The sequence below is a fragment of the Shewanella sp. genome (genome assembly GCF_048265805.1).
Taxonomy (GTDB): Bacteria; Pseudomonadota; Gammaproteobacteria; order Enterobacterales; family Shewanellaceae; genus Shewanella.
This window is the reverse complement of record NZ_JBLXAT010000029.1, coordinates 1-48,427: the sequence shown is the minus strand read 5'-3', so window position 1 is coordinate 48,427 and position 48,427 is coordinate 1. Positions and strand designations below refer to the sequence as shown.

Genomic DNA, 48,427 nt, shown 5'->3' with positions numbered 1-48,427 from the left:
GCCAAGAAGAGCGTTTCCCATAACAAGCCTAATAAAACAAACCCCGGCTAAAAAACCGGGGTTTGTCATTAATCTGAGGGCAGCGTAAGCTGCCCTAAAAAGAGATGTTGAATTATATAAAGCCAAAACGGCCAACTCTACACAGAGCATGCTAAAACGCATATTGAAGTGTGAACGCTCAAACTCCGTAAAGTAACGGTGAGTTAACTTTGCGGAGTAAAGGAAGCTATAGCCAAATAGTGTCGAGCAACACTCGGCGAACTCCTCTTTTTGTAAAGCCATACAAAACTAATACAGCTCCCACCTGTGCAATACGATCCAGATCAACATCTCGATGATATTTATTTAAGTGCTGACATCGGCGATAACGAAATCTTGCCACAGTGCAAAAAATCAATACTTGCTGATAGGCTACATCCAAAACTTGCGAGCAAACATCTTGATTTGCGGGTAAATTTACGGCAGGTTGCTAGTTAAAAATACGCTTAGAAGAAAAAATAAGCATACGATACAGAAAATGCAAATAGGGTGTGGAAAGCACTTGCGATTCCGTAACGCAACTGTATAATTCGCTCCGTTCTCTGATGAAAGCATCTTGAAGAACAAATTAAAAATATGTGCCAGAGTGGTGAAATTGGTAGACACAGGGGATTCAAAATCCCCCGCCCTTAAAAGCGTGACGGTTCGAGTCCGTCCTCTGGTACCATCTCCCTGAGAGATAATAAGCCGACATTAAGTCGGTTTTTTTGTGCCTGAAATTTGATATCGGTTTTAAACTTCAAATACAGTTGCTGCTAGCAAACCTGTGAGCACAGGGGATTCGCTCTCAACAACATCGGCCCTGCCTTTAAAAGCGTGACGGTTCGAGTCCGTCCTCTGGTACCATCTCCTTGAGAGATAATAAGCCGACATTAAGTCGGTTTTTTTGTGCCTGAAATATGGTGTGCCGGCGGTTTTAAGCTCCACACTGTGTTGCTAGCAAGCCTGTGAACACAGGGGATTCGCTTTCAACAGTATCGGCCTCGCCCTTAAAAGCGTGACGGTTCGAGTCCGTCCTCTGACCATCTCCGAGTGAGATAATAGGCCGACGAAAGTCGGTTTTTTTGTGCCTGTTTTCAGGTGATTATCACACCCAGCCTCTCTCGTTTACCTTTACGCTTTTTCATCAACTTCCCACTGTTAGTCACGCGCTTTAGTCGGTTCAATCGTCAATCTTTGCAAGTTTTTTTGCTTGTTGTCACCGTTACCTTAAATACCTCCATCCTGTAGTAGCGTAAGAAGTTGGGGTCCCACATGGTGATCTGATCCAGTACTGTCGCGCGTTTACATGCACAGGCACAGTTTCGTGCAGATGTCGCTGCTGCTACAGGAGTTAGTTGGCATTCGAGCTCAGGGATTGAAACCTGCGGGGGATTGCTTAGCCGAAGCGGTATTACTGGGCTTATCAACGCCGTGATACTTGTCTATTTACTGGTCATCTTGGCTGGTTGTACTGAAGAGGATGTACTAAGCTTGTGAAGATTAACATCTGCTAACTGCTTGTTATTTAGTATGTAGCGGCTCACGTTAGCGATAAATGTCGAGTCATGTAATACGGCGTTTATGCGGTTCGTTTTCATCACGCTTAAACTCGGGGGCTGATACAGTTAGGGATGTTGTTGCGGATAATATTTGGACTTTGCACTAAGGAAAGATTATGCAACGTGTATTATTGCTGCTGGCTACCATAGCCACTTTGGCTGGTTGTGCCAATCAACAACCTAGCGTGGATGCGCCGCCAGCATTATCGGGGATCTGGCGTGTAGAAGATGTGAATCAACGCGGTCTCATTGATAATAGTAAGGTGACGATGCAGTTTGATGCATCGGGACGGATTTCAGGTTCGGCAGGGTGTAACCAATATAGCGGCACATACAGCAGCCGCAGCGGCAAGTTTTCTGTCGCGGGGGTGGTTTCTACGCGTCGAGCCTGTGTACCGAGTTTAGGTACGCAAGAGCAAGATTTTCTCGCCGCACTCAATGTGGTCTCTCATTATGAAATTACCGAGCAAGGCCAGCTGATTTTCTACGATGCCAATAACCAACCCAAGTTAACATTGATGGAAATGAAGCGACAAATCCAGCCAACCCATCCTGCCGATGCTGGCGCCAAAGTGCCACCGTCAATGTTTGATTGCGACACGATTGGTACTATTTCGATGAAGTTTCTTGGGCCGGAAACCATCATGCTATCTAACGACAAAAACTCTGCGGTGCTACTGAGATCGCCTTCGGCGTCTGGCACTTTGTATGTTGGGCAAGAGATGTCGTTTTGGAATCAGCGCATGGCCAGCGCCACTGGGGCTAAATATCTTGGCAAGAACATCACCTTTTGGAATAAAGGTGCGGAAGCGACGTTTAGTTTGAATGAGCGCAAATTCACTTGCAGCAAACGCGCTAACTAACCGAAATTATTGTTTTGCGGTTAACAAGCGGCGCTCAATGAGTGCCGCTTGTGGCTATTTTACAGACGGTGTTTAGTGCATTATTGGCCGTATTCAATCAGGCTTACAGTTCAATTTCTAATGAGGTGATGGTGCGGTAGTCACTCTGCTTAGGCGCTTCGCCCTGCTTATCAGCCACGGGCGATGCCAAATGTTCCCACACAAATGATACGTCAAAGTCGATATCATCGGTCACTTCAAATTCGCTACTAAACTTGGCGTACTGTGCGTCGCCACCCGCGGCAGTTTGGGCCACGGTGTAGCGATAATCAAAACTCAAATCGATCGATGAAGAGAACTCATATTCCATGGTTGAGGCTAAGTAAACCGAGGTTGATGAGTTGATATCGCTTTCACCGTCTGCGACATTATCAAAGCGGGTGTGTTGAAATGCTGGGCCTGCGGCCAGATCCCAAGAAAAAGCATCAGTATCAAAGAAATAGTAACCCACCTCTGCACCTAACGTGTATTTGCTACCGATGTTTTGGAACGGATCACGATAGTATTCAAAGAACACCGGACGGAAGTAGATGCGGTGGGTGTAGAACCAGTCAAAGGTGCCATGGGCACGAATATTTTGCTCAGTGGTGTCGGTTCGAGTGGTTGGCTATACCCTAGCGTGGCGCACAGACCAAGGAAGATGATGCCTGCAACAACGTGAGAGACTGGCATAGTGTTATGGATGATTTTTATCAGCATGACCTCTATGTCTTTGGGAGATATCCTTCTCTTGGCGGTGGGAGGCGGTTGCTCCACGAGACTACATCTGTAGGCTCGTGGAGTGGAGCTACTCGGTGGATTAGTGATCTAAATAGAGATAGTTTTGCCAGCTCTTCATGCGGATAAGTACTTTGCGCATCACCGATACATGTTCGAAGTGATGTGAATAAACGGCGATCTCCACATTGGTGCCCATCGGTAGGTGGTATTCATCTAAGTTATCGTCGATTTTCAGTTTGACGAATACTTGCCCTGAGGTCACTAACGCTTGGGTGCCCAATAAGCGGCCTCCGGCTTGGATTTGGCTTTCAGCAATCGCAGGGAGAATCTCCACCACATGGCCTTTAAAGACTTTGCCGGGAATGGAGCGGAAGAGAAACTCTGCTTCATTACCGGGTTGTAAGCGCATCAACGAGTTTTGACGAAAGGCGCCTACGTAGGTACGTGGTTCAGCATGAACAAAGGTCATGACTGGCGCGAGCGGTAAGGGAACCGCCATTGCCCCTGGGCGCAGTGCTACTTGAGTAACATAGCCATCGGTTGGTGCTCTTACTGTTGCTTGCTCCAAGTTAAACTCGGCGCTGGCGAGTTGTGCTCTGGTGGTGGCAACGTCGGTGTTTTCGCCTTCAAACTCTGATGTTTTCGCGAGGCGGGTAGCTTCCTCTTGAGCGATTGCGGCTTTGAGCGCCGCTTGTGCCGCTTTGAAATTTTGTCTGGCGGTGTCCATTTGCTGTTCGGTAAAGGCGCCACTTTCATAGCCTTTTTTGTAGCGTTGATATTCACGTTCAGTGCGGTCTTTATCGGCTTGGTATTTTTCAGTATTGGACTGGGCTTGTACATAACTGGCATCCAGTCGCAGACTTTCCTGCATCGCTTTAGCGAGCGCTGCTTGTAGGCGCACAACCTCAGCCTTAAACGGCGTATCGTCAATTTTGAATAGTAAGTCTCCCTTATGCATCATGGTGTTAGGCACTGCATCTACCTCAGTAACGCGGCCACGAACCCCTGGCATAATCGGCGTTGTGGTATAGATTTGTGCGCCAACGGCGGTAAACGGGTGGTTATAGTTCATCAGCAAAATCAGTGCACCAATAAGGATGATGCCACCCAGTACGGCTGTTGGTACCGACCACTTGTTCAGCGGGATCTTAAAAATTTTGAATATCGCTACACAGATGGCGGTATAGGAAAGAATCAGCAACATATCCATGTTTGAGGTCCCTCAAAAGTTGGTCAGCGCGTTATTCTGCCGTGTCGTTTTTCGGGGCGGCCACCGGTGGTGTTACCGCGACGGTTTTCGGTTGGCCTAACTGTTGAATTTGCGTTTCTAGTTGGCTGACTTTCTCTGCCAGCAGCGAGATTTTATGCAGATTATCTTGATGTTCGCTTTCCAGCTTATTGAAGCCCCAACCGCGATCATCACGCCACAAGGTGGCCCAAATCCACAGGAACGGCCATAAGGCATGTAGGGTAAATAAACTGACCCAGCCCGCGGCGTGTATTGCATCTTGGTGCGGGTGATTACGCTTTTTAGCGATATCGTAAGGAATGTCATGAATGGCGATAATGCCGTAAAAGATGGTCAAACTAACGAATACGAGCATGCACAAGGCAAAATAATCCAAAAACATATTAAGTCCTTTTAAGCAATGACTTGACTGTAGGAACTGCCTCTCAGCTACTGCCAATACGGTACATTATTCCAATAGATGTTGACGCGATATTAGTCACATTAAATTTACGGTTTTTTTACATGTTTCAGTATAGATCATGCGGTGAACTTGTGGATGAAGCGGCATCGATCTGGCGCAGTACGCCATCGTCCGCAATATTTTCCATGACTAAAGGCTACTGCTAACAACGTGTGCCGAGTAACATTTGGCTTGAAGTGGATAATTCCGGAGCACACTCGGGAGCTATTCGAGTCTTCCTAAGCTCAATATTGGTGAGATAACGACCAATGCTGACGGAGCTTACAACCTAAACCAAGGTTGGGGGGCAAGCGGCTAAATTCGCCAATATTGGCGGAAGGGGGAAATTTGCAAAAGTGCGATAGTCATGGTGTGGGCGCTGCGTCAGTGGAACACGGCTAAGGGTATGGAATGTTGCCACAGTCGTTGCAGTGGCAACACGGTATCGCGGGGGTTAGGCAAACACTACGTCAGCCCAACGTGCCAGACCGGCAGTAACAGAGCCAAAGTCGTTACCGCTGACCAACGGCACATCTGGCAGCACATCCGCTACCGCTTGGCGCAGAATTGGTGAACGCGCTGAACCGCCGGTCATAAAGATGACATCTGGCTGTTCACCGCTTTGAGAAACGGCTTCTTTGACTAATTTACTGATCTGCTGTTTTGGCGTGTCGAGGGCTTGCTGCATCTCATCGAAGTTAATGTCGAAGGCCACGGTTTCTTTATCTACAGCGATCTGGCTGTTGTATGTTGGTGACGCAGACAGCGCAATTTTCGCTTCCTCGGCGCGGCGTACAATGCCGTAGCCCAGCGTGTCATGATAAACCGCTAACAAGCGTGCCAGTTTTTCCGGTTGTTGTGCTTCCTTGTGCAGCAGTTTTAGCTCCGCCAAGTTACGTTGACCGTAGAAGTCATTTTGTGCCGAGAGATCGTTGATCGCGATTGGATTCCACAACTGTTTCATCGGCATCTCTAAACCTGATTGCAGCAGAGTGCCAGCGCCAAAGTGGAGCATGAGCTGGTTAAACGCGAGATGGATATCCAAATCGTTACCGCCGACTCGTTGTCCGCTATGCGCTAACAAGCTGGCGCTGCGATCACTTTTTCCGCGCCAGTTGGGCCCCATGCGTAGCAGTGAGCAGTCAGTGGTACCACCACCGATATCGACCACCAATACAGTTTGTTCTTGGCTGAGGCTGGCCTCGTATTCGAGCCCTGCGGCCACCGGTTCAAATTGAAACTCAATGCGCTTGAATCCCGCACGGGTAGCGGCACGGCGTAGGATCTGCTCTGCCTGTTGGTTGGAGCTTTCACCGCCGCTGCCTTGGAAGTTGATTGGTCGGCCAATTACGGCATCATCAATGGCTTGTTGGCTTGCCTGCTCGGCGCGTTGTTTGATGTTGGCCATCATGGCGCAGACCAGATCTTCAAAAAAGCTCAGCTGTACCTGATGTAATCCCATCGCTCCCAAAAAAGATTTGGGTGATTTGACGTAATACAGATCTTGCGGATGGGCGAGGTACAGATCTAACGCTGCTTGGCCGAACAACAGATCTTCTGCATGCAGCTCAATGCCTTCTTCACGGTTGGCCGCCATCGCGCGGCGTAACAGTTGCTGCCCCGTAGCATCGCTTGGTTGAATATTGCTAAAGCGAAACAGGTGCTCAGACACGGCATCACGCGTGGGGGCGGCTAAGGTTGACGGCAGATAATGCTGACCATTTTCTAGCGCTAACAGCGTGGGCACGCCGTTGACCATACTCGCTACTGAACAGTTAGATGTGCCGTAATCAAAACCAATATACATAGTGCGCCCCAGCCGAGCTAAAAAGAAAAGCCGCATAAACTATCGTAAAAGCGCCGCGAATGCCAATGTTGATTACGCCCACGCGCCATGAGTGAGAGTTACGCGTGTCTTGGCATAAGTGGCATCACGCCGCGTAATTGCTGCTTGGTTGAACTCAGCATTAGCAGGTACGATGGTGGTTCAACACTGTCGCACGTCAGTGGCAAAAAGTCAGCTGCGCAGGTGGCCTCATCATAGTTAATAATACATGGAGCCTTGGCGTTATGTCGCCATCGGCGCCCCCGTTCATCCACTTAGCAATAACTTATCTACCGCATCAAGGACGCTATGACAGACATTCTTCTCATTACCTTTGTATTTTTAGTCGCCGGTGTGGTTGCTGCACCGTTGGCATCGCGGTTTTCACTTGGCTCCGTATTAGGCTATTTGCTCGCGGGAATCGCGATTGCACCGTTACTGTCAGCGCTAGGCGTTAACGTGACTTCCGTACAACATATTGCTGAGTTTGGTGTGGTGATGATGTTGTTTTTGGTGGGCTTAGAGCTAGAGCCCAAGCAGTTATGGGCGATGAAGTACCGCTTGATGGGCCTCGGTGGTGGGCAGATTTTACTGAGTGCGGCGATCATTGCGCTGATTGCACTAGCGTTGGGGCAAACATGGCAGGTGGCACTGGCGATCGGCTTAATGTTTTCGCTGTCATCCACTGCGATTGTGCTGCAAACCCTCAATGAAAAGGGCTTGATGCATTCCGATGGTGGGCGCGCTTCGTTCTCCGTGCTGCTGACACAAGACATTGCCGTGATCCCGATGCTGGTATTGTTGCCGCTGTTGGCCGCGGGCGATATCGGCAGCGCTGCCAGTGTGCATGAAGCGACCAGCCAAATCAGCTTGGTGGTCGGTCTCAACAGTTGGCAAAACGCGTTGGTGACGATTCTGGCAATTTTACTGGTGATTGGCGGCGGTAACTATCTGATTGCGCCGATATTCGGTTTTGTGGCAGTGGCGCGTCTGCGTGAGTTGTTTACTGCTACCGCATTGATGTTTGTGGTTGGCGTTGCGCTCTTGATGTCGCTGGTGGGCGTATCACCAGCGTTGGGGACGTTTCTGGCGGGATTGGTGTTGGCTAACTCGGTATATAAACACGAGCTGGAGGCCAATATTGAACCCGTTAAAGGCTTGCTGCTGGGGCTGTTTTTTATCACCGTGGGCGCCCGCATCGACTTCTCGTTGTTAGTCGCTGATTTCTGGCTCATCCTCGGGTTAACCTTAGTATTGTATTTAGTTAAAGTAACGGTGCTGCTGGCGTTGGGCGCTGTGTTCAAAGTGCATGGGCATAACAAGTGGTTGCTGGCGTTAGGTGTGTCGCAGGTGGGGGAATTTGCCTTCGTGCTGTTATCGTTCACCGTCGCCAGCGCAGTGTTATCGCAAGATTTGGCGGATATTTTGATGCTGGTGGTCGCGATGTCGATGCTGCTGTCGCCGCTGATGTTCATCTTTTACGAGAAAGTCATCCTGCCGCATTGCAGCCTCAAAATATCGAACAAGGGCGACGATATTCCACCGAACGATGCCAAGATCATCATTGCCGGTTCGGGGCGCGTTGGCGGTATGGTTGACCGTATGCTGCGCAGCGCTGGATTTTCTACCACAGTGATTGACTACAGCCACGAGCGATTAGAAGCGTTATCGCGTTTCAAGGTAAGTACCTATTTTGGCGATGCAACCCAACCGTCAATGCTACATTCAGCAGGGATTGAGCAAGCGCAGTTACTGGTGGTGGCACTGGATGATGCTGAGCAAATCTCGCGGTTGGTGCGCTACGTCAACAAGGCCTATCCACATGTGCACATTATTGCGCGAGCTGTCGATCGTCATCATGTGTACGATCTCTACGCCTACGGTTGCCGCGATATTATTCGTGAAACCTTTGATAGCAGTTTACGTATGGGGCGCAGTGCCTTTGAGGCGTTGGGGATTTCCCATGAAGCAGCAGAAGAGATGAAAGATGTGTTCAATGAGTATGATCGCCAGTCGATGATTGAAGTGGCTGATGTGTACCGCATTGGCGTACCAGTGCACGAGAACGACGCTTATGTTGCGCGCGTGTTTGAGCTGCAACAAACTTATGCGCCGTCGATGGAAGCCAAGTTACGTCGTCTGCGAAACGGCACGGACAAGCCGCAAAAAGGTAAGGCTAAATAAAATACTGGCAGCCACAACGCCCTCACACAACAGCGCAATCGGCTGCGGCTCTTTGCGCTAGCTTTTTGTTAAATTGGGCGCAGTACCGCGGTTGCTGTGGCCTCCACGCTCAATGATCAGTCAAGCAAAGGCTATGAACTTGCTGGCGCATAACCTTAACCGTGAGCTGGATAACGTTAAAACCCGAGTGAAATAAGAGCGCATCGAGCAGGGACATAACCGTGCTGGTTATCGTGGTGATGCGTTATGTGGCTTAGTCTTGTTATTGTGACCGCTGGTGTGGTGGTGCTGCACTATTACGCGTGAGTACCGTATGTTGTGCGCTATATTTGCGCGTTAGATCGCAGGCTACCGTTGCAGGAGTCGATACACTGGCCAATCTTTATGTGTGCAGCAGTCGGTGGCCTATGGATTATCGAATCAATCGCATGTATCTGATTGCTGCGGCAATCATCTCACCTTGTTTATCTCTGATATTGCGCGACGATAGTATTTTAGCGCGCAGTATCTGTATGTTACTGGTGTTTGCTAGTTTGATTTTTGCGGCGTTATTCCACAACGAGTGGGCCAAGAATCAACAACGTGATCAGCAGGATTAAGCGTCACGGCGTTAACCGCATTATCGTGCATCAGCGGCGGGGCAACTTAGCCAGTGCGCTCACGTTATTTGTCAGCGCACTTTGCTGTGATAGGTCGTGACAACGGATCTTAGTCTAGTTGCACTTTCATCACGACTTTACGCACCGCTACTGGCGTATCCAGTGTGGCAGCCATGTGCATGTCGCTCGGGAAGAAAATGGCAAATACTGACGGATTCAGCGGCATAAAGTGCGCTTTATCACTGTGTTTGCTGTAATCAAATTTCGCAAAATCATACTCAGCGTTATAGGGAATATCCGCAGCTTGGTCGGTCAGTGGCTGATAGCCAAACTCTTCATGACCGCTGATCACATATTGCACATCCACATAGCGGCGGTGCACTTCAAACATCTCCTGATCTTGCGGCTTGGTTTCATATTCATTGATGATCGCCAGCAGTTTGTCACCATCAATTTTATGTACCCCTTTGCTCAGCTTGCTGAAATCTGTGGTGGCAATAAAGTCGAGCGCAATGGCTAGGCGTGAGTGCAGTTGGGAATAGTTGTGGCGATTCGCGAGGGTATCAACAATCATAATCAGCTCCATGAGAAAGTGCTGGGCAAGTATATCGCTTGATAATAAAGAGGCCAGCAACTTTGCTGGCCTCTTGCTGGATAACGCACGTTTTAGACGCTGTAACGTTGAAGCCCTGTATGATTACTCGATGCGATTTAATCGGGTATTTTTGTCTTTGTTACCCTGCTTTGAGGTAACATACCGGCCAATTTCGTGAACCCAGATGATGATTAGCCAAAGCGACCTATGAGTACGACGAATTCCACTTCCATTGCGGCGCAACCTTCTTATGTGGTGCTTCCTATGCAACATACTGCGGCAACGGTATTGGCGTTTTTGATCGAGCGCTTTCCTCAGATTGGCGCTGAGGTTTGGCAAGCGCGGGTACGCGATGGCAAAGTGCATTGGCCCGATGGTGAACGGATTAGTGCTAGTACCGCTTATCAAGCGGGTGCGCGCGTTTGCTACTATCGTGAAGTGCCCAAGGAAGCGCCTATCCCGTTTGCTGAGCAGATCCTCAGCCAAGACGAACATAGCATATTGGTGTATAAGCCGCATTTTTTGCCGGTCACGCCTGGTGGGCAATATGTGAATGAATGCCTGGTCAACCGCTTACGTCGCCGTACTGGCATCGAGACCATTATCCCTGCACATCGGCTCGATCGTGATACGGCAGGCATTATGCTGCTGGCGGTATCAGTGGCCAGCCGTGATCCACTGCATGCGCTGTTTCGTGAGGGCAACATCCACAAAACGTATCAAGCAGTGGCCAAGCTCACGCCCGAGCTGGCAGTAATGTATGCTGACGGCGTGTTAACGCAACCCCATTATTGGACGGTGCGTAACCATATCGAGGTGGGCTCCCCCAGCTTTACCATGCGCTGTGTGACGGGCGAGGCCAATAGCCATTCTGAGATTTGTTTATTAGCGGTGCAGGATGGCCTTGGGCTATTTGCGCTGCGGCCAGTTACTGGCAAAACCCATCAACTGCGGTTACATATGCAAACGCTGGGGATGCCGCTGTTGCATGATCGCTTCTACCCCATGTTACAGCCTAAACAAGCTGATGATTATGCGCAGCCACTGCAGCTGGTGGCATGTTGCTTACAGTTTACCGATCCGTTTACTCAGCAAGCCCGTGAAGTGCGCTGTCGCGGTTTTGAAACCGAATTCGGCATGGCACCGCTACAACACGATCCATGGGAAAATAAGCACGTGTCAACAGCCCCTAGTGCATAACACCTTACTGTTGACTGCACTGGTGATGCCATAAAAGGTAATGCGGCGACCGAACAAGCTAAAGTGGTATCTTCCTTGTTGGCACTGATTGCGGGGGTTAAGACGTAAGCGCTATGGTTGCGGGCACTGCGTTGTCTCAGTTTCAGCCTCGTTCAGTGCTGATGCACTATGGATAACCGGCTCTCTGCTGAGCCAGTTATTCAGCGAACGTTGGATTAAACATCATTCATTAACTGGCGCAACACTGGCGAATTCAGCGCACAATAAGGTATAACGACGCCACTATTCATTTTCAATTTAAGGTCGTCACTATGCCTGTTACTCAACTCGACGCGAAAACTGCGCTTATTGTTATCGATCTGCAACATGGCATTGTGCAACTACCACTGTGTCATCCAGTACAACCCGTTATTGACCAATGCGTTAGCTTGATCAACGCCTTTCGTGCCAAACAGCAACCCGTTGTGTTAGTGAATGTGGATGCGGCACCAAGTGGCCGTACTGAGTTCGGTGTGGGCGGGAAATATCCTGATGAATTTGCCGCATTGATCCCTGAGCTAAATGTGCAACCTAGCGACATCCTCATCACTAAGCCTAACTGGGGCGCGTTTATCAACACAGAGTTGTATCAACAGCTGCAAGCTAAAGGTGTAACCCAAGTGGTTGTAGTCGGTATTGCTACCGCTATCGGGGTGGAATCAACAGCGCGTCAGGCGTTTGAGCTAGGTTACAACGTGACCGTTGCCGTTGATGCAATTACTGATTTGAATATCGACACCCATAACAACAGTGTGGCTAATATCTTCCCTAAACTGGGCGAAACTGGCATCACCGCTGAGGTGTTGGCATTGTCGCAAGCCTAAGAGAAGCCTCTCAGCATAAAGGCTGCATTGCGGCCTTTATTGTTGTTAACGTGGTGATGCTGCCAGTTGCCAACGTCGTTGGATAAATTCTAACAGTAAACCTGCGGCCAAACCCGCTGCCGCGTTGACGAACAAGCTAACTCCAGCGGTTACCGCAATCACCAACATACAAAATGGTCGTCCATCAATTAAGCGGCGTGACCACGCCAACTGTAAGCCCGCGGTTGATAGCAAGCTCCCGAGCACTGCCATCGGGATCAGATTCAGCAGCCAAGCAACGTTTTCTCCCCAGCAGAGTGCCACGGCTATGCAAAAGCCGCTAAATATTAGCGGTGCCCACATACGGCGGGCGCCAAAATGGTACTGCGCGACTAAACCGCCCGCACCATGACACATCGACATTGCACCAAGTGGTGCCAACAGCAAATTGGCCAATCCCGAACTCGTCGCGAATGCTTTGGGGGTAAACTTAGCCGCGTCGTCGGGAAATTTCTCTCGGGCGATCATGGAGGAGGCAATGACGGCGTTGGTCAGTGTTAATGCCAGTTGTGGCAACACCAGCAATGTGAGTGCGCTTTGCCACTCGCCACTCGCAGGCCAGCCAAGTTGCCATTGAGTATTGTTAAACGTAAATGCGACATCACTGCCATGGTAGTACTGCCAAATCATACCGCTGATAATGACCAGTGGCATAGCAAGATGATGCCAAGGGGTAAAACGCGCTAGAAAAATAATGGCAAAAGCCCCAAAGCCAATCAGTGGCGACAACGACATCATCTTGGTGCCAATCCACAGCAATTGCAGGCCAATGGCGAATTGGATGCCGGTGGCGACCGCTTGCGATACCTGTCGCGCCAGCCATTCAATCGCACCACTGAAGGCCAAGGCGAGCAAGATAATCCCCATCAACATCGCACTGGCCTGCATCATGCCGGGGCTTAGCCCTTGTGCAATCACTAAGGCGGAAATCACCTTCATTGGTTGAACAGGGATGGGGCGACGATAAAACAATGCGACGGCTAAGCAAAAAAGGCCAAAACCGAAAAAGATCCCTTGCGGAGAAAACTGATTGAGCGCGATCAGGCCCAGCACCAGCGGTAGAAAGGTGCCTAAATCGGCGAAAGCGCCGGTAAACTCATTTAACAACTGTTTTGCTGATGGTGCGCTCTTGGCAGCTTGCGTCATAGAGGTTGCCGTAAATAAAGATAGTGCGACATGGCAAGTATAGTGCCAATTTTCTGAGGTTGCGTGCTCACTCAACTCCCCAATTGACGGTAATTATCCATGTCATTCCGCAGCCAATAGGACAACTTGCTATCGCAGTGAGACGGATTGTCTTGCTGAGCCGACTGTGCCACATTGTGCTAAAAGGGCATTTTAAATATTACTTAACAGTGATGTATGGCTGGACGTTAGGTATCGCTCGATAAAGTTCCTTTATTTGCAAAAATTCTGACTATCTTTAATAGACAGAAAGCGGCAGTGTTATAACTCACATTCGCTCGGCACCACAAAAATAAAGAGCGGTGTATTTGGGAGAGATGGCAATGAAATATCGTTTGTTAGCGGGCAGTATCGCACTGGCCTTGGCAAGTGGCCAAGTGTGGGCGGGACAAGATGTATTTGAAACGCGGATGGATGCGATGGGCGGCACTGGTGTAGCAGCCGGTAATCGCATCAGTGCCGCATTCGTCAATCCGGCGTTGATGAGTTTACCCGATCGGCAGAGTGAAGATGTGAGCTTGTTGCTACCAGCGTTGGGGGCTGAAGTGGCCGACGACGATGACATGATTGATAAGTTTGATACGCTGGAAGACAACTATGATGCCTTAGATGCCGCTATCAACCGTGGCGATAGCGCTGGCATTTTGCGCTACCGTGATGCATTGGTCGGTGACCTTGAATCTCTGCGTGGCAATGTCGCGTTTGCTAACGCGGGGCTAGGGCTTAATGTGGTGTTGCCCTCCAGTAATAACTTATCGCTAGCACTGTTTAGTAAAACCTATCTTGAAGGCTTTGCGGTGGCGAATATTAGCGACGCTGACATTCTAATGTTAAGCACTATTGACCCAACCGCACCGCCAGCGTTAGATAATCTAACCTCGCAAGGGCGCATAGTGGCTGGTGCGGTAACCGACCTCGGTTTTGCGTTGAGTACCGCTTTTGAAATCAATGAGATGCCTGTCACCGTGGGGATTGCGCCCAAGTATCAGCGGCTAGATACCTTTAACTATGCGGTCTCTGCCAACGACTTCGATGTTGATGATTTCGATAGTGATGATTACCGCAATGATAACTCCGGCTTTAACGTGGATATCGGTGCGGCTATTCAGCCGATGACAGGGTTAACTGTGGGGGTTAGTGGTCGTAACTTGGTGAAACAAGAGCTCACCACCGTGATGTCTCAAGGGCAGCAGTTGACGTACCAAGTAAAACCTATGGTGACCGCTGGTGTGGCGTATCAATACAGTGGCTTTACGGTGAGTAGCGACCTTGATTTAACCGAGAACCAAAAGTTTGCCGAGTTAGAAGGACCGAAATATTGGCGTATGGGTGGCGAATATCAACCTGCGAGCTGGTTTGCGGTGCGCGTGGGTTACCGGCAAGATTTGAATGATGTGACGCCTGATATCTATTCTATCGGCACCGGCTTTACCATTGGCAGTGCTTTTAGCATCGATCTGACTGGCATGTTCGGTAGCGATGATGCCTTGGGTGGCGCGCTGCAAACATCGTACTATTTTTAATACTGCTCACCACAATTTGGCGCCCACTTCGGTGGGCGTTTTTGTTACCAGCTGTAGATGGATTTTGCCACGAGTACCAACACGTTGATGGCGCATAAGCCTAAGGTGAATTGTCGAGTGCGACGGCGGTCAATATAGGGCACGATGTAGTTGGAAAGCCAAAAGCCGATGAATACCGAAGGCAGCAATAGCCCAGCGAGCAGTAGGTGGCGCAAGTACAATTTACCCACGGCAAATAAGATCACTAAGCTAATAAGGCTGCTCAGCGCAAAAAAGGCGGACAGTGCCGCGCGAAATTTGCCCGCATCGCGGCCAGTGAGCAACAGCGCCATCGGTGGGCCACCAATGCCCGCAATGGTGCCAAAAATCCCAGAGAATACTCCCGCCAGCGTGATGCTGAAACGGTTCACTGGCGCTTGATAACGTTTAATACTGAGCCACAAGGCAATGGCAACAATCGCCGCGATGATCAAACCGAGTACCGCTTGTGGCGCAATTATCAGCAGTCCCGCACCGATCAGACCGCCGGGAACTCGGCCAAGTAGCCCCCATTGCAGGCCGTTAAATTCGAGATGGCCGCGTTCGCGCATTAACGTCAGTAACGAGATGGAGAAACCCATCAGAATCACTGGCACCGGCACCAGTTCAGGATCGATAATGTACAGCAGGGGGGCAGATACCACAGCGAGACCAAAACCAATAAGGCTTTGGGTGATAGCGCCAACAAAGATCACCAGCGAGGCGAGTAGTAGCGTGGTTGGATCGATAAGTTGCAGCATGGCAGGAAAGGTGAAGCGGCCAAATTCCTCCGCTTCTTCTTAGCTTATTCTAACTCTTCCCATTCAATGCCCATTTCGTCCATCATGCGTTTGGCTTCAGCGGGAATGCTATCGGGCAGATCTTTTGACAGATCTTCATCGTTTGGCAGTGGCTGGCCGGTGTAGGCATGTAGGAAGGCTTCACACAACAGTTCGCTGTTTGTGGCATGACGCAGGTTATTCACTTGTCTGCGAGTACGTTCATCAGTGAGAATCTTCAACACTTTGAGCGGAATCGACACAGTGATTTTTTTCACCTGTTCGTTTTTCTTGCCGTGCTCAGCGTATGGGCTGATGTATTCTCCGTTCCATTCAGTCATCGTTGCACCTGCTATATCTTAAAATCGCCGCAGATTTTAACCCCTTGCCCCGCACAGTCAAATCTCGGCAGCTAAAAAACTGTGCTTACTCATGGAATTCTATACTTTTGGATGTCTAAACGTCTATATGCCTATTGACGATAGTGGTTAGCTTGGTAGAATTTAGCCGTCCAGACATCTAATCATGATGTCATCCAGATTGCAAAGGAGTCGAAAATGACAGAGCGGAAATTAGCAACAGCAGCTGTCCGTCAGGGGATTGAATCCGATACTCAGCACGGCGCCGTAGTTCCGCCGATTTATCTTTCGACTAACTATGCCTTTGATGGGCACAAAACGCCACGTGCATTTGATTACAGCCGCTCAGGTAACCCTACACGGTCGATTCTTGGCGATGCACTCGGTGAACTAGAACAAGGTTGTCCTGGCGTCGTTACCGCCAGTGGCATGGCGGCGATCACCTTGGTGACCAGTTTGCTGGGGCCGCAAGATCTGTTGGTCGTACCGCATGACTGTTATGGCGGTAGTTATCGTTTGTTTATCAACCTTGCTAAAAAAGGCAACTTCAAGCTGCTAGTGATCGACCAAACCGATGCCAAAGCGGTAAGTGATGCCTTTGCCCAACAGCCGAAAATGGTGTGGATTGAAACGCCATCCAACCCGTTAGTGCGTGTGGTTGATATTGCGGCCATGGCGGCTGAGAGCCATAAAGTGGGCGCGCTGCTGGTGGCTGATAACACCTTCTTATCGCCAGCGCTACAACAACCGCTGACACTGGGTGCCGACATTGTGGTGCACTCCACCACCAAATATATCAACGGCCACAGTGATGTGATTGGTGGCGCGGCTATCGCCAAAGACCCTGAAGTCTCTGAACAACTGCACTGGTGGTCTAACACCTTAGGGCTGACCGGTGGCGCGTTCGATAGTTACCTCACGTTGCGTGGCTTGCGTACGATGGCACTGCGGGTGCGTGAACACCAAGCCAATGCGCAAAAAATTGTTGAACTATTAAGCCATAGTGACCAAGTCACTAAGGTGTATTATCCCGGTTTGAAAGATCATCCCGGCCACGATATTGCTGCCAAGCAACAAAAAGGCTTTGGTGCGATGCTGAGTTTTGAACTTAAAGGCGGCGAAGCGGAAGTGACAGCCTTTCTTGGTGCATTAAACTATTTTTCAACGGCAGAAAGTTTAGGTGGCGTTGAGAGTTTGGTAGCGGTACCTGCTACCATGACTCACCGAGCTATGGCGCCAGAAGCGCGCGCCGAAGCGGGCATCAAAGAGACATTGATCCGCATGTCGGTAGGGATTGAAGATCCACAAGATCTACTCAATGATATTGCCGCCGGTTTAGCTGCCGTGGCAGCCTGTTGATTATTGGAGCACTCATTTAAATGGCGCGTAGTCACTTACATAAATTTGGCGGTTCGAGTCTGGCAGATCCAGATTGCTACCGCCGCGTAGCGCATATCCTGCTCACCCATGGACGCCCCGATGATTTGATCGTGGTGTCAGCAGCAGGCAAAACCACCAACTTCCTCTACAAACTATTGGCACTGCGCGAAGCGGGGCAACTGTGGACTGAAGAGCTGCAAGTGCTGATGAACTATCAGCAGAATCTGATTGAACAACTGCTAGGCGCTGAACAAGCCCGCCAGGCGCGTGAACGTTTGAGTACCGATCGCGCGCAACTCACTACCCTGTTACAACTGGCCGAGCTGAGCGACTATCAGTGTAATGAAGTGGTCAGTTTTGGTGAACGTTGGTCAGCCCGCTTAATGGCTGCCTTACTGCGTGAATCTGGCGTGGCGGCATCTAATATCGATGCACGGCAACTGCTGGTGGCAGATGAAGGCGCCGTACCGAAAATTCGCGATGCCGCATCACGCCAAGCGGTACAAAAGGTACTGGCGGAACATCCCGATGAACGCTTAGTGATCACCGGTTTTATCTGTGCCAATCCCCATGGTGAAACCTTATTGTTGGGGCGTAACGGCTCAGACTTCAGTGCTACCTTGATCGCTAGCCTCGCGGATATTGATCGCGTGACTATTTGGACCGATGTTGAAGGCGTATTTAACGCCGATCCAAACAAGATCCAAGATGCCAAATTGCTAAAAACCATGTCATTGGCCGAAGCTGACCGCTTAGCGCGCTTAGGCTCGCCAGTGTTGCACTCGCGCACGCTGCAACCGCTGTTTGATACCCACGTCAGCTTGGCTGTGCGCTCTAGCTATGCACCACAAACTGGTTTTACCTTGGTGACGCCACAAAGCGACGCCGCCAGTGCGCCGGTGGTCACTAACTTAGACCAAGTGTTATCTGTAACCTTGCAGTTAGAAGGTGATTGGCAAGCGTTGCACGAGGCGCTGGTGAATGCTGGGCTACTGCCGTTAGCGCACTGGCAACACAGTAAATTCCGTCACGAAGTGGTGTTTACCGCCGAGTTGCGTAAGCAAGTGCAAGCTTTGTTGACCTCAGTCGCTAGTGAACTGCAAATCAGCGATGTGCACGAGCATTTAGGCTTTGGTTTAGTGGCGTTGGTCAGCAGTGCCGCATCGCAATATCGTCGCAGCTTTGCGCGCCTGTTGAGCCGTGACGCACGGCCGCTGTATCAAGATGAACTGAGCTTGGTCACCTTAGTGCCGCAAGGGCAGGTGGCATTGCTCACCCAGAAAGTACACCGTCGCTGTGCTGGCCCGCGTAAACGTATCGGCATTATTGTGCTCGGTGTCGGCAATATTGGTGAGGCGTGGCTGACCTTGTTTGAGCAGGCACAGAAACGCCTGAGCCGCGAGCTTGAAGCCCAAGTAGAATTAGTTGGCATTGTGCGTTCCAGCGAAGCCCTAGTCGATGATGAAGGTATCAGCCCGAATGACTGGCAAGAGCGCATGGTAAAAGAGGGCTCACCTTATCAATACGAGCATCTGTTTGAACGGATTGAAACCCTGACGGCCGATGAGTTAGTCGCGTTAGATATCAGCGCAAGCTCAGCATTAACTTTGCAATATCCCGAGTTTTTCAGCCGGGGTATTCATATGGTGAGCGCGAATAAGTTGGCGGGCTCTGGTCCATTGACCTTCTACCGCGAATTGAAGCAGATGCTCAGTAACCGCCGTTTGTTTTGGCGTTATAACGCCAGTTGTGGCGCGGGTTTGCCGATCCAACATGCGCTCAATGATTTGCACAACAGCGGTGATGCCGTTGCAGCGATTGGCGGTATCTTCTCTGGCACGCTTTGTTGGCTGTTCGAACAGTACGACGGTGTTAAACCGTTCTCAGAATTAGTGCTGCAAGCCAAAGGCTTAGGCATTACCGAGCCCGATCCGCGTGACGATCTTTCTGGCCGTGATATGCAGCGTAAGTTGTTGATTCTTGCCCGTGAAATTGGCCTAGATCTCGAGTTGGAAGATATTCAACTGAGTTCACTGGTGCCGCCACAACTGGTGGATGTGCCGTTGGACGAGTTCCTCAGCCGCATGCACGAAATGGATGACGATATGGCGCAGCAATTTGCCGCCGCGACAGAACAAGGTAAAGCATTACGCTACGTAGCGGCCCTTGATCGCTCTGGTGACAAGCTGATTGCCGAAGTGGCACTGCAGTGGGTTGAAAGCTCACATCCGTATGCCAACTTAACGCCGGGCGACAACGTGTTTGTTATCCGCAGTGCTTTCTACCAAGGAAACCCGTTAATTATTCGGGGGCCGGGTGCCGGCCGTGAAGTCACCGCCGCTGCGGTACAATCGGATCTGGTGCAGATTTGTAAAGATTTACTGCAAGATTAAGTTATCAAAATGTTTTAAAAGGCTCCTTGATGGAGCCTTTTTCGCTATCTGAAATGGCACTAAGCCGCCCGCCGCTTGCATCTAAATTCCTGACGTGGCTATGATGCAACACATCACTGAAGGAACAGTGATATCAACAAACTATCTATTTACAAGGAGGTAGAGCTGATGCCTAAGCCAATCGCTTCTTTCTCACTATTCACCTGCTTGTTATGTTTACTGTTTAGTATTGGCGCCACTGCGGGGCAGTACTCCTACGACCGCTCGTTAGACCATTCCACCTCAGTCGCCGGTGAAGATAACAATAACAACGGCATACGCGATGACGTGCAAAACTATATTGACTCGTTGCCCGACTCTGAAGCACAGAAAAATGCGCTAAAGCAGGTATCTCAAGCCATTAATGAGGCAATGGAATTAGTTGTTAACGGCGATGCCAGCAGTTCTAAATTGCATGCCATGAGTTGGACAGTATCAAAAGCAGTAGCTTACTTATGGTCACAATACGATGAGTTTAACCGCTGGTAATAATTTATGTCATTTCATGTCATAAGTAGAGAATGGACTCTTATTATCGGTGGGGCTAGAGCGCTGCCGTCTACCTGAGTAAACACGGAGGTTGAAGCATGAAAATCTGCAAAAACAAGTTAATCAAAGTCACGCTTATATGCATCCTTGGCTGGTTAGCCACAGGTTGCAACGAAGATATCAATAATAATGATTCTCCATCGAATAATGGCGCCAGTGGTAGTGGTGTAATGTCTGTGGCTATGGCGCTGGAGCAAGTCGATCAAGAAATTGGCGAGTTAGATCACTCCACATCTGTGGCTGGAACGGATACTGATGGTGATGGTGTACGCGACGATGTAGAAGACTACATTGCATCGTTATCAGATAGTCGTGCGCAACAAAATGCATTACGGCAAACCTCGGCAGCTATCAGCGCTGCAATTGCTGTCGGTAACAATAATAATGCTAGCGATGCGCAGTTGCGTGCAGTTACCCAGCAACTCTCTCGCGCGATAAAGTGCCTTTGGTCACGCTATGATAGTAACGCTGCGGCTAAAGAGCATTCCGACTTAATTCGAAAGATTACCGCTAACACGCCAGAGCGTTTTAATGCTTATATGCAATATAACGCTGCCATTGATGGTTTTGCGATAAAATTGCCGCGAGGAGATACCTGTGATGATTAAGTATTTTCAAGCACCTCTATGTTATGTACTCATTTTAATATCCTTTATTGCCTTACCGTTAAAAGCGGCTAATCTATGCGAAAATCGAGGCTATGTTCTGGGGTTCTTTAATGGCGTGTGGAATGACCCGACAGTAGATGGCGCTTTAGGTGGTTTGTCGGCATTAAAAAATATCGTCGGGGAAGAATATAATGACGAACCCGTTGATGCCGAATTGTTTTATAACCACACTGGTAGCGCCGTTGGCGCATCTTGGTGGCAGGACATTGCCGAAACCTTTATGCAGCGCGCTAACGAAGTTGACGAGTCAGGTGAGTTGAGCCACCGTTTTGAATACCTTTGGGAGGTGATCACCGATGGTGGCTCATTTTGGGATCGCTTAATTGATCTGGTGCCTGCCACTGCCGGTGTGCTTGATGCACTTTACGCGCAGTTTATGACCAACATTACTGCTGAGATTGTAAGCTGGTTTAGTGATCCACCTACAGACGCTGATTATGCCGAACATAGCGCGCGTTTGGATGAGTTTGCGTTGCAGGGACAAAAGCTGCTTCTAGTTGCACACTCACAGGGAAACTTATTTGTGAACCATGCCTATGATTATATATCACCAAAAGTGAGCCCTAATAGTGTCAAAGTTGTGCATATCGCGCCTGCTTCACCGACATTACGTGGAGATTATCTATTGGCTGATATTGATGTGGTGATCAACGCATTGCGTATTCAAGGTGTGAGTAGTGTGCCGGATGTAAATCTTCAACTGCCACTATCCGTTAAAGATTTATCGGGGCATACCTTGAACGGTACTTATTTAGATGAAACGCGTGCTGGCTACCAAGGTGTCACGCAACAGCTACAAACATCTTTAGCCACTTTGGTCACTCCTCCTGCTAGTGTCAGCCCAGGCTTTTTTACCGTTTCATTAACTTGGGATGGTCCTGGCGACATGGATCTCCATTTGTATGAACCTGATGGTGGTCATGTGTTCTATGCTGCTCCTGAGGGAGTTACAGGTACACTTGATGTGGATAACCGTGTCGGTGAAGGCCCTGAGCACTATTTTGCTTCCTGTGATGTCAATAAATTACAGACCGGGCGTTACACTGTTTCCCTCAATAACTACGACGGTGCTGACGGACGTAACGCTGTGGTACAAGCTTATTTTTATAAAACAGGGGTGCTTGCTACGCATGAGATTGAAGTTGGCGAGGCTCGTGGTGATGAAGGTAATACCAACCCTGAGTTTGTTATGTCACTTGATGTGTCGTTAGATGATAATGGTGAATACCAAGTCAGTGCACCTTAGTTGTTTATACAGTGGAGGGCAGGCTTTTATCTGTCCTTTTACTCACCAAAGCAGGCATTGCCTGCTTTTTAATGGACAAATATGCTACAGCGTGTAGCTTGAAGCATTATGACCTCAACAGTATGAGTAGCGTGATGGAACACGAAAAACTGAATTATGTGGAGTTTGCTGCCAAAGATTTAGCGGCGACTAAAGCGTTTTTTGGCGCGGTGTTCGGCTGGCAGTTTGTCGATTATGGGCCAGATTACACAGCGTTTGATAATCAAGGGCTAGAAGGCGGTTTCTATCACTCCGAGCTGGCAAGCCAAACCGCCAATGGTGGCGCGTTGTTAGTGTTTTACAGTGATAATTTAGAAGAGACGTTAGACAAGGTAGAAGGCAATGGCGGTCAAGTGGTCAAAGCTATCTTTACTTTTCCCGGTGGCCGTCGATTTCACTTTGTTGAGCCAAGCGGTAATGAGTTCGCTGTCTGGTCCAATGCGCTTGTATAGCCGTATTAAGCTCATTAATCAAGCATGAGTATGTTAGTCGAAATCCTATTATCTGCGTTACCAACACCACCTGTTAAAGCGTTATGGCAATCGATGTGCCAGTCAAAATTATTAACTACCATGGTGCTTGGCAGCAGTTTGTTCATGGTTGCCGGTGCCATGTGGTTATGGCATATGTTGCCAGCCTAAGGTGTTCACCAACAAATTGGCATAATCGGCCAATGCCTGTCGCCGCTGGGCTAAATCGTGTTCAGCGGATACCATCACGCCACCGGTAGCGGTTTTTTGCCCCAAACAACGTTGTGCTAGCTCCATTGAAATAGCTAACTGATCGACGAGCAGTTGTTTGGTCGTACGGCGGAAATCATCTAATACAAATGGTTCGCTAAAGTTAAGTGGCTGTGCAGCCTTCTTCAGTACGCGGCTGAGCGTGTCGGCAGATAGCGGCTTAGGCACTTTACTGCGATGGCGTGATGCCAACAGGTAGCCGCTGCCACCAGTGAGCTGCTGTAACTCCTTAAGCCAAGCAATAACTGCAGGTGCTAACGGCAGATACAGTTGCCGTTGGTTGTCGTCAATACGCCACAGGCCTTGCTGTAAATCCAGTTGCGTCCAGCGCGTTTCTAATAGCTGCTTTTTTCTAATGCCAAGCGCCAGTAACAAGCGAAATGCCAGCTGATAGCTACGGTCAATGTCATTGTCTCGCGCTTCCAGTGCGCCAAACAGTTGCTGCAGTTCCATTAGGCTGAGTACGCGCTCGCGGCGCGGATGAGTGAGATGGAAATCGGCTGGCGTTAATCCGGCGGCGGGATTAAGTGCTAGCAGTTTTTTGGCGCAGGCAAAGCGAAATAGCTGCTTGAGATAGCGCAACGCCTCATTAGCCACACTGGGACGACCGCTGCGTTGGATGTTGCCGATCAATAAGGCAATATCTTGCTGAGTCACTTCCGCTAGCGGAATGCGCCCGAGCAGCGGTTTGATCTCATGCACAAAAATTCGGTAGGGCTTGTTTTGGGTGGTGCGCTGCAGTTGTTCGTCATCATACCAAGTCAAAAATAGGTCATTTACGCTGACGATCTTGCTTGGTTTTTGCTGTTGTCTATCGGTAAGCGGGTTACTGCCTTTGGCCATTTGAAGCTTCACCACGGCAGTTTTTAACTGAGCATCTGCCAAGCTTACCGTCGGATATCCCTCACCATCTAACGTCATAAAGTGGCGTTTTCCGTTAAAGCTATAACGTACTTCCCAGCTGGCTTTCGCTGGTGCGGTAACGCGTAGATAAAGCCCATTACCACAGTGTTTACGGCATGGTTTGCCGAGTAAATAGGCGAGTTCCAACTCTTGTTCTGATAGCATGTTATTTGATGTAACCATTTATTTGTAACCTATAGTAATATATAAAAAATATTTAAAAATAAATAGTTATAATTTTTGATGTGGTTGAATTATTAACGCAGATTATGGTGTGGGCGTTAATGACTTGGCAGTCACATGATGTGTGACGCGTATCGGCAACCCAGCGTATGTCACTGGTGATTTGCAGCTAAACTTGTAGCACAAGGGGAGGTGTGATTAGTCCTGTTGGCATTCAGCATTGGCCTAATATTGGTAGATGCAGCGTGGAGCGGTCGTTTGTTGATGAAATGATCATTTAACTTGACTTCAATCTCAGTTTCTCTAGTATACGGCCATATAGACGTCCAAACGTCCAGATAGATAAACTTGAGGAATTATTCGACATGGCTTTTCATCACGCGCAGCATGCCAATTCACTTAACCAAAGTCTTGCCGATCTGAACGGTGACATTAACGTTTCGTTTGAATTTTTCCCGCCATCGACACCTGAGATGGAGCAGATCCTGTGGAGTTCGATTCAGCGTTTACAGCCGTTGAATCCTAAGTTTGTCTCAGTGACTTATGGTGCCAACTCTGGTGTGCGTGATCGTACTCATAGCGTGATTGAACGTATCCAACAAGAAACCAACTTGGTGGCTGCGCCACATTTAACCTTAGTGGATGCCAGTGATGAAGAGCTGTTAGAGCTGGCCAAACATTATTGGAATACCGGTATCCGCAATATTGTGGCGCTGCGTGGCGACTTGCCAGATGGCAGCCCAAAGCCAACGCGTTTTGCTAACGATTTAGTGCGGTTGCTGAAAAGCGTGGCGGACTTTGATATCTCGGTAGCAGCCTATCCAGAAGTACATCCAGATGCCGCGAATGCGCAAGCGGATTTGATCCACTTAAAACGCAAAATTGATGCGGGTGCCAACCGCGCCATTACCCAGTTTTTCTTTGACATTGAATCTTACCTGCGTTTCCGCGACCGCTGTGTGGCGGCAGGTATTGATGTTGAGATCGTGCCCGGCATTTTACCCGTGACTAACTTTAAGCAACTCAAGCGCTTTGCCGGTATGACCAACGTATCGTTACCCCGTTGGTTGCATCGCCAGTTTGAAGGCTTGGATGATGACCCAGGTACGCGTTCACTGGTGGGGGCTAACGTGGCTATTGATATGGTCAAAGTGCTCAGCCGTGAAGGGGTGAAGGACTTCCACTTCTATACCCTGAACCGTGCCGAACTGACCTACGCCATTTGTCACACCTTGGGGGTTCGCCCACCAGCGCAGACGGCGTAAGCTGCACCACATCACTGAGCCCGCATGTTGCGGGCTTTTTATGTCTGGTGCGGCCGCTAACCGCTGTTGCTGTGGTACACTTTGCGCACCAAGGTTAGCGCTAATACGTTATGAAAGTATTGAAGAAAAAGGAATTTCCCGATAGTTACACTATCGAGCCGGCACTGCCTGAATATCGACAGGCGTTATCGCTTCATGCAAAGCTATGCCCATTTGGAGCGGTTTGTGACCCATACCTTGCGGCGTCAAGGTTGCGGTGTGGATTACACTGGTTCCTACTATGCCTGTGAAGTCACTGAAGATGAACAGGATGAGTATGACATTGCGGCAGGCTATGTCGAAATCAGTTGTTCGCTGTATGATCCGCCTTATGTGCAGCTTCTAGAGGCTGACTATGTAGAGATATTGGCGCAAGTATGTGACATCCGCGGTTTACCTGAACGCGCGGCGTTATTGCGTCGTTTCAATGCTGAGCCACAACTGGCCGATACCTTACTTGAGGCCAACCCCCGTCGCTGCCAGCAACGTTGGCAGCAGTTTGTGCCGTTTATGCAGCAGTATTGCCATTGGCAGGTGCAAGACGGTCGCTTGTATTCGCCAGATGGCAAGGCGTTTTACACCATTGCGGCCTTTACCGATGATCTGGAGGTGATGTACCGCGTGGCGCAGCATACGTTGCAACACTTGCTACATCCATCAATGCCACATCAGTTTCCAGAGTACGTAGCTACGCAGATCACCGAGTATCAAAACCGTGTGCGAGCGCTGCAAGCCTATTTCACGTGGGAACAGCAGCACAACGCTTGCCCTTAGTTGCTCGTTATCGTCCCCTTCAAGTAGCAACCACTGTGGGTTGCTACGCTCATTCACTATCAACCCAGTCCGCTACACTTTATCCTCAGCTATATCAGTCATTTCTGAATCATCGCGCTCACTGACTGCCATTTATGTCGCAAAAGTGTGATGTAGATCTTTTTTAGATTTTTTTAATTTACCATTTACTTAGCAGGCTAAATAAATATAATGCTTCGCTTGCTAAGTAAGTGGAGAACGTCATGGCCGACGACAAAGAGCACTTGCGCGAACATTCATTAGCTGAACATCTTGGCCGCTGCCAACGCTTATGGCGCATGGTTGCCGATGCTGAACTAGCACCGCTAGGACTCACGCATCCGCGTTGGACCGCGTTGTGGAAACTACGACGCATGGGCGACGCTATCAGCCAAAAGCATTTAGCTGAATCGCTAGAGATTGAGCTTCCCTCCTTGATGCGCACCTTAGGCCAGCTCGAAGAGCAGGACTTAATCAAACGGGTGAACAGTGAGACCGACAAACGCGCACGTATTGTTTATCTCACCGAGGCAGGCAAGCAGTTAATCACCCAGCTAGAATCCAAGATTGTGGCTGTTCGTGCCGAATTACTGCGGGATATCACCGCAGAACAACTACAGGTTTTTGAAACCGTGCTGGATAAAATCACTGCATCTGCCCAGCAAAAGCTACACCAATTCAAAGTATTAGAAGACTAAGGAGCGTTGTTTTCAACATGACACCTGATCAACAATTTGCCCGCATCATTAAATTCGCTATCTGTGGGTTTGTTTTGCTGTTTGGCTATTTCATTTTTGCCGACATGACCGCGCCGTTGACGCCGCAGGCCATGGCGACGCGCTTAGTCACCAAAGTTGCCCCCCAAGTGTCAGGCAAGGTGACTCGAGTCGTGGTGACGAATAACCAGCACGTAACTCAAGGTCAGCTGTTATTTGAGATTGATCCGGCACCATATCAGTTGGCATTGGAGCAAGCGCAGCTCAACCTTGAACAAGCACTGCAAGACAACGCCGAGTTAGATGCCCAAATTGCTGCGGCCAAAGCCACAGTGGTTGCCGATGAAGCCGATTTGGAGCAAGCGCAACGCGAAGCTAAACGGTTACATGCATTGGTGGCCGATAACAGCGTGTCTCGCCAGAGTGAAGAACAAAGCGATACCGAGGTAAAAACCGCCCAAGCCACACTTGATGCCGCCAGAGCCACACTGCGCCGTTTAGAGGTGTCGCGCGGCAATATTGGCGATGACAACCTGCGCATGCGCCTTGCCAAAAACCAACTGGATCAAGCCAAACTCAATCTGTCTTACACCCAAGTGAAAGCCGATGAAGACGGCATTGTCAGTAACTTGCAGTTGCAGCAAGGCAGTGTGCTCGCGAGCAATGCTCCAGTGATGGCATTGGTGTCTGACAAGCTAGACGTGATTGCCGATTTCCGTGAAAAAACTATCCGCAATGTGACTTCAGGTTATCGCGCTTATGTCACCTTTGATGGTAACCCAGGCAAGTTGTATGCCGCAGCAGTCAGCAGTGTTGATGCCGGGGTGAGTGCCGGACAATTTACCGCCGATGGTTCACTTGCCTCACCAGAGCAATCCAACCGTTGGGTGCGTGATGCACAACGTTTGCGACTGCATTTTAAGTTGGATGGGCGGGTTGACCACGAACTGGCCGCCGGTGCGCGCGCCACCGTTCAGTTAGCGCCAGAATCAGGCGTCATGAGTTGGTTTGCCAAAGGCCAAATCAAATTTATCGCCCTGCTGCACTACATCTACTAAAGGCTGTTATGTTTTTACCTCATATGTCGTTAACCGCTAACGACTTACGTCAATGTTTACGCATCGCCACCGGCGCTACCTTGGGCTTTGCCCTCTGTAAGGTGATGAACTGGGATAACGGCGTGTTCTTTGTCGTTACGCCCATGTTGCTGCTTGGGCTGGTACCAGTGATGAACGGCCATGCTGCCAGACAATTGATTGCGGCTAACTGCATCTGTGGGATCGCGGTTGGTTTGATTGGCGGCATCTGGGGCACACATCCAATTGCCATGTCATTGCTAGCGTTTGTACTGTTTTTGCATTGCTTTGCCAGCATGTCAAAAGGCTCGCTGTTTTTATATGGCGCCAACAGTGTGATTAGCCTGAGCATCATGCTGCACTTTGCTAGCTATCCCAGCACCAATGTGAACGACCTTATCCTGCTCAACATCATGGCGTCCTTCACTTCTGTAGGTATCGCCTACTTGATGAAGTGGTTGATCCCCGATGTGGAACCGCGTCAGGCTCCGCCTGCGCAAGAGAAACTGCCACACCGACAGCGCCACGAAGCGCTACTTGGCGCCAGCATGGCCACCATATCGTTCGTCGTATTTCAGATGTTTGATCTGCAAGACTCGTTATCGGCTCAAGCCACATCGTTATTGCTGCTGTTTCCTATGCATTGGAACGGTGCCTTGGGGTATGCCCGTAAACGCGCCTACGGCACCATTGTTGGCGTGTGCATGGGGCTGGCGGTGCAAATCTTACTGTACGATTGGGCCGAGATCTTACTGTTCCTACTGCCGCTGTTCTGGATCTGCCTAATGCTGTGTGCCCAAGTGCATGTGAAAGAACGCTCCGGTTCTGGCATCGGCTTTGGTTCGATGACCACGCTGGGGATTCTGTTCGGTCAGTACCTATCGCCCAACGGCGACATGGTGTTTAGCGCGATGTACCGTATCAGCAGTATTCTTGGTGCTATCGTTGCCTCGCTAGTGGTGATTTATCTGATCCACCGTTTCCTCAATAGCTTTGAAGCGACCCGCTTTGGCGTGTAGTTTTGCTGGTTGTCGCATTAGCTGATAAGTCTACTCAGCTAATGCGGCCAAGCTGTTTATCCTCGTTTTCTGCCGTTGTTGCTTGCCGATATACCGATAAAAAATAGGGTTACTTGACGCTATTTTTGTTATAACCATAGGGGCTGTTTATCTTTGCTGGTTGTTTTTGCAGCAGGCAGCGCGTGATTTAGGCAAGGCAGATGATGTGCCGTGTATTATTCTCCACCAACAGCGCCTAACGCTGAATAAATTGCGCGCTGTCGCTGCCCGAAGGGTTCATTGAAACGCCTGCTGAACTTTGTTGCGTCCAGCTTGTTTAGTTGACTAAGCGTCGCAGGTCTCGCCTCGTTCATAACGCGTTCAATTTGAACAAAAATTAAACACTAAAGATAAACAGCCCCTAGTTTGCCTCTTGTCCGCAATGCGAGGAACTTTCTATGTTCACTAAAATCCTATGGGTGCTGGCGTTTACCGCTGCTAGCGTCGTTTCAGTCAATGCTGAACCGCTCACCTTTGGCACGGCCGTTGAGGCCGATAAGCTCACGGCGGTATCGACCATTTTAGCCACACCGAACGACTATGTAGGCAAACAAGTCACTATCAAAGGCGTGGTCACCAATGTGTGTGAAAAACGCGGCTGCTGGATGACGGTAAAATCAGACCAACGCTTTCAAGAGCTGTTTATCAAAGTGCGTGACGGTGACATGGTATTCCCCATGAGCGCGCGCGGTAGTGAAGCGATTGTCACCGGTAAGCTGAGTGCGGTGCCACTGAGTTTGGAACAAAGCCGCGCCTATCTTGCCGATGAAGCGAAAAAGCAGGGCAAAGATTTTGATGTGGCTAGCGTGACTGAGCCGGTCAATTTTTACCAGCTGGCGCCGAGCGGAGTGAAGATCTTTGAATAGCTCGGCAGGTAAATGGTTAGGTGTTAATTGGTTTAAGTTCAACCGTTCATTACATCGCGATATTGGGTATTTTTGCGTGGGGCTGACCATTGTGTTTGCCGTCTCTGGCATTGCGGTTAATCATATTCGCGATTGGAACCCCAACTATCAGGTGTTGCAATCACAGCAACAGTTGCCCGCACAGGCATGGCAGCAGTTGAGTGATAGCCAGTTAGAGCAGCAGATGCTACAAGCGGCCGATGTCAATTTGCCAAAAAAGACCAGCTATTGGAGTTCAGCGCATGAATTTAAGCTGTTTTTGCAAAACGGCAGCAATCTCACGCTCGATACGGAGCGCAGCGTGCTAAGCGCTGAGCTGATTAAACCGCGTTATGTGCTGCAAGCGTTTAATAAATTGCACCTCAATGAAGGCCACAGCACGTGGGTGATCTTCTCCGATCTGTATGCGGCGATGTTACTGTTTCTGTCGCTGTCGGCACTGTTTATGGTCAAAGGTAAGCACAGTCCGTGGCGCAAACGTTCAGTGTTGGTGATTGCGGGCATCGTGCTGCCTGCTGTGTTTGTGTTTATGTAAAACAGCGGCGAGTTTCGAGTGGCGCGTTGCGAGCTAAAAGTCAAAAGCTAAAAGCAAGAGCAGTGGTGAGTTTTGAGAGGCGAGTAGCGGGCGGAAAGATAAGGCTGTCGCGAGTGGCGCGTTACGAGCTAAAAGTCAAATGCTAAAAGCAAAAACAGCGGCGAGTTTTGATTGGCGCCTTGCGAGCTAAAGGCTCAATCCCGCGAGCTGTCGCTCGAATCTCGCGACTCGAAATAATCTCTCACAACCCGCGACTCGAATCTCGAAACCCGCAACTGTTTATCCTATTTCTGTTGTAACCGTTCAATCAACGCCTGCTGATATTCCGGTAATTTGCTGCGTGAAATACGTTGGAACATCAGCGCTTCAAGGTAAGTCATACCTGCATGCAACACGCTGGCTTTCATCGGCCAAAATACATCGGCTAACTGATGTCAAGGCGGCCTTTTTCGGCGTAGGTGGAGTCACTGCCCGCCGAAAAAAACGATCAGCAGCTCCTAGCCTTCAATGTGATACGTGGCTACACCTACGTGGAGTGGAATGCTAAACTGTGGCTCATTTCGTTAAATGCGTGCCAAAGGTGATGCTGTGAACCCAATTATTGCGCTGTTAAAAGAGAACAATATTAGCAACGAGCAAATTAGCGAGTTGTTTCAAACCTTGACCCAAAACCCGTTGGCGGCGATGGCGACCATCGGCCAATTGGGTCTGCCCCCAGAAAAACTGCAACTGTTGATGGGGCAGGTGATGCAAAACCCTGCGCTGATCAAAGAAGCCGTAGAAGAGCTGGGCTTAGATTTCTCTAAAGTGGAAGCGGCCAAAGCACAGTTGAACAAGTGATATCACTTAGCTGTTAGCCCTAGGCCGTTATGCGTTAGCAAACGGCCTTTTTGTTGGCAGATGGCATTTGTTTGTGACACCAAGAAATATCTCAGTAGAATGCCCACTCTCGCGGCTCGCCGCGCTGTTTTGCCTTCCAACTCATAGGCCGCAACCATGAAAAAGTTTTCCAAAGTACAACTCAAACAGCAAGCCATTGTGATGAGCGTTGCTGACGCGCTTGAAGCACAAGCCCGCGCTGAACTCCCCGGTATGCTGCAATGTTGGTTTAACGTGGAATACCAGTTGTTTCCCAGTTCATTACTGTTGCGGTTTCAGTTTGAAAACGAAACCGCGTTAGCGGCAGCCGAGCCAGAATTACTGGCGTGGCAGAAGCGATTAAGTGCTGCGATGCTCAAAAAAGGCGTGGTGCTGAAGGATATGCGCAAGAATTTGATTTTTACCCTAGCGGGTCCAGAGGATTAGGCTGTTTGGATGCGCGAAACGGGGGCGCGCTTTTGTCGCAAACTGCGTTTGCGAATGTTGCTGGCAGTTTCCGTATTTTGTCAGCTGACTGACGAGTGGTTTGCGAACTCTTCGCGCTAAATCGCCTGCAGCGGGCACATGCACAGATGATCCAGTGACACGCTGTGAACCCTCCATGGGCGCTCGATCCTCGGCGTCCTGCCTCGGACGGTCACTGGTTCATTTGTGCTTGGAATTCACGGAGTACACCCGCCGACTTATATGTTGTTCTTACCTATTAAACGGTGAATGCCTCGATTGCTTGATATCTGCCCAACGCCCCTACGCAGCGCCGAAGGGGAATTTATGCTGCTTGAACGTTGGCACTTTCATCGGTATCGCAAAGTGTTGCTTGCATCATTTGATGTGCTAAATCGCTTGCAGCGGGGACGTGCATGGATGCACTAATGGCGTGAAGGACAGGACGTCCGAGAACGCCCCTTATGCACAGATGCTCCAGTGACATGCTGTGAACCCATCCATGGGTGCTGGGCGCTCGGCCTCGGCATCGACGTACAGGATGTACTAATGCCGTGAAGCACATGGACGTGTGAAAACTGTCATGCCTCGGACGGTCACTGGTTCATCTGTGCTGGGTATTCTCGGCGTACTCCTGCCATTTCAGAGTCGTTCTTACTCATTAAACGGCGAATGTCTCGATTGTTCTTGTCTGCCCAACGCACCTGCGCTGTGTCGAAGGGAAATCGGTGTTATCTGCAAATTCCGTGTGTTAGCTGGATTAAATCAACGCTGTCGCTATTTATAGCTTTTTGTTCATAATTTTGTGCTAAGTAGATGGTTTACATCATATGTGTACATAATTTTGATGTTATCATTGGGTTTTAGGTTGATTTGTCATAATTTTAAACAAATAAATAAATATTTATCAATTTGTTTTAAATATTGATGGATAAAGGTTGTGTATCTATAATATTGAACGTTTATATTGTTAAATTTATTTATGTTCAGTTTATTGTGCATATGAGTACCTTGATATGACGAGTGATTATCTCAGCTATGGCGAGTTAGTGCTGGTTCGGTACCTCGCAATTCATCAAGCAGTGATAAGTAAGTAGAGTGTTGGGGGGCTGCATGAATAACGACACATTAGAGAATATTGAAAAATTACAGCGCCAGTTGCTTGATTCCGTGAAGCAGTTGGACGAAATGAAGCGAGAGCTAAACCGCTCCATTGATCAACATAAGTACCAATCGCTCTACGAGATTTCCAATACATTGGAGCTTGGCAAATTGTTGGCAGAGTTCCGCATTAAAGAGCGGATAGATGTGTCAGATCTTGCGCTACAGTCAGATGCTTCAAGAGGCACGATTACCCGTATCCTTGATGATCCCAAGGGAACATCCATCGCCACCGTGCTAACGGTTGTCGAGGCGCTAGGGGGCAAACTATGTATCGCAAAGTGATGGTGTTGCTGCATGGTGTTCATGCGGGAGATCTTACCCAGCAGGACGATCAGTATTCATTTCAGTATCTTGCCGACTACGCTGGTCCCCGCATTTCTCTCAGCTTGCCAGTTAGAGCTGAACCCTATGTATCACAAGGTGTACTGCATCCCTATTTTTCATCGTTAGCTCCAGAAGGATGGCTGCGACGGGTGTATAGCAACCAACAAAAAATTGATGAAAAAGACTTGCTGGGCATATTGATGGAAAACGGGGATAACCTTTTGGGTGCAATCGAAATAAAAGGGTACTGATAGATATGTCTAACTGTCGCATTACGCTGCAAGCGTTGCAGACTCCCGCAGAGCAAGAAACTGGTTTCTCCAAAGCGGGGATGAAAGCGTTGGCTGGGTCAGCTAATATTAGTTTTGAACTGCCGTTCACCGCTGCCGAATTTGTACAACAAAAACCGGCGAAACAGAAAGGCATGAGCATTTCTGGCGCGCAACCCAAATTACAGTTAACACTTGATAGCGCTAAACGACACTTTGACATTATCGACAGCCAAGGCGCATTCATACTTAAGCCCTCCCCCCCCGAATTTCCTTATCTAGCAGAAAACGAGCACTGCATTATGTCGGTGATGAAACAACTTAAGTTTGAGATACCGCCGTTTGGCATGTTGCAGTTTGCGTCTGAACCGGGCAAAGCGACTGAGTATGCGTTTGTCATCAAGCGATTTGATCGTGCCGCAGATGGCAGCAAAATACATCAAGAGCAGTTAGATGGGGCAATGAATATTGCCGAAAAATATGGCCGAATTGATGCGGGTAAGCAGATGGTTAGCTATGAGACCATTGGCCGATTTTTAAAAGACCAAAATGTATTAAAAACCTTGGCCGATATACGTGATTTTTTTCGTCGGGTGGCCTACGCATATCTACTGGGTAATAACGATTTACACCTGCGCAATTTCGGCATTGTTGCGCCCAATAGACTCGCTCCCGTTTATGATTTTGTCAGTGTTGCGCCATATTCCGCATACTTTGCTTCTGGTTACCTTGCTTTGCCACTTTTAGCCATCGAAGAAGGTGAGCAGCAACTGGCGCCAGGGTTTGAAACTGCCTATGGTGAATACCTTGGGATCGACTTTTTACTGTTTGCCAAAGGCCTAGGTTTAAGTGAGAAATTCGCTTTAACTATTATTCAGCGAGATTTGCCGAAAGAGGCTGATAAGGTACTGTCAGTTATCCATGATTCGCATATGCCCGAGGAGATGAAGGCCGTTGTCAGCAACTGCTTTAAACAACGTTCCAATCGTATGCAGATCGTTAGCGCCCCTTAGGCCGTTTGGAGGCGCGAAGCGGTTTCGCGCTTTGTGTTGTTGGTGTTGCTTGCAGTTGCGGTGATTGCATGTGGCAACTTATCAACCTGTCAGCGCTGATGCACCAAATCGCCTGCAGCGGGGACGTGCATGGATGCACTAATGTCGTGGAGGACAGGACGTCCGAGAACGGCCTTATGCACACACATCCTTGTGGCACGCTGCAAGTACATCCGAGTAAGCTCGACGCCAGCAAATTACATCCATGTAATTTGCCAGCTCGCCATCCGTGGCTCGCGCTCATGAGCACATCGCTATTGCGATATTCGCCTTGCTGGCGACGGCCACAAGTCCGCATGTGCTGGGAATTCTCGGCGCACTCCTGCCAATTAAATGTTGTTCTTGGCTATTAAACAGCAAATGACTCGATTGTTCGCTATCTGCCCAATGCCCCTACGCAGCGCTGAAGGGGAATCGGCGTTGCCTGTAGATTAAGGGTGTTAGCCGGATTAAATTGGTATGTCCTAATTTTTCTTGTTTGAGGAAATAAGGGGTTGTCATGTGTTGCTTAGTTTTTAGTTAGTCAGTTCGAACTATCGCCAGAAAAACATTGAAGGCGAATAATCACTCGTTATCAGCCTGCGGTATGCAATAGTTGAACTCACTGATTACTTTTCTGCTTCAGCAGCCAATTTTGATTTTTGCAAACGGGCAACGCCAGTAAACATGCCCCAAAAGAAAATCCCAATGCAAGCGATAAAAATGCCAATACCGACAGGGGACCCCCAGCTAAACCACTCAATGATCATAGGTAAATCTCCGATGTTGAATAATTGTTATTTATGTTGCAGTCGCTACTGTATGTGGCTTGTGTGCTGAATGCAACATGCGTAGTGTAAATGCCCTTAGAGTAAAGCCATGCAGATAAGGTAAAGCCGAAGGTCGCACGTTGTTATCGCTTCAGAACTAAATTGGTAGGTGCCCGAGGTGACCATCTCAGCACCCATCAATTTGCGTAGAGCTGTTCCTAAATGTAGGCCACTGGCCTCATTAGTTATCATCGTGCTTAGTTTAGCATCATTTAGCAAGGAGCCTTGTAGTACAGGGCTTTGCGAGTGTATGCGTATAAACCCAAGCCAAATAAGGCTTTCAGCAGGGTGCAGTACAATTAGGAACACTTATTTAGGCTGAACCTTCACATGGAGTGAACTTGTACAACAAGGAGTGTTGTTATGACCGTTGCCCGCCGCCGTTTGATTGATGTTGAATCAACCCCTTATTACCACGTCATTAACCGTTGTGTACGCCGCGCTTTTCTGTGTGGTGAAGATGCCTTAACTGGCCGTAGTTACGAGCATCGCCGAGAGTGGATTGCCACTAAAATCCGCCAGCTTTCGGCTATTTTTTGTATCGATATTTGTGCCTATGCGGTGATGAATAACCACTATCACTTAGTGTTAAAAAATGATGCCTGTCCTCATATTTTGCCTTTGAAAAGCAAGTTAAGAATTTGAACAATACAGTTACTAAAATCAAGGCTGCTGTGGATGATATAACGGGCAGTAAAATTAAAACAATTGTCGCTAAACAACCATTGAATGATAATGGCCCACTTAAACCATCGGTTTCCCTCTCAGAAATGAGCAACAAATACGACATTGAAAAGAAACAGGATATCCCCCATGATTAAGCGCCACATTGACTTTGACTCACATAGGTTCATACCGCTTGAAGCGTTAGAAACATTTGAGGGGCTTCTCTCCGATGATGATGGTCTATATGACAATATGCGTCGGAATAATGGTGGTAGTGTGATGGGCTTATACATTACTGAATCATTAAATGCGGTGTCTAATTCAATAATCGCTGATTGCCCCAAGGCCACCACCTTACGCTATCTAAAGCTTGCGAGAGAGTTTGGAGTCGCCCATTTTGCTCAACATGTGCGACATGGTGAGACCTTTGAGGTCAGCATTAATGGCCAGCAGATAACGCTGACTGGCCGTTACAAAGGTGACTACACCGACAGTAACGCTTGGTGGAAAACCTACTATACCGCCATTGTACTGCGCGATATCGACGCCATTAATAGTTTGCAAAAAGTACAACCTAAACATTTTGCCATGGCCAATGTTCCTAGTAGCCCGTTTGATTTGGCCTTAGTCGCGGTGCTGCAAGGCTTGTTTCAACAAGATGCTAATATGGCCGAACGCTTAAAAGTGGCACTGACTGCTGAGATAAAAGGCGGCAAGGCGCGGGAAAAACGAACCAATCACTTATTTATCCCGCTATTACCGGTTATCCGTTGTATCTTCACCCCCGATGCCGAAGCGGAATTTAATCAGGTGGTTAAAGAAGCGGTAAAGCTGCATAAGAAATTTTGGAATGGGGACAAATATGACTGCGCTGGCTGGATATCGTTAGCGCTTACTGCGCTTGCCGCCATCGCCAAAGCCCGCAACGGCTGGCAGCTCGACTTTGAAACGGACTATATCCCACAGTGGTTAGTGGATGGGGATTTCAGCTAAGGTATTTTCTTATTCGAACTCGTATAAACAGGCTACTTTTCGTAGCCTGTTTTCGTTCATACAAGCTAGCAGATATCAGATATCTCAGGTTAGGGGGCGGCTGTACGAATAAGTTCCTTGTATGCACTGCGGGGCTGTGTAACCCATAGCCTTTAAGCGTTAGCCAAGGCTGCCATGCTTATGTCTGTTCTAAGCAGCTATCGCCGCCATATCCAGCGTGTAGCGAGCAATTTGTCATTTGGCCGCTGTTAGCTAAATCCTGAGTCACCTTGGGGGGCTCACTCAATATAGTTAATGGTCAGTGTACCTACATAACCTCGATAGATGAGGCTTGTTTGACTGGGTGTTTGCTGATGAACATAGTGGCCGTTCTGCCATACGGGCTCAAAGTGGCAAAAATGGGGACATCCACCAAATTAACCTCAGATAACATACTGAAATTACAAGCAACACCAATTCCCCTTGGCGCGGCGTAGGTGCGTTGGGCAGGCATCAAGCAATCGAGATATTCGCCGTTCTCGCACGTCCCTGTGCTCCACGGCATTAGTACATCCTGTACGTCGATACCTCGAAGCGATAGTAAGGAATGAGCGATTTGCGCAGATGACAAACCAGAAGCGCCGTAGTGTTTCGCGACGTGGGGCGTCGTCGGGGTTGATAAGGGCGAATACTCATCGACGATGAGTGTGCTTATGAGCGCGAGCCAAGGAAGGCGAGCTGGCAATTAGACATGGACGTCATTCGAGGCCGTCCAGTCCCCTTGTCTCGTGGTGTGAGCGCGAAAGCTCACGACCTTAGCAACCGCAGGTTGCAATCGCGCAGCGATAAATCACGCTACATGCAATGTCGTCAGTAACAGACGAACTCCGAGAATTACCAGCACAGATGAACCAGTGACCGTCCGAGCCATGGAAGGCGAGGCCGAGCGCCCATGGATGGGTTCACAGCGTGTCACTGGATCATCTGTGCATGCGCCCACCGCAGGTGATTAACTAAGTCAAAGCCATCAGGCGCCATCAGTGCAACGTGGAATAACCCAACCTCCAAACACCACTGCGCGCAGCGCAGGATGACATTAGTCATCCACCCACAACTGCGCCACGTCTGCCGCAACAGCAGACCTACAAACTTGTTGAAAACACGACAAACCACTCGGCGTTTGTCTGCGTTCCTCCGCATTGTCAGTCATACGACAATAGAAAATACTCAATAAAAACATATTGATGCAATTTCCACCTACCCTTGGCGCGTTTTTCGCAGCCACCCATTCGAATTGTGTTAGTCAACAAGCCCGAGGGAGGGACTCATTATGGCAATTCGTCAATGTGCGATTTACGGCAAGGGCGGCATCGGCAAGTCGACCACGACGCAAAACTTGGTCGCGGCACTCGCTGAAGCTGGTAAGAAAGTGATGATCATCGGTTGTGACCCAAAAGCAGACTCCACCCGTTTGATCCTGCACTCCAAAGCGCAAAACACCATCATGGAAACTGCGGCTGAGCAGGGCTCTGTGGAAGATATCGAACTAGAAGACGTGCTTAAAGTCGGTTATGGCGATGTGCGTTGTGTTGAGTCAGGTGGTCCAGAGCCAGGCGTAGGTTGTGCGGGCCGTGGGGTTATCACTGCGATCAACTTCTTGGAAGAAGAAGGCGCTTATGAAGACGACCTCGACTTTGTGTTCTACGACGTGCTGGGTGACGTGGTGTGCGGTGGCTTCGCGATGCCAATTCGTGAAAACAAAGCACAAGAAATCTACATCGTTTGCTCTGGCGAAATGATGGCGATGTATGCGGCCAACAACATCTCTAAAGGGATCTGTAAATACGCAGCGTCCGGTAGCGTGCGTTTGGCGGGTCTTATCTGTAACTCACGTAACACTGACCGCGAAGACGAGTTGATCATGGCACTGGCGGCCCAAATCGGCACGCAGATGATCCACTTCGTACCACGCGACAACATTGTGCAACGTGCTGAAATCCGACGCATGACAGTGATCGAATACGACCCAGCTTGTAAGCAAGCTGACGAGTATCGCGCGCTGGCGCAAAAGATCATCGACAACAAAATGTTTGTTGTGCCAGAGCCTTGCACCATGGATGAGCTGGAAGACCTGTTGATGGAATTCGGCATCATGGACGTAGAAGACGAAACAATCATCGGTAAGACCGCTGCTGAATTGGCGTAAGCGCTGCGCGGCAATCTTATTCAAGCATATATCCAAGAGGAACATGCGATGGAGATGACTAAAGAGCAAACCCAGGCCTTGATTGATGAGGTGCTGGAAGTTTATCCGGCGGCGGCGCGTAAAGACCGTGCTAAGCACTTGGCGGTGAATGACCAAGCCAATGCGGGCAGCAAATGTATTACCTCCAACCGTAAATCTCAGCCGGGGGTGATGACCATTCGTGGTTGTGCTTACGCTGGGTCTAAAGGGGTAGTGTGGGGCCCAGTGAAAGATATGATCCATATCTCGCATGGTCCCATCGGCTGCGGCCAATACTCACGAGCCGGACGTCGTAACTATTACACCGGTATGACTGGCGTGAACGCGTTTGGCACCATGAACATCACTACTGACTTCCAAGAACGCGACATCGTGTTCGGCGGTGACAAGAAATTGGAAGCGGCGATTGATGAGTTGGAGCAACTGTTCCCACTGACTAAAGGCTTGTCGATTCAATCGGAATGCCCGGTCGGTTTGATTGGTGACGACATTGAAGCGGTTGCCAAGAAAAAAGGCGCGGAGCTGGGTAAAACCATTGTGCCAGTGCGTTGTGAAGGCTTCCGTGGGGTATCGCAATCACTCGGCCACCACATTGCTAACGACACCATTCGTGACCATGTACTGGCGCCAAATGAAGGCAAAGCGTTTGAAGCCACAGAGTATGACGTTGCCATTATTGGTGACTACAACATCGGTGGTGATGCTTGGTCTTCCCGCATCATTCTCGAAGACATGGGGCTACGCGTGGTGGCGCAATGGTCTGGTGACGGCACCTTAGCCGAGATGGAAAACACGCCGAAAGTGAAGCTCAACCTCGTGCACTGCTATCGTTCGATGAACTATATCGTGCGCTACATGGAAGAGAAGAACGGTATACCTTGGGTGGAATACAACCTGTTTGGCCCAACCAAAATTGAAGAGTCAATGCGCAAAATTGCTGGCTTCTTTGATGACAAGATCAAGGCGCAAACCGAAGAGGTGATCAAACGTTACCGCGAACAGTGGGATCAAGTGATTGCTAAGTATCGTCCACGCTTAGAAGGCAAGTCAGTGATGTTGTATGTCGGCGGCTTACGCCCGCGTCACATCATCGGTGCCTACGAAGATTTGGGCATGGAAATTTGCGGTGCGGGTTATGAGTTCGCCCATAACGATGACTATGTCAAAACCACGCCCGAAGTGAAAGACGCCACTTTGCTGTTCGATGACGCCAGCGCTTATGAGTTGGAAGAGTTTGTGAAAAAACTTAAACCAGACTTGGTCGGCTCCGGTGTGAAAGAGAAGTATGTGTTCCAAAAAATGGGCTTTCCATTCCGCCAAATGCACAGCTGGGATTACTCAGGCCCGTACCACGGTGTCGATGGTTTCGCCATCTTTGCCCGCGATATGGATCTGACCATGAACAACCCATGTTGGAAAAACATGAAGGCACCATGGAGCAAAACGGCCGCCGCAGATCTGGCTAAAACCGCCTGATGCCATTGCAGCAAGGCCGTAGTAGAACGGTAGATAACCCGCGCCGGAGTTCACGGATTAGTGGCACGGTAGGAGAATAGTCATGACGCAAAAAGTCGAGCAAATCAAAACTGGTTACGCGTTATTTAAGCAACCAGAATATCAGGAGCTGTTGGCTAGCAAACACGCGACTTTTGAAGAAGCCGTGGAAGATGCCAAAGTCAAAGAGGTCTTTGACTGGACAACAACGAAAGAATACCAAGAGATTAACTTTAACCGTAAGCACGTCACCATTGACCCCGCCAAAGCCTGTCAGCCGTTAGGCGCAGTGCTGTGCGCGCTGGGCTTTGAAAAAACCTTGCCGTATGTGCATGGTTCACAAGGGTGCGTGGCTTATTTCAGAACCTATTTTAACCGTCACTTCAAAGAGCCTGTTGCCTGCGTGTCAGACTCAATGACTGAAGATGCCGCAGTGTTCGGTGGCCAAAAGAACATGTTTGCTGGCCTCGAAAACGCCTACGCACTCTACAAGCCGGAAGTGATTGCCGTTTCAACCACCTGCATGGCAGAAGTTATCGGTGACGACTTAAACGCCTTTATCGGTAACGCTAAAAAAGAAGGGCATCTGCCAGAAAGTGTGCCGACGCCATTTGCGCACACACCAAGTTTCGTGGGCAGCCACGTAACTGGTTGGGACAACATGTTTGAAGGTATTCTGCGCTATTTCACCATCAACGAGATGGAAGGTAAGCAAGTGGGCAGCAATGGCAAAATTAACATTGTGCCTGGCTTTGAAACCTACCTTGGCAACTATCGTGTTATCCAACGCATGCTCAAAGAGATGGATGTTGACTATTCCTTCCTGTGTGATACTTCCGAAGTGTTGGATACGCCAGCGGACGGTGAATATCGTATGTACTCAGGTGGTACGCCAGTGGCTGAGGTGAAAGATGCGCCGAACGCCATTACCACTATCATGCTGCAACCCGATCAACTGACTAAATCAACCAAATTTGTCCAAGAGATTTGGCACCAAGACGTGCCCAAACTCAACATTCCCATGGGCTTGGAATGGACCGATGATTTTGTGATGAAAGTGTCTGAGTTGACCGGCAAACCTATCCCAGAATCTATCACCAAAGAGCGTGGCCGCTTAGTCGACATGATGACTGACTCGCACACTTGGTTACATGGCGTCACTATCTCGATTTTTGGTGACCCAGATTACCTCAGTGGTATGTGCAAACTGTTGACCGAACTTGGTTGCGAAATCAAACACGTGCTGTGCCACAACGGCAGCAAACGCTGGCGCAAAAAGATGGAAGCCCAACTGGCGGAAACGCCATACGGTGAAAATGCGCAAGTGTTGGTGGGGCATGACTTGTGGCACTTCCGCTCGCTGATGTTTACCGAGAAACCGGATCTAATGATCGGTAATTCTTACGGCAAATTTATTCAGCGTGACACCAAGGCAAAAGGTGAAGAGTTTGAAGTACCCTTGGTACGCATTGGCTTCCCAATCTTTGACCGTCACCACCTGCATCGCAGCGCCACTTTGGGCTACGAAGGCGCCATGTATGTGCTCACCACCTTGGTGAATGAAGTACTGGCCAAGCTGGATCGTGAAACCATGGCCTTAGGCAAAACAGATTACGCCTTTGACCTTGTGCGCTAAGCCGTTACCGCAGGCAGTGCGTAATTGCTGCCTGCGGGTTGCTTAGAGGCAATGACCTAAGCACGGCGTAGTGCGGTGTCGGCGGATGAGTTCGCCAGCGGCAATGCGCCTTGCGCCATAACCCAAGGAATCACCATGGCAAACGTAATGATTCAGTACAACGAGCAGGGGGAACTGTGCCTCTATCTGCCCAAGAAAGATTTGGAAGAGGCCATTACCCACTTTGAGTTTGACGAAGAACAACGCTGGGGTGGCGAAGTACACCTAGTGAGCGGGGCGATCTATTACATCGATCCCATGCCATCTCGGCCCAAATTGCCGATAACTGTCCGAGCCAAACGGCTACAGGCAGCGTAAGGAGGAGCGGGCAATGTCACGATTTATTTCCGACGAAGCGGCACTGCGTGTCGCACTGGCTAGCCGCAGCTTGCCAGATATTGAACTGATCTCGCTGTTAGGTTTGCTGGTGCAGCACCTAGGAGAACCGTTAACAGAGGACAAGTTAGCCGGATTATCGCCGAAGGCATTTCGGTTGATGATTAGCTCACTGTCCAACACGCCCACGCGTAAAGATGTGAATGAAGCGTTGGCGATACTGATGGACAGCGAGGTGGTGTCGGTAGATGCACCAGAAATTATCGATGTGCCACCATTGCCCAGCCCTAAACTGACGGTAGCTGTTACCTCCAATCAAGGCGAGATGGTCAACGGCCATTATGGCTCCTGCTTGCGCGTACTGGTGTATGAAGTGAACGCCAGTACCCATCAGTTGGTGGATATTCGCCAAGTGGCAAGTCACTTATCGGGAGAAGCGCGCGCCGAACATATGCTGACGCTGCTCAAAGGTTGTCAGATGCTGTTTACCTTGTCGATTGGCGGCCCTGCGGCGGCACGCGTAACCCGCGCTAACATCCATCCAGTGAAAAAATCGGTACCGGAAGAAGCCGCCGTCGCCATGCAGAGTTTAAGCAGTGTGATTGCCGGTAATCCGCCACCGTGGATTGCCAAGTTGCTCGGTGTGGCGACACCCATGACCCTGTCAGCGGTGGAGGCATAATATGAGCACTATGTCGGCGGCCTCATTATCCGTAGCGGCGCAGCGCATCGCTACGATTGGCGAGCAAATCGCGTCTCATCCAGTCATCAACGAACAGGTGTTGATTGCCATGCGCAGTGAATTCCCATCACTGAAGTTTACCCTGTGTTTTGAAGATGATCTGGGTGAGCGCGAACCCTATCTGAGTTATGCCAGCTTTGACCTGCACTTGATGCAGTTACGGCAAGATAGCTGCGCGGGATTAACTTTCTCGCCAGAGGATTGCTCAGGCATTGTGGTCGCCTTACATTTGGATTGAACCTTACCCACTGCATGAGGAAAGATGCCAGTAAAGCTGAGTATTGTGCATCGGCCAAGCGCCTGTAGCGATTGGGCGCTGCTTGCCGCCAATAACAAGTGTGTTGGTCATATTTCCTTCCTGAGACTCTTCCTTGTCTCACATCAGTGTTTGGCTTTGTCATAAACCCGACAAAGCCATTTTTTTATGTCGGCTTTTTGGTTGACGTATCATGTAAAAACAATGAGTTAACTCTTGGCGTTCTCCTTGCACTTTCACCGTATCACTTTCGATTAGCCGTGCGCGGTGGGTCGAAATCGTTGCCACCGCCTACAGCAAGGAGCTAGCCATGAAGCCATCTGAGATCCGCCTACTGCAGGACGAGCCTGCGTGCGAGCATAACAAAGGCAGTAAAAGCGGCTGTGCGCGGCCAAAACCTGGCGCTACTGCTGGTGGTTGTAGCTTTGATGGGGCGCAGATCAGTTTGCTGCCGATTGCCGATGTGGGCCACATAGTGCACGGCCCCATCGCCTGTGCGGGGAACAGCTGGAACAATCGCGGCACACGCGCCGTTGGCGCTAACTTGTTTCGTCTGGGGTTTACCACCGACCTTAATGAGCAAGATGTGATCATGGGACGTGCCGAAAAGCGCTTGCTGCATGCCATTAAACAGCTGATTGAGGAACATAACCCGCCGGCGGTATTCGTCTATATGACGTGCGTGCCAGCATTGGAGGGTAATGACATTGAGTCGATTTGTAAGTTAGCCGCAGAGCGCTGGCACAAGCCGGTGATCCCGGTGGATGCCGCCGGTTTTTATGGCAACAAAAACCTCGGTAACCGTATTGCGGGCAGTGTGATGGTTAAACACGTGGTGGGCACCGCTGAGCCGCCAGCCAAACCTGTGATGCTGCATGACCCTTCGCGCAAGGTGCACGACATAGTGTTGATTGGTGAATACAACATTGCTGGTGAGTTCTGGCATGTGTCACCGCTATTTGAAGAACTCGGCCAGCGAGTGCTGTGCTGCATGGCGGGTGATACCCAATTTCATCAAATTCAAACCATGCACCGCGCTGATGCCGCCATGGTGGTGTGCTCGCGGGCGCAAATTAACGTCGCGCGGCGGCTGCAAGAGCAGTGGGGCGTGCCATGGTTCGAGGGCAGCTTTTACGGCATTGAAGATACCTCCGCCGCGCTGCGTGGTTTTGCCAAATTGCTCAATGATGCCAAGCTGACCGAGCATGTCGAGCAAGTGATTGCTCGTGAAGAAACCCGTGTACGCGAAGCACTGAAACCGTTTCGGGCGCAACTGGCAGGCAAGCGGGCGTTGCTCTATACCGGCGGGGTGAAATCGTGGTCGGTGGTCTCGGCATTAAAAGAGATCGGCATTGAGGTGGTCGCCACCGGGACGAAAAAATCTACCCAATCTGACAAACAACGCATTATCGACATCATGGGTGAAAACGCTTTGATGCTGGATGAAGGTGGTGCGCGACAATTGATCAGCACCTGCTGTCAACACAACGCCGATTTGATGATTGCTGGTGGCCGCAACATGTACACCGCGCTCAAAGCCAAAATGCCGTTTCTGGATATTAACCAAGAACGCCACCATGCCTACGCCGGATACCAAGGGATGATCACCTTAGCCGAAGAGCTGGTTCGCACGCTTAACAGCCCGATTTGGGGCGCCGTGCGCAGCCATTCACCATGGGAAAAAACACCGTGGGACAGTGGCCAAATGGCCGATGACAGCGAGTTGGCACCGTTAACCAGTAACGTCAGCGCATAACCCAAGGCATAGGAGTAACTCATGGCTACCATCAGTAAACAGAACACCCCGTTGGTGACGCAACCGCTAAAAACTAGCCCCGCCACCGGTGCAACCTTGGCCAGCCTTGGCATCAACCGCTGCATTCCGTTGCTGCATGGCTCGCAAGGATGTGGCGCGTTTGCCAAGGTGTACTTGATCCAACATCTGCGTGAGCCAATCCCACTACAAAACACCGCCATTGACCAAGTCGCGGCAGTGATGGGCGGTGATGACAACTTATTTGAAGCGCTCAAAACCCTGTGTCACAAAGAGGCGCCGCAGATCATTACCGTGATGACCTCCGGCCTGACTGAAATGCAGGGCACCGATACGTTTCGCGTGATTGCTGACTTTCGGCAACGCCACCCCGAATTTGCCGCCACCCGCATTGTGAATATGGCCACGCCAGATTTTAACGGCAGCATGCAAACCGGTTTCGCCGCTTGCGTCGACTCGCTGGTGCGCCAATTGGTACAGCCGCCATCGGGTAGGCAGCGGGTGCGTAAACAACTCAATGTGCTCTGCTCGGTCGGCATGACCAGTGCCGATATTGACACGCTGAAGCGCTATCTCGACGCGTTTGAGTTGGATGCGGTGCTGGTGCCGGACTTATCGCTGTCGCTGGATGGTCATCTCGGCGATGACGATTTCTCGCCCACCTCTACCGGCGGTACCTCAGTGCTGGAGATTGAGCAGATGTCCGATAGCGCCGCCACCTTGGTGCTAGGTCGGTCGCTGCTCGGCACCGCTAACTGGTTGCAGCAGCGCTTTAATATTCCGCTCATTGCGTGCGATATGGGCATGGGCATTGAAGCGATGGATAGCTTAGTGATGCAGCTAGCAAAACTCAGCGGGCGACCGGTTCCGAGTTGGATTAACCGCGCGCGGCGCCGCTTGCAAGATGCCATGCTCGATTGCCACTTTGTGCTGAGCAATGAAACGGTGGGCATGGCGCTCGAGCCAGATCTACTCATGGGTTACTCCACGTTACTGAGTGAAATGGGCATCAAACAGCCAACGGTTGTGACCACCGTCGACATGGCTGGCTTGGCCGAGTTGGACGCCGGCGAGGTGATCATCGGCGATATCCATCGGCTGAGCCAAACCACCGCTAACTTACGGCTGGTGATCAGTAACAGCCACGCCGCGGCGGTATTTGAACCCGACACTCCGGTGCTACGCGCAGGTTATCCGTGCCACGATCAGTTCGGCAATATGGATGTGCAGCAGTTTGGCTATGAAGGTAGCCGCGAACGCCTATTTGCGCTCGCCAATCTGGTGTTGCGGCATCATCACGACGAAGTGGCACCGCATATCAGTCGCTATCGTTTTGGCGCCGACCAAGTGACGCCACATCCGGCCACTGCAACGAGGGTAAGTGCATGACGACTGAGCGTAAATTACATATTGAACCGCAACCACAAGACGGTGAATTTCCGTTGAAAGTGGCGTTTGCCACCGCCAACCGCCGCCAAGTGGAGCAACATTTTGGCAGTGCGCGTGGCATGTTGATTTATGGCGTGGATAGCCGTGAATGGCGCATTCTAGCCGCGATTGAATATGCCGAAGCGGAACCCAAAGCGCATGACCGCTTGCCAGCACGCATCAACGACCTTGCTGGCTGTGCCGCCGTGTTTTGTAACGCCTGCGGTGCCTCCGCCATTCGGCAACTGCTGGAGCGCGGTATCCATCCGGTAAAAGTGGACGAGGGCGCAGATATTCACACCCTGCTGCTAGAGCTACAACAAGAGTTACAAGGCAAACCTATGGGCTGGCTCGCCCGTTCACTCAAACAAGTTAAACGCGCACCGAATAACGAAGCCGAGCGGCTACAAGCGTTAATGGATGAGGAATGGTGAGGCGCAGCTGCGAGCTAAATGCTTAGAACTTAGAACTTAAAACTTAGAACTTAGCGCTTACAACTTACAACTTAGCGCTTACAACTTACAGCTTACAACTTACAGCTTAGCGCTTACAGCTTAAAACTTACAGCTTACAGCTCTAACTACAAGATTTATCATCAATAATAAGGGAGCAACACCATGAGTCATGTCGTCGGCTATACCCGCGGGGGCGCGGAGTGGGAGCCACAGTACATCGAAGCCGTGAATCAACACAACTGCATTGGTTGTGGTCGCTGCTTTAAAGTCTGTTCGCGTAATGTGTTTGATTTGGTTGAAAAAGAAGATGCCGATGAAGACGATCTTTATGATGAAGAAGTCATGATGGTGATGAGCATTGCCGACGGCGATGACTGTATTGGCTGTCAGGCTTGCTCTAAAGTCTGCCCCAAAGGGTGCCATAGTTTTGCGGCCAAAGCGGCGTAGCTTGCGACGGCAGTTGCTGGTAGATGATGAGGTTGTCTGCTACGACTGATGTTGCTGGTTAAGTTCGGTGTTTATTCATTGCCGGCCACAGGCTTACGCAAGCGCATCCCTGTGGCGCGCTATGAATATATCCCTATAAGCTCGTCGCCAGCATCCATGCTGGCGACGGCAACAAATCCGCACATGCTAGGAATTCACGGAACTTTATAGCTATTGGGTTGAAGATGAAACGATAGAAATGGCCTCATCTATAATAGTTAAGTGATATTTGCTTCTTAGTCGATCACCTGATGCGCATCTAAAAATCTTTCTATTGTTGTGCAGGCTTAGGTCTGAGGAATCCCCTGATGATTTAGATAAAAATCATCAAATTAAGGTAGATGCGCATCTTGTCATGTGATCAAATGA

The 48,427-nt window shown here is 49.7% G+C and carries 49 protein-coding genes, 1 tRNA gene and 2 pseudogenes; 39 read left to right on the top strand and 13 right to left on the bottom strand.

Annotated elements, in window-relative coordinates:
* Nucleotides 1–282 (bottom strand): hypothetical protein (locus ACN0TT_RS17025; protein WP_417763341.1); only part of this gene is annotated, 282 nt, incomplete at its 3' end.
* A 337-nt stretch (nucleotides 283–619) separates the two neighbouring features.
* Between ACN0TT_RS17025 and ACN0TT_RS17020 the strand changes: the two genes are divergently transcribed.
* From ACN0TT_RS17020 to ACN0TT_RS17010, 3 genes are all read left to right on the top strand, one after another.
* Nucleotides 620–706, top strand: a tRNA-Leu gene (locus tag ACN0TT_RS17020).
* A gap of 621 nt (nucleotides 707–1,327) precedes the next feature.
* A complete protein-coding gene (locus ACN0TT_RS17015) occupies nucleotides 1,328–1,456 on the top strand; it encodes a hypothetical protein (protein WP_417763340.1) in 129 nt (42 codons plus the stop codon).
* A 240-nt stretch (nucleotides 1,457–1,696) separates the two neighbouring features.
* Complete coding sequence (locus ACN0TT_RS17010; RefSeq protein WP_417763339.1) at nucleotides 1,697–2,443, top strand: META domain-containing protein; 747 nt, start codon at nucleotides 1,697–1,699, stop codon at nucleotides 2,441–2,443.
* Nucleotides 2,444–2,546: 103 nt separating this feature from the next.
* Here the strand turns inward: ACN0TT_RS17010 and ACN0TT_RS17005 are convergent.
* From ACN0TT_RS17005 to yegD, 4 genes and pseudogenes are all read right to left on the bottom strand, one after another.
* A pseudogene (locus ACN0TT_RS17005) lies at nucleotides 2,547–3,068 on the bottom strand (DUF481 domain-containing protein); the annotation flags it as partial.
* Nucleotides 3,069–3,281: 213 nt separating this feature from the next.
* Nucleotides 3,282–4,412 carry an HlyD family secretion protein gene (locus ACN0TT_RS17000; protein WP_417763338.1) on the bottom strand — a complete coding sequence of 377 codons (1,131 nt, stop codon included), beginning with the start codon at nucleotides 4,410–4,412 and terminating at the stop codon, nucleotides 3,282–3,284.
* Nucleotides 4,413–4,443: 31 nt separating this feature from the next.
* Entirely contained in the window at nucleotides 4,444–4,833 is a 390-nt protein-coding gene (locus ACN0TT_RS16995) for a DUF3302 domain-containing protein (protein ID WP_417763337.1), read from the bottom strand.
* Nucleotides 4,834–5,347: 514 nt separating this feature from the next.
* Nucleotides 5,348–6,700 carry a molecular chaperone gene (gene yegD, locus ACN0TT_RS16990; protein WP_417763336.1) on the bottom strand — a complete coding sequence of 451 codons (1,353 nt, stop codon included), beginning with the start codon at nucleotides 6,698–6,700 and terminating at the stop codon, nucleotides 5,348–5,350.
* A gap of 327 nt (nucleotides 6,701–7,027) precedes the next feature.
* Between yegD and ACN0TT_RS16985 the strand changes: the two genes are divergently transcribed.
* Together ACN0TT_RS16985 and ACN0TT_RS16980 are read left to right on the top strand one after the other, a co-directional pair.
* Complete coding sequence (locus ACN0TT_RS16985; protein ID WP_417763335.1) at nucleotides 7,028–8,902, top strand: cation:proton antiporter; 1,875 nt, start codon at nucleotides 7,028–7,030, stop codon at nucleotides 8,900–8,902.
* A gap of 407 nt (nucleotides 8,903–9,309) precedes the next feature.
* Nucleotides 9,310–9,501 (top strand): hypothetical protein, encoded by a 192-nt coding sequence (locus ACN0TT_RS16980; protein WP_417763334.1) that lies wholly within the window; start codon nucleotides 9,310–9,312, stop codon nucleotides 9,499–9,501.
* A 109-nt stretch (nucleotides 9,502–9,610) separates the two neighbouring features.
* Here ACN0TT_RS16980 and ACN0TT_RS16975 read toward each other — a convergent pair whose 3' ends face one another.
* A complete protein-coding gene (locus ACN0TT_RS16975) occupies nucleotides 9,611–10,075 on the bottom strand; it encodes a YhcH/YjgK/YiaL family protein (RefSeq protein ID WP_417763333.1) in 465 nt (154 codons plus the stop codon).
* A 228-nt stretch (nucleotides 10,076–10,303) separates the two neighbouring features.
* Here ACN0TT_RS16975 and ACN0TT_RS16970 point away from each other — a divergent pair, with 228 nt between their 5' ends.
* Both ACN0TT_RS16970 and ACN0TT_RS16965 read left to right on the top strand, forming a co-directional pair.
* Nucleotides 10,304–11,296, top strand: coding sequence for a pseudouridine synthase (locus ACN0TT_RS16970; RefSeq protein ID WP_417763332.1), 993 nt, complete (start codon nucleotides 10,304–10,306; stop codon nucleotides 11,294–11,296).
* 311 nt (nucleotides 11,297–11,607) lie between these two features.
* Entirely contained in the window at nucleotides 11,608–12,159 is a 552-nt protein-coding gene (locus ACN0TT_RS16965; protein ID WP_417763331.1) for an isochorismatase family protein, read from the top strand.
* 45 nt (nucleotides 12,160–12,204) lie between these two features.
* On the opposite strand, the gene ACN0TT_RS16960 is transcribed toward ACN0TT_RS16965, so the two are convergent.
* On the bottom strand, nucleotides 12,205–13,344 hold the full coding sequence (locus tag ACN0TT_RS16960; protein ID WP_417763330.1) for a putative sulfate/molybdate transporter: 1,140 nt from the start codon (nucleotides 13,342–13,344) through the stop codon (nucleotides 12,205–12,207).
* 362 nt (nucleotides 13,345–13,706) lie between these two features.
* Here ACN0TT_RS16960 and ACN0TT_RS16955 point away from each other — a divergent pair, with 362 nt between their 5' ends.
* Entirely contained in the window at nucleotides 13,707–14,906 is a 1,200-nt protein-coding gene (locus tag ACN0TT_RS16955; RefSeq protein WP_417763329.1) for a conjugal transfer protein TraF, read from the top strand.
* Between the two features lie 44 nt (nucleotides 14,907–14,950).
* Here ACN0TT_RS16955 and ACN0TT_RS16950 read toward each other — a convergent pair whose 3' ends face one another.
* Nucleotides 14,951–15,685: a sulfite exporter TauE/SafE family protein gene (locus ACN0TT_RS16950; RefSeq protein WP_417763328.1), complete on the bottom strand. Its 735-nt coding sequence runs from the start codon at nucleotides 15,683–15,685 to the stop codon at nucleotides 14,951–14,953.
* A gap of 44 nt (nucleotides 15,686–15,729) precedes the next feature.
* Nucleotides 15,730–16,044 carry a met regulon transcriptional regulator MetJ gene (gene metJ / locus ACN0TT_RS16945; protein WP_238898260.1) on the bottom strand — a complete coding sequence of 105 codons (315 nt, stop codon included), beginning with the start codon at nucleotides 16,042–16,044 and terminating at the stop codon, nucleotides 15,730–15,732.
* A 216-nt stretch (nucleotides 16,045–16,260) separates the two neighbouring features.
* Here metJ and metB point away from each other — a divergent pair, with 216 nt between their 5' ends.
* The 6 genes from metB (at nucleotide 16,261) to ACN0TT_RS16915 (ending at nucleotide 22,828) form a co-directional block, all read left to right on the top strand.
* Entirely contained in the window at nucleotides 16,261–17,421 is a 1,161-nt protein-coding gene (metB, locus tag ACN0TT_RS16940; RefSeq protein WP_417763327.1) for a cystathionine gamma-synthase, read from the top strand.
* A gap of 20 nt (nucleotides 17,422–17,441) precedes the next feature.
* A complete protein-coding gene (locus ACN0TT_RS16935) occupies nucleotides 17,442–19,835 on the top strand; it encodes a bifunctional aspartate kinase/homoserine dehydrogenase II (RefSeq protein WP_417763326.1) in 2,394 nt (797 codons plus the stop codon).
* Between the two features lie 168 nt (nucleotides 19,836–20,003).
* Nucleotides 20,004–20,363, top strand: a complete 360-nt coding sequence (locus ACN0TT_RS16930) for a hypothetical protein (protein ID WP_417763325.1) — start codon at nucleotides 20,004–20,006, stop codon at nucleotides 20,361–20,363.
* Nucleotides 20,364–20,461: 98 nt separating this feature from the next.
* Entirely contained in the window at nucleotides 20,462–21,031 is a 570-nt protein-coding gene (locus ACN0TT_RS16925; protein ID WP_417763324.1) for a hypothetical protein, read from the top strand.
* Nucleotides 21,024–22,337, top strand: coding sequence for a YfaP family protein (locus tag ACN0TT_RS16920; RefSeq protein WP_417763323.1), 1,314 nt, complete (start codon nucleotides 21,024–21,026; stop codon nucleotides 22,335–22,337). The genes ACN0TT_RS16925 and ACN0TT_RS16920 overlap by 8 nt, the downstream gene beginning before the upstream one ends.
* A 134-nt stretch (nucleotides 22,338–22,471) precedes the next feature.
* On the top strand, nucleotides 22,472–22,828 hold the full coding sequence (locus tag ACN0TT_RS16915) for a VOC family protein (RefSeq protein WP_417763322.1): 357 nt from the start codon (nucleotides 22,472–22,474) through the stop codon (nucleotides 22,826–22,828).
* Nucleotides 22,829–22,993: 165 nt separating this feature from the next.
* Here the strand turns inward: ACN0TT_RS16915 and ACN0TT_RS16910 are convergent, their stop codons facing one another.
* Complete coding sequence (locus tag ACN0TT_RS16910; RefSeq protein ID WP_417763321.1) at nucleotides 22,994–24,202, bottom strand: tyrosine-type recombinase/integrase; 1,209 nt, start codon at nucleotides 24,200–24,202, stop codon at nucleotides 22,994–22,996.
* Nucleotides 24,203–24,567: 365 nt separating this feature from the next.
* Here ACN0TT_RS16910 and metF point away from each other — a divergent pair, with 365 nt between their 5' ends.
* The 7 genes from metF (at nucleotide 24,568) to ACN0TT_RS16875 (ending at nucleotide 30,588) form a co-directional block, all read left to right on the top strand.
* Nucleotides 24,568–25,467 carry a methylenetetrahydrofolate reductase gene (gene metF, locus ACN0TT_RS16905; protein WP_417763320.1) on the top strand — a complete coding sequence of 300 codons (900 nt, stop codon included), beginning with the start codon at nucleotides 24,568–24,570 and terminating at the stop codon, nucleotides 25,465–25,467.
* Between the two features lie 195 nt (nucleotides 25,468–25,662).
* A complete protein-coding gene (locus tag ACN0TT_RS16900) occupies nucleotides 25,663–26,280 on the top strand; it encodes a hypothetical protein (protein ID WP_417763319.1) in 618 nt (205 codons plus the stop codon).
* 242 nt (nucleotides 26,281–26,522) lie between these two features.
* On the top strand, nucleotides 26,523–26,996 hold the full coding sequence (locus ACN0TT_RS16895) for a MarR family transcriptional regulator (protein WP_417763318.1): 474 nt from the start codon (nucleotides 26,523–26,525) through the stop codon (nucleotides 26,994–26,996).
* 17 nt (nucleotides 26,997–27,013) lie between these two features.
* Nucleotides 27,014–28,072: an HlyD family secretion protein gene (locus tag ACN0TT_RS16890; protein WP_417763317.1), complete on the top strand. Its 1,059-nt coding sequence runs from the start codon at nucleotides 27,014–27,016 to the stop codon at nucleotides 28,070–28,072.
* A gap of 8 nt (nucleotides 28,073–28,080) precedes the next feature.
* Nucleotides 28,081–29,109 carry a DUF2955 domain-containing protein gene (locus tag ACN0TT_RS16885; RefSeq protein WP_417763316.1) on the top strand — a complete coding sequence of 343 codons (1,029 nt, stop codon included), beginning with the start codon at nucleotides 28,081–28,083 and terminating at the stop codon, nucleotides 29,107–29,109.
* 437 nt (nucleotides 29,110–29,546) lie between these two features.
* On the top strand, nucleotides 29,547–30,014 hold the full coding sequence (locus tag ACN0TT_RS16880; protein WP_417763315.1) for a DUF4920 domain-containing protein: 468 nt from the start codon (nucleotides 29,547–29,549) through the stop codon (nucleotides 30,012–30,014).
* On the top strand, nucleotides 30,007–30,588 hold the full coding sequence (locus ACN0TT_RS16875) for a PepSY-associated TM helix domain-containing protein (RefSeq protein ID WP_417763314.1): 582 nt from the start codon (nucleotides 30,007–30,009) through the stop codon (nucleotides 30,586–30,588). Before ACN0TT_RS16880 ends, ACN0TT_RS16875 begins: the two co-directional genes overlap by 8 nt.
* A gap of 284 nt (nucleotides 30,589–30,872) precedes the next feature.
* Here the strand turns inward: ACN0TT_RS16875 and ACN0TT_RS16870 are convergent, their stop codons facing one another.
* The gene (locus ACN0TT_RS16870) at nucleotides 30,873–30,995 is read right to left on the bottom strand and encodes a hypothetical protein (RefSeq protein WP_417763313.1); all 123 of its coding nucleotides are present in this window, start codon (nucleotides 30,993–30,995) and stop codon (nucleotides 30,873–30,875) included.
* A 181-nt stretch (nucleotides 30,996–31,176) separates the two neighbouring features.
* On the opposite strand from ACN0TT_RS16870, the gene ACN0TT_RS16865 reads away from it, so the two are divergent.
* The 5 genes from ACN0TT_RS16865 to ACN0TT_RS16845 all read left to right on the top strand — a co-directional run bounded on the left by ACN0TT_RS16865 (nucleotide 31,177) and on the right by ACN0TT_RS16845 (nucleotide 34,681).
* Nucleotides 31,177–31,428 (top strand): DUF2999 family protein, encoded by a 252-nt coding sequence (locus ACN0TT_RS16865; protein WP_417763312.1) that lies wholly within the window; start codon nucleotides 31,177–31,179, stop codon nucleotides 31,426–31,428.
* Nucleotides 31,429–31,584: 156 nt separating this feature from the next.
* Nucleotides 31,585–31,893 (top strand): hypothetical protein, encoded by a 309-nt coding sequence (locus ACN0TT_RS16860; RefSeq protein ID WP_417763311.1) that lies wholly within the window; start codon nucleotides 31,585–31,587, stop codon nucleotides 31,891–31,893.
* Nucleotides 31,894–33,024: 1,131 nt separating this feature from the next.
* Nucleotides 33,025–33,357, top strand: coding sequence for a helix-turn-helix domain-containing protein (locus tag ACN0TT_RS16855; RefSeq protein ID WP_417763310.1), 333 nt, complete (start codon nucleotides 33,025–33,027; stop codon nucleotides 33,355–33,357).
* Entirely contained in the window at nucleotides 33,342–33,650 is a 309-nt protein-coding gene (locus ACN0TT_RS16850; RefSeq protein ID WP_417763309.1) for a HipA N-terminal domain-containing protein, read from the top strand. Before ACN0TT_RS16855 ends, ACN0TT_RS16850 begins: the two co-directional genes overlap by 16 nt.
* Nucleotides 33,651–33,655: 5 nt before the next feature.
* Entirely contained in the window at nucleotides 33,656–34,681 is a 1,026-nt protein-coding gene (locus ACN0TT_RS16845; protein ID WP_417763308.1) for a HipA domain-containing protein, read from the top strand.
* A gap of 647 nt (nucleotides 34,682–35,328) precedes the next feature.
* On the opposite strand, the gene ACN0TT_RS16840 is transcribed toward ACN0TT_RS16845, so the two are convergent.
* Nucleotides 35,329–35,469 (bottom strand): hypothetical protein, encoded by a 141-nt coding sequence (locus ACN0TT_RS16840; protein ID WP_417763307.1) that lies wholly within the window; start codon nucleotides 35,467–35,469, stop codon nucleotides 35,329–35,331.
* Nucleotides 35,470–35,892: 423 nt separating this feature from the next.
* Here ACN0TT_RS16840 and ACN0TT_RS16835 point away from each other — a divergent pair.
* The 3 genes and pseudogenes from ACN0TT_RS16835 to ACN0TT_RS16825 form a co-directional block, all read left to right on the top strand.
* Nucleotides 35,893–36,129, top strand: a pseudogene (locus ACN0TT_RS16835) (alpha-amylase family glycosyl hydrolase); the annotation flags it as partial.
* Nucleotides 36,130–36,170: 41 nt separating this feature from the next.
* Nucleotides 36,171–36,350, top strand: a complete 180-nt coding sequence (locus tag ACN0TT_RS16830; protein ID WP_417763306.1) for a hypothetical protein — start codon at nucleotides 36,171–36,173, stop codon at nucleotides 36,348–36,350.
* The gene (locus ACN0TT_RS16825) at nucleotides 36,343–37,188 is read left to right on the top strand and encodes an immunity 49 family protein (protein WP_417763305.1); all 846 of its coding nucleotides are present in this window, start codon (nucleotides 36,343–36,345) and stop codon (nucleotides 37,186–37,188) included. The genes ACN0TT_RS16830 and ACN0TT_RS16825 overlap by 8 nt, the downstream gene beginning before the upstream one ends.
* Before the next feature lie 307 nt (nucleotides 37,189–37,495).
* On the opposite strand, the gene ACN0TT_RS16820 is transcribed toward ACN0TT_RS16825, so the two are convergent.
* Nucleotides 37,496–37,732: a hypothetical protein gene (locus tag ACN0TT_RS16820; protein ID WP_417763304.1), complete on the bottom strand. Its 237-nt coding sequence runs from the start codon at nucleotides 37,730–37,732 to the stop codon at nucleotides 37,496–37,498.
* A 765-nt stretch (nucleotides 37,733–38,497) separates the two neighbouring features.
* Between ACN0TT_RS16820 and nifH the strand changes: the two genes are divergently transcribed.
* The 10 genes from nifH (at nucleotide 38,498) to fdxB (ending at nucleotide 48,019) form a co-directional block, all read left to right on the top strand.
* Entirely contained in the window at nucleotides 38,498–39,373 is an 876-nt protein-coding gene (nifH, locus tag ACN0TT_RS16815) for a nitrogenase iron protein (protein WP_417763303.1), read from the top strand.
* Between the two features lie 48 nt (nucleotides 39,374–39,421).
* Nucleotides 39,422–40,888 carry a nitrogenase molybdenum-iron protein alpha chain gene (gene nifD, locus ACN0TT_RS16810; RefSeq protein ID WP_417763302.1) on the top strand — a complete coding sequence of 489 codons (1,467 nt, stop codon included), beginning with the start codon at nucleotides 39,422–39,424 and terminating at the stop codon, nucleotides 40,886–40,888.
* An 82-nt stretch (nucleotides 40,889–40,970) separates the two neighbouring features.
* A complete protein-coding gene (nifK, locus tag ACN0TT_RS16805) occupies nucleotides 40,971–42,542 on the top strand; it encodes a nitrogenase molybdenum-iron protein subunit beta (RefSeq protein ID WP_417763301.1) in 1,572 nt (523 codons plus the stop codon).
* A 135-nt stretch (nucleotides 42,543–42,677) separates the two neighbouring features.
* Nucleotides 42,678–42,899 (top strand): putative nitrogen fixation protein NifT, encoded by a 222-nt coding sequence (gene nifT, locus ACN0TT_RS16800; RefSeq protein ID WP_417763300.1) that lies wholly within the window; start codon nucleotides 42,678–42,680, stop codon nucleotides 42,897–42,899.
* 13 nt (nucleotides 42,900–42,912) lie between these two features.
* A complete protein-coding gene (locus ACN0TT_RS16795) occupies nucleotides 42,913–43,599 on the top strand; it encodes a NifB/NifX family molybdenum-iron cluster-binding protein (protein WP_417763299.1) in 687 nt (228 codons plus the stop codon).
* Between the two features lies 1 nt (nucleotide 43,600).
* A complete protein-coding gene (locus ACN0TT_RS16790) occupies nucleotides 43,601–43,897 on the top strand; it encodes a hypothetical protein (protein WP_417763298.1) in 297 nt (98 codons plus the stop codon).
* 328 nt (nucleotides 43,898–44,225) lie between these two features.
* Nucleotides 44,226–45,671, top strand: a complete 1,446-nt coding sequence (gene nifE / locus ACN0TT_RS16785) for a nitrogenase iron-molybdenum cofactor biosynthesis protein NifE (RefSeq protein WP_417763297.1) — start codon at nucleotides 44,226–44,228, stop codon at nucleotides 45,669–45,671.
* A gap of 21 nt (nucleotides 45,672–45,692) precedes the next feature.
* Entirely contained in the window at nucleotides 45,693–47,078 is a 1,386-nt protein-coding gene (gene nifN / locus ACN0TT_RS16780; protein ID WP_417763296.1) for a nitrogenase iron-molybdenum cofactor biosynthesis protein NifN, read from the top strand.
* On the top strand, nucleotides 47,075–47,551 hold the full coding sequence (locus ACN0TT_RS16775; RefSeq protein WP_417763295.1) for a NifB/NifX family molybdenum-iron cluster-binding protein: 477 nt from the start codon (nucleotides 47,075–47,077) through the stop codon (nucleotides 47,549–47,551). Before nifN ends, ACN0TT_RS16775 begins: the two co-directional genes overlap by 4 nt.
* A 183-nt stretch (nucleotides 47,552–47,734) precedes the next feature.
* A complete protein-coding gene (gene fdxB, locus ACN0TT_RS16770) occupies nucleotides 47,735–48,019 on the top strand; it encodes a ferredoxin III, nif-specific (protein ID WP_417763294.1) in 285 nt (94 codons plus the stop codon).
* The last annotated feature ends 408 nt before the right edge of the window (nucleotides 48,020–48,427 follow it).

Bases quoted from the DNA above. Each gene is read 5' to 3' on its own strand.
- ACN0TT_RS17015 (WP_417763340.1), top strand. From the start codon at position 1,328: ATGCACAGGCACAGTTTCGTGCAGATGTCGCTGCTGCTACAGGAGTTA.
- ACN0TT_RS17010 (WP_417763339.1), top strand. From the start codon at position 1,697: ATGCAACGTGTATTATTGCTGCTGGCTACCATAGCCACTTTGGCTGGT.
- ACN0TT_RS17000 (WP_417763338.1), bottom strand. From the start codon at position 4,412: ATGGATATGTTGCTGATTCTTTCCTATACCGCCATCTGTGTAGCGATA.
- ACN0TT_RS16995 (WP_417763337.1), bottom strand. From the start codon at position 4,833: ATGTTTTTGGATTATTTTGCCTTGTGCATGCTCGTATTCGTTAGTTTG.
- yegD (WP_417763336.1), bottom strand. From the start codon at position 6,700: ATGTATATTGGTTTTGATTACGGCACATCTAACTGTTCAGTAGCGAGT.
- ACN0TT_RS16985 (WP_417763335.1), top strand. From the start codon at position 7,028: ATGACAGACATTCTTCTCATTACCTTTGTATTTTTAGTCGCCGGTGTG.
- ACN0TT_RS16980 (WP_417763334.1), top strand. From the start codon at position 9,310: ATGGATTATCGAATCAATCGCATGTATCTGATTGCTGCGGCAATCATC.
- ACN0TT_RS16975 (WP_417763333.1), bottom strand. From the start codon at position 10,075: ATGATTGTTGATACCCTCGCGAATCGCCACAACTATTCCCAACTGCAC.
- ACN0TT_RS16970 (WP_417763332.1), top strand. From the start codon at position 10,304: ATGAGTACGACGAATTCCACTTCCATTGCGGCGCAACCTTCTTATGTG.
- ACN0TT_RS16965 (WP_417763331.1), top strand. From the start codon at position 11,608: ATGCCTGTTACTCAACTCGACGCGAAAACTGCGCTTATTGTTATCGAT.
- ACN0TT_RS16960 (WP_417763330.1), bottom strand. From the start codon at position 13,344: ATGACGCAAGCTGCCAAGAGCGCACCATCAGCAAAACAGTTGTTAAAT.
- ACN0TT_RS16955 (WP_417763329.1), top strand. From the start codon at position 13,707: ATGAAATATCGTTTGTTAGCGGGCAGTATCGCACTGGCCTTGGCAAGT.
- ACN0TT_RS16950 (WP_417763328.1), bottom strand. From the start codon at position 15,685: ATGCTGCAACTTATCGATCCAACCACGCTACTACTCGCCTCGCTGGTG.
- metJ (WP_238898260.1), bottom strand. From the start codon at position 16,044: ATGACTGAATGGAACGGAGAATACATCAGCCCATACGCTGAGCACGGC.
- metB (WP_417763327.1), top strand. From the start codon at position 16,261: ATGACAGAGCGGAAATTAGCAACAGCAGCTGTCCGTCAGGGGATTGAA.
- ACN0TT_RS16935 (WP_417763326.1), top strand. From the start codon at position 17,442: ATGGCGCGTAGTCACTTACATAAATTTGGCGGTTCGAGTCTGGCAGAT.
- ACN0TT_RS16930 (WP_417763325.1), top strand. From the start codon at position 20,004: ATGCCTAAGCCAATCGCTTCTTTCTCACTATTCACCTGCTTGTTATGT.
- ACN0TT_RS16925 (WP_417763324.1), top strand. From the start codon at position 20,462: ATGAAAATCTGCAAAAACAAGTTAATCAAAGTCACGCTTATATGCATC.
- ACN0TT_RS16920 (WP_417763323.1), top strand. From the start codon at position 21,024: ATGATTAAGTATTTTCAAGCACCTCTATGTTATGTACTCATTTTAATA.
- ACN0TT_RS16915 (WP_417763322.1), top strand. From the start codon at position 22,472: ATGGAACACGAAAAACTGAATTATGTGGAGTTTGCTGCCAAAGATTTA.
- ACN0TT_RS16910 (WP_417763321.1), bottom strand. From the start codon at position 24,202: ATGGTTACATCAAATAACATGCTATCAGAACAAGAGTTGGAACTCGCC.
- metF (WP_417763320.1), top strand. From the start codon at position 24,568: ATGGCTTTTCATCACGCGCAGCATGCCAATTCACTTAACCAAAGTCTT.
- ACN0TT_RS16900 (WP_417763319.1), top strand. From the start codon at position 25,663: ATGCAAAGCTATGCCCATTTGGAGCGGTTTGTGACCCATACCTTGCGG.
- ACN0TT_RS16895 (WP_417763318.1), top strand. From the start codon at position 26,523: ATGGCCGACGACAAAGAGCACTTGCGCGAACATTCATTAGCTGAACAT.
- ACN0TT_RS16890 (WP_417763317.1), top strand. From the start codon at position 27,014: ATGACACCTGATCAACAATTTGCCCGCATCATTAAATTCGCTATCTGT.
- ACN0TT_RS16885 (WP_417763316.1), top strand. From the start codon at position 28,081: ATGTTTTTACCTCATATGTCGTTAACCGCTAACGACTTACGTCAATGT.
- ACN0TT_RS16880 (WP_417763315.1), top strand. From the start codon at position 29,547: ATGTTCACTAAAATCCTATGGGTGCTGGCGTTTACCGCTGCTAGCGTC.
- ACN0TT_RS16870 (WP_417763313.1), bottom strand. From the start codon at position 30,995: ATGAAAGCCAGCGTGTTGCATGCAGGTATGACTTACCTTGAAGCGCTG.
- ACN0TT_RS16860 (WP_417763311.1), top strand. From the start codon at position 31,585: ATGAAAAAGTTTTCCAAAGTACAACTCAAACAGCAAGCCATTGTGATG.
- ACN0TT_RS16855 (WP_417763310.1), top strand. From the start codon at position 33,025: ATGAATAACGACACATTAGAGAATATTGAAAAATTACAGCGCCAGTTG.
- ACN0TT_RS16850 (WP_417763309.1), top strand. From the start codon at position 33,342: ATGTATCGCAAAGTGATGGTGTTGCTGCATGGTGTTCATGCGGGAGAT.
- ACN0TT_RS16845 (WP_417763308.1), top strand. From the start codon at position 33,656: ATGTCTAACTGTCGCATTACGCTGCAAGCGTTGCAGACTCCCGCAGAG.
- ACN0TT_RS16840 (WP_417763307.1), bottom strand. From the start codon at position 35,469: ATGATCATTGAGTGGTTTAGCTGGGGGTCCCCTGTCGGTATTGGCATT.
- ACN0TT_RS16825 (WP_417763305.1), top strand. From the start codon at position 36,343: ATGATTAAGCGCCACATTGACTTTGACTCACATAGGTTCATACCGCTT.
- ACN0TT_RS16820 (WP_417763304.1), bottom strand. From the start codon at position 37,732: ATGCCGTGGAGCACAGGGACGTGCGAGAACGGCGAATATCTCGATTGC.
- nifH (WP_417763303.1), top strand. From the start codon at position 38,498: ATGGCAATTCGTCAATGTGCGATTTACGGCAAGGGCGGCATCGGCAAG.
- nifD (WP_417763302.1), top strand. From the start codon at position 39,422: ATGGAGATGACTAAAGAGCAAACCCAGGCCTTGATTGATGAGGTGCTG.
- nifK (WP_417763301.1), top strand. From the start codon at position 40,971: ATGACGCAAAAAGTCGAGCAAATCAAAACTGGTTACGCGTTATTTAAG.
- nifT (WP_417763300.1), top strand. From the start codon at position 42,678: ATGGCAAACGTAATGATTCAGTACAACGAGCAGGGGGAACTGTGCCTC.
- ACN0TT_RS16795 (WP_417763299.1), top strand. From the start codon at position 42,913: ATGTCACGATTTATTTCCGACGAAGCGGCACTGCGTGTCGCACTGGCT.
- ACN0TT_RS16790 (WP_417763298.1), top strand. From the start codon at position 43,601: ATGAGCACTATGTCGGCGGCCTCATTATCCGTAGCGGCGCAGCGCATC.
- nifE (WP_417763297.1), top strand. From the start codon at position 44,226: ATGAAGCCATCTGAGATCCGCCTACTGCAGGACGAGCCTGCGTGCGAG.
- nifN (WP_417763296.1), top strand. From the start codon at position 45,693: ATGGCTACCATCAGTAAACAGAACACCCCGTTGGTGACGCAACCGCTA.
- ACN0TT_RS16775 (WP_417763295.1), top strand. From the start codon at position 47,075: ATGACGACTGAGCGTAAATTACATATTGAACCGCAACCACAAGACGGT.
- fdxB (WP_417763294.1), top strand. From the start codon at position 47,735: ATGAGTCATGTCGTCGGCTATACCCGCGGGGGCGCGGAGTGGGAGCCA.